Source organism: Dokdonia sp. LLG6352-1, assembly GCF_045055815.1.
GTDB classification, from domain to species: Bacteria; Bacteroidota; Bacteroidia; order Flavobacteriales; family Flavobacteriaceae; genus Dokdonia; species Dokdonia donghaensis.
This window is the reverse complement of the sequence record NZ_CP159329.1, coordinates 2597744-2655414: the sequence shown is the minus strand read 5'-3', so window position 1 is coordinate 2655414 and position 57671 is coordinate 2597744. Positions and strand designations below refer to the sequence as shown.

42 protein-coding genes (1 of these 42 cut by a window edge) are annotated in these 57671 nt (G+C 37.2%); 28 read left to right on the top strand and 14 right to left on the bottom strand.

Features of this window, described 5'->3' with window-relative positions; translation table 11 throughout:
* The 4 genes from ABVM49_RS11875 to ABVM49_RS11860 form a co-directional block, all read right to left on the bottom strand.
* Positions 1–2675: the 5' portion of a translocation/assembly module TamB domain-containing protein gene (locus tag ABVM49_RS11875; RefSeq protein WP_405202097.1), read on the bottom strand. Its footprint begins 2368 nt before the window's first position; the window shows 2675 of its 5043 coding nt (coding positions 1–2675); its start codon is at positions 2673–2675; its stop codon lies beyond the left edge, outside the window.
* A 154-nt stretch (positions 2676–2829) separates the two neighbouring features.
* Positions 2830–5157: a choice-of-anchor L domain-containing protein gene (locus tag ABVM49_RS11870; protein WP_405202096.1), complete on the bottom strand. Its 2328-nt coding sequence runs from the start codon at positions 5155–5157 to the stop codon at positions 2830–2832.
* A 143-nt stretch (positions 5158–5300) separates the two neighbouring features.
* Entirely contained in the window at positions 5301–6347 is a 1047-nt protein-coding gene (locus ABVM49_RS11865; RefSeq protein WP_405202095.1) for an NAD(P)-dependent alcohol dehydrogenase, read from the bottom strand.
* Between the two features lie 71 nt (positions 6348–6418).
* Positions 6419–7519 carry an alkene reductase gene (locus ABVM49_RS11860; protein WP_405202094.1) on the bottom strand — a complete coding sequence of 367 codons (1101 nt, stop codon included), beginning with the start codon at positions 7517–7519 and terminating at the stop codon, positions 6419–6421.
* Positions 7520–7726: 207 nt separating this feature from the next.
* Between ABVM49_RS11860 and ABVM49_RS11855 the strand changes: the two genes are divergently transcribed.
* The 4 genes from ABVM49_RS11855 (at position 7727) to rlmF (ending at position 10757) form a co-directional block, all read left to right on the top strand.
* Positions 7727–8002 carry an EF-hand domain-containing protein gene (locus ABVM49_RS11855; protein ID WP_375253128.1) on the top strand — a complete coding sequence of 92 codons (276 nt, stop codon included), beginning with the start codon at positions 7727–7729 and terminating at the stop codon, positions 8000–8002.
* A 97-nt stretch (positions 8003–8099) separates the two neighbouring features.
* The gene (locus tag ABVM49_RS11850) at positions 8100–9500 is read left to right on the top strand and encodes an exonuclease domain-containing protein (protein ID WP_405202093.1); all 1401 of its coding nucleotides are present in this window, start codon (positions 8100–8102) and stop codon (positions 9498–9500) included.
* A gap of 1 nt (position 9501) precedes the next feature.
* Entirely contained in the window at positions 9502–9786 is a 285-nt protein-coding gene (locus ABVM49_RS11845; RefSeq protein WP_021779083.1) for a hypothetical protein, read from the top strand.
* 122 nt (positions 9787–9908) lie between these two features.
* Positions 9909–10757 (top strand): 23S rRNA (adenine(1618)-N(6))-methyltransferase RlmF, encoded by an 849-nt coding sequence (gene rlmF, locus ABVM49_RS11840; protein ID WP_298350523.1) that lies wholly within the window; start codon positions 9909–9911, stop codon positions 10755–10757.
* Here rlmF and ABVM49_RS11835 read toward each other — a convergent pair whose 3' ends face one another.
* Positions 10758–11159, bottom strand: coding sequence for a lipocalin family protein (locus ABVM49_RS11835; RefSeq protein ID WP_405203678.1), 402 nt, complete (start codon positions 11157–11159; stop codon positions 10758–10760).
* A gap of 158 nt (positions 11160–11317) precedes the next feature.
* Between ABVM49_RS11835 and ABVM49_RS11830 the strand changes: the two genes are divergently transcribed.
* Positions 11318–11890 (top strand): pseudouridine synthase, encoded by a 573-nt coding sequence (locus tag ABVM49_RS11830; protein ID WP_405202092.1) that lies wholly within the window; start codon positions 11318–11320, stop codon positions 11888–11890.
* Here ABVM49_RS11830 and ABVM49_RS11825 read toward each other — a convergent pair.
* On the bottom strand, positions 11887–12333 hold the full coding sequence (locus ABVM49_RS11825; protein ID WP_035324788.1) for a cold-shock protein: 447 nt from the start codon (positions 12331–12333) through the stop codon (positions 11887–11889). The genes ABVM49_RS11830 and ABVM49_RS11825 overlap by 4 nt on opposite strands.
* Positions 12334–12719: 386 nt before the next feature.
* Here ABVM49_RS11825 and ABVM49_RS11820 point away from each other — a divergent pair, with 386 nt between their 5' ends.
* Positions 12720–13034: a hypothetical protein gene (locus ABVM49_RS11820; RefSeq protein WP_405202091.1), complete on the top strand. Its 315-nt coding sequence runs from the start codon at positions 12720–12722 to the stop codon at positions 13032–13034.
* Between the two features lie 83 nt (positions 13035–13117).
* Positions 13118–13468, top strand: coding sequence for a DoxX family protein (locus ABVM49_RS11815; protein ID WP_405202090.1), 351 nt, complete (start codon positions 13118–13120; stop codon positions 13466–13468).
* On the opposite strand, the gene ABVM49_RS11810 is transcribed toward ABVM49_RS11815, so the two are convergent.
* The gene (locus ABVM49_RS11810; protein WP_405202089.1) at positions 13461–13823 is read right to left on the bottom strand and encodes a DoxX family protein; all 363 of its coding nucleotides are present in this window, start codon (positions 13821–13823) and stop codon (positions 13461–13463) included. The two genes, ABVM49_RS11815 and ABVM49_RS11810, sit on opposite strands and share 8 nt — an antisense overlap.
* A 146-nt stretch (positions 13824–13969) precedes the next feature.
* On the opposite strand from ABVM49_RS11810, the gene ABVM49_RS11805 reads away from it, so the two are divergent.
* Positions 13970–14350, top strand: coding sequence for a DUF2237 family protein (locus ABVM49_RS11805; protein ID WP_021779075.1), 381 nt, complete (start codon positions 13970–13972; stop codon positions 14348–14350).
* Positions 14351–14358: 8 nt separating this feature from the next.
* On the opposite strand, the gene ABVM49_RS11800 is transcribed toward ABVM49_RS11805, so the two are convergent.
* Positions 14359–16110 (bottom strand): ABC transporter ATP-binding protein, encoded by a 1752-nt coding sequence (locus ABVM49_RS11800; protein WP_405202088.1) that lies wholly within the window; start codon positions 16108–16110, stop codon positions 14359–14361.
* Between the two features lie 93 nt (positions 16111–16203).
* Entirely contained in the window at positions 16204–16647 is a 444-nt protein-coding gene (locus tag ABVM49_RS11795; protein ID WP_405202087.1) for a Dabb family protein, read from the bottom strand.
* 204 nt (positions 16648–16851) lie between these two features.
* On the opposite strand from ABVM49_RS11795, the gene ABVM49_RS11790 reads away from it, so the two are divergent.
* The 4 genes from ABVM49_RS11790 (at position 16852) to ABVM49_RS11775 (ending at position 19612) form a co-directional block, all read left to right on the top strand.
* Positions 16852–17718, top strand: a complete 867-nt coding sequence (locus tag ABVM49_RS11790; RefSeq protein WP_013752207.1) for an RNA polymerase sigma factor RpoD/SigA — start codon at positions 16852–16854, stop codon at positions 17716–17718.
* Positions 17719–18056: 338 nt separating this feature from the next.
* Positions 18057–18590 carry an RNA polymerase sigma factor gene (locus ABVM49_RS11785; protein ID WP_375252379.1) on the top strand — a complete coding sequence of 178 codons (534 nt, stop codon included), beginning with the start codon at positions 18057–18059 and terminating at the stop codon, positions 18588–18590.
* 33 nt (positions 18591–18623) lie between these two features.
* Positions 18624–19151 (top strand): hypothetical protein, encoded by a 528-nt coding sequence (locus ABVM49_RS11780; RefSeq protein WP_405202086.1) that lies wholly within the window; start codon positions 18624–18626, stop codon positions 19149–19151.
* A gap of 2 nt (positions 19152–19153) precedes the next feature.
* A complete protein-coding gene (locus tag ABVM49_RS11775) occupies positions 19154–19612 on the top strand; it encodes a hypothetical protein (RefSeq protein ID WP_405202084.1) in 459 nt (152 codons plus the stop codon).
* Between the two features lie 2 nt (positions 19613–19614).
* Here the strand turns inward: ABVM49_RS11775 and ABVM49_RS11770 are convergent, their stop codons facing one another.
* Complete coding sequence (locus ABVM49_RS11770) at positions 19615–20739, bottom strand: WD40/YVTN/BNR-like repeat-containing protein (RefSeq protein WP_405202083.1); 1125 nt, start codon at positions 20737–20739, stop codon at positions 19615–19617.
* Positions 20740–20808: 69 nt separating this feature from the next.
* Between ABVM49_RS11770 and ABVM49_RS11765 the strand changes: the two genes are divergently transcribed.
* Positions 20809–22020, top strand: coding sequence for an RsmB/NOP family class I SAM-dependent RNA methyltransferase (locus tag ABVM49_RS11765; RefSeq protein WP_405202082.1), 1212 nt, complete (start codon positions 20809–20811; stop codon positions 22018–22020).
* A 9-nt stretch (positions 22021–22029) separates the two neighbouring features.
* Entirely contained in the window at positions 22030–23064 is a 1035-nt protein-coding gene (locus ABVM49_RS11760; protein ID WP_405202081.1) for an endonuclease, read from the top strand.
* 86 nt (positions 23065–23150) lie between these two features.
* On the opposite strand, the gene ABVM49_RS11755 is transcribed toward ABVM49_RS11760, so the two are convergent.
* Positions 23151–26447 carry a GEVED domain-containing protein gene (locus tag ABVM49_RS11755; protein WP_405202080.1) on the bottom strand — a complete coding sequence of 1099 codons (3297 nt, stop codon included), beginning with the start codon at positions 26445–26447 and terminating at the stop codon, positions 23151–23153.
* Between the two features lie 173 nt (positions 26448–26620).
* Here ABVM49_RS11755 and purL point away from each other — a divergent pair, with 173 nt between their 5' ends.
* The 10 genes from purL (at position 26621) to ABVM49_RS11705 (ending at position 46072) form a co-directional block, all read left to right on the top strand.
* Positions 26621–30280: a phosphoribosylformylglycinamidine synthase gene (purL, locus tag ABVM49_RS11750; RefSeq protein WP_405202079.1), complete on the top strand. Its 3660-nt coding sequence runs from the start codon at positions 26621–26623 to the stop codon at positions 30278–30280.
* A 192-nt stretch (positions 30281–30472) separates the two neighbouring features.
* The gene (locus ABVM49_RS11745; RefSeq protein WP_405202078.1) at positions 30473–30973 is read left to right on the top strand and encodes a Crp/Fnr family transcriptional regulator; all 501 of its coding nucleotides are present in this window, start codon (positions 30473–30475) and stop codon (positions 30971–30973) included.
* A 79-nt stretch (positions 30974–31052) separates the two neighbouring features.
* Positions 31053–31850 (top strand): type 1 glutamine amidotransferase domain-containing protein, encoded by a 798-nt coding sequence (locus ABVM49_RS11740; protein WP_405202077.1) that lies wholly within the window; start codon positions 31053–31055, stop codon positions 31848–31850.
* A 135-nt stretch (positions 31851–31985) separates the two neighbouring features.
* Positions 31986–34364: a M14 family zinc carboxypeptidase gene (locus ABVM49_RS11735; protein ID WP_405202076.1), complete on the top strand. Its 2379-nt coding sequence runs from the start codon at positions 31986–31988 to the stop codon at positions 34362–34364.
* A 129-nt stretch (positions 34365–34493) separates the two neighbouring features.
* The gene (locus ABVM49_RS11730) at positions 34494–36263 is read left to right on the top strand and encodes an AMP-dependent synthetase/ligase (RefSeq protein WP_405202074.1); all 1770 of its coding nucleotides are present in this window, start codon (positions 34494–34496) and stop codon (positions 36261–36263) included.
* A gap of 67 nt (positions 36264–36330) precedes the next feature.
* The gene (locus ABVM49_RS11725) at positions 36331–36765 is read left to right on the top strand and encodes a methyltransferase family protein (RefSeq protein WP_405202073.1); all 435 of its coding nucleotides are present in this window, start codon (positions 36331–36333) and stop codon (positions 36763–36765) included.
* 164 nt (positions 36766–36929) lie between these two features.
* On the top strand, positions 36930–39761 hold the full coding sequence (uvrA, locus tag ABVM49_RS11720; RefSeq protein ID WP_405202072.1) for an excinuclease ABC subunit UvrA: 2832 nt from the start codon (positions 36930–36932) through the stop codon (positions 39759–39761).
* A 52-nt stretch (positions 39762–39813) separates the two neighbouring features.
* On the top strand, positions 39814–40503 hold the full coding sequence (locus ABVM49_RS11715) for a TIGR00730 family Rossman fold protein (protein WP_021779057.1): 690 nt from the start codon (positions 39814–39816) through the stop codon (positions 40501–40503).
* 145 nt (positions 40504–40648) lie between these two features.
* The gene (locus ABVM49_RS11710) at positions 40649–43480 is read left to right on the top strand and encodes a metalloprotease (protein ID WP_405202071.1); all 2832 of its coding nucleotides are present in this window, start codon (positions 40649–40651) and stop codon (positions 43478–43480) included.
* A gap of 183 nt (positions 43481–43663) precedes the next feature.
* Positions 43664–46072 (top strand): thiamine pyrophosphate-dependent enzyme, encoded by a 2409-nt coding sequence (locus ABVM49_RS11705; RefSeq protein ID WP_405202070.1) that lies wholly within the window; start codon positions 43664–43666, stop codon positions 46070–46072.
* A 99-nt stretch (positions 46073–46171) separates the two neighbouring features.
* On the opposite strand, the gene ABVM49_RS11700 is transcribed toward ABVM49_RS11705, so the two are convergent.
* The gene (locus tag ABVM49_RS11700) at positions 46172–48220 is read right to left on the bottom strand and encodes an HD family phosphohydrolase (RefSeq protein ID WP_405202069.1); all 2049 of its coding nucleotides are present in this window, start codon (positions 48218–48220) and stop codon (positions 46172–46174) included.
* A 138-nt stretch (positions 48221–48358) separates the two neighbouring features.
* Here ABVM49_RS11700 and ABVM49_RS11695 point away from each other — a divergent pair, with 138 nt between their 5' ends.
* Both ABVM49_RS11695 and ABVM49_RS11690 read left to right on the top strand, forming a co-directional pair.
* Entirely contained in the window at positions 48359–49540 is a 1182-nt protein-coding gene (locus ABVM49_RS11695; RefSeq protein WP_405202068.1) for an acetyl-CoA C-acyltransferase, read from the top strand.
* Between the two features lie 18 nt (positions 49541–49558).
* Positions 49559–50308 (top strand): NlpC/P60 family protein, encoded by a 750-nt coding sequence (locus ABVM49_RS11690; RefSeq protein ID WP_375252943.1) that lies wholly within the window; start codon positions 49559–49561, stop codon positions 50306–50308.
* A gap of 104 nt (positions 50309–50412) precedes the next feature.
* On the opposite strand, the gene ABVM49_RS11685 is transcribed toward ABVM49_RS11690, so the two are convergent.
* Positions 50413–51660: a tetratricopeptide repeat protein gene (locus ABVM49_RS11685; RefSeq protein ID WP_405202067.1), complete on the bottom strand. Its 1248-nt coding sequence runs from the start codon at positions 51658–51660 to the stop codon at positions 50413–50415.
* Between the two features lie 62 nt (positions 51661–51722).
* On the bottom strand, positions 51723–54254 hold the full coding sequence (gyrA, locus tag ABVM49_RS11680) for a DNA gyrase subunit A (protein ID WP_405202066.1): 2532 nt from the start codon (positions 54252–54254) through the stop codon (positions 51723–51725).
* Positions 54255–54507: 253 nt separating this feature from the next.
* Here gyrA and ABVM49_RS11675 point away from each other — a divergent pair, with 253 nt between their 5' ends.
* Positions 54508–57060: an ATP-dependent Clp protease ATP-binding subunit gene (locus ABVM49_RS11675; protein ID WP_405202065.1), complete on the top strand. Its 2553-nt coding sequence runs from the start codon at positions 54508–54510 to the stop codon at positions 57058–57060.
* A gap of 149 nt (positions 57061–57209) precedes the next feature.
* Positions 57210–57593 (top strand): hypothetical protein, encoded by a 384-nt coding sequence (locus ABVM49_RS11670; RefSeq protein ID WP_405202064.1) that lies wholly within the window; start codon positions 57210–57212, stop codon positions 57591–57593.
* Positions 57594–57671: the final 78 nt, after the last annotated feature.

Below are 57671 nucleotides of genomic sequence, written 5' to 3'. Positions count from 1 at the left end.
AAGCCGTCAAAACCTAAATCAAAGGTAAATGCATCTCGGTCTGTGTTCATATTAAATGAGAGACTATCTAGCTCATTACCTGCATAATTAATATGTGGTGCTTTTATCGAGGCATCAAGTTTACGGGTAGCCTCACTAAAATCAAGGTCAACAGCAATCGTGTCTAGATCTTTCATATTTACTAGAAAAACCTCATTGAGTAAGGGTGATTGTCTCACCTTTCCTTTAAGCACAACATTTACTGGGTTTGTAATGGTATCTTTTATAATAGCATCTCTGTAAAAATAGCTGTTTACGTGATTTTGTAAGGCTGTTGCTATCCTCGCTGGGTCAGCATTAGACCTTAAATCAAGGTTCAATATCTTGTTGTCAAATTGTACAGAAGTACTATCTGGACGGACACGCGCAGACCCTTCTAGATTACCTATTAAATACGTACGGTCGTCATAAACGATCACTCCATCATCCATTACTGCTGTTACATCATAACTCGCTGTACTGCCTTTAAAGGTACTGGTGAGTTTAAAACCGGTGCGCACATCGCGCTGCATTAACCCGAGTGCTTGTAAATCTACTCCTATGACATCAAGGTTAATCGTTGCTGCTGGTGCAATTGTGTCTAGCACAACAAGGCCTGTAAGTTTTGTGTTAAGATTACTGTCTTTGTAGCTTGATGTGATAGCGCCCTCACCATCTTTTATCTTACTAGTAATCGTTAGGTCTTTTATAGCATAGTCATTGTATAAAAACGATGCTACAGTAGCTTCTACATTTGCATCAAGCGTGTTTAATGAAGTGCCCGAGCCCTGGCCCTTGAGTGTGAGATTGAGGTTCCCTAAGCTATTGTTTTGAAGAAGCTCACCTAGGTTGTACTCTTCTACTGCCAGTGTGGTGTTAAAAGCAATGGTGTTATTATTCTTAAAAGTACCATCTATGGTTGCGAGACCTTGTGTAGTCGTTAGCCTTGCAGTAGTCGTAATGTCTGTAAGGGTACCTTTTGCGGCAGCTACTATCTTTATGTCTTGCGGCAGATTAATACTCAAAGAATCTGTTGCTATAAATTTTGATATATCGTTCTTGCTAGTAGAAGCATTAATGTTAGGTAGATTAAAATATAGGTTATCTATATCATTTATATTCTTAAGGTTACCATTTGCCTTTAAATCAGTGTTAGACCAACTCAAAGCAAGATTAGGAATAGTCAAATCTGCTAGCGTGCCTGATGCCTTTATTGCCCCAGCAATGCGATTTTTACTTACTGTCTGTAAATTGGTATTAGTTCTTAGAGATGGCTGAAATAAAAATAAATCACCTAGCGCTACCTTTACGTCTGTAATGTTAAGGTCTAATCGCACATCTTCTGGTTGTGTCACTATCTTATCTAGAGAAGGGTAACTCATCACGATATCTCCTCTCAGTGAGTTTGAGTTGATAGCCGCATTCATATTTTCAAGCTGTAAATCTGTATCAGAAACAAGAAAATTTGTAGAAACTGATTTAACATTAATACCAGAGACTTCTCTTCCAGAAAGACTTTTTACGTTACCACCCGCCACAAAATCTTTTAGATAAGTATTTGTACTTTCTAGATTCACATTAGAAAGAAACACAGCTTCGGGATTAAAAACACCTTTTGTAGCGGCTGCTCCATTTACGGTATATCGTATATTTGTATTAATTACGCTAGCCTTATCTACTGTAATGTTATAGTCTGGAAATAGCGAATTGCTAGATTCAACAGGTACTTGTGATGCGATAGTACTTGACATATCAATACCTATCGCGCTATCATTTATTACAATGTCATTTATAGCAATGACAAAGCTGTTAAAATCTGCTTTTGGAATACTTGTTTCAAGCTCTTTAAAGTCAAAATCAAAAGACACGCCTGCCTCCTCACCTGTATAGTTTCCGCTTACGTCTTTTAGGGTAAGCTTGTTAAAAGCTAAGTATGGTAGTGGTATTTCTTCGGCATCTGGGTCTGAGGGTACTGGTACCTGATTAATCTTAATTTGAGCATTTTCTATATATCCCTCAGTGGCAGTAAATCTCATCTCATCCAGGTTTACTGTATCTGGTGATATGCGTAGCTCTTTAAAAGTGTACCTACTATCTATACCTGTTACGGCATCGTTATATACTACATCAAAATCTTTGAGATCTAGATCACCTATAATAAGATCCATTGGTGCCGTGCTAGTCGTATCTGTTTGTTGAGATGGTGGAGTTGCAAAAGCAGCTGCAATAAAGTCAAAGTTGAATCCGCTTAGGGTATCTTTTCTAATAATATTTGCTCGTACACCTTCCCATTGTGCATTCTCTATGCCTATTCCCGTACCATTTATGATGGGCCACAAAGGAATATCCGCTTCTAGAGACCTACTGTATACTAGCGTGTCGCCTTGCTTATCTTCGAGATATAGCCCTTGGATAGCAATATCTCCGTCAAAGGTTACAAAAGCCCTTTCAAGCTCAACCTTAGTTTGCGTTTTTTCAGAAAAATAACTTACAGCTTTAGAAACTACTATGTTTTGTCCCCACTCACTTCTTATAAATAAAAGAAGGAATATAATGAGTATAAGAAGCGCGAGTAATATACGTGCTATAATGCGTAGCCACCTAAATTTTCTTTTAGGTTTTTGTGTTAGTGGCTCTTTGTTTTCAGGGTTTGTCACCAGAGGGCATCAATTTTTTAACAAATTAACGCCGTTTGCTCATTTTAACATAATTTGCCGCTGTAAAGTATTGTTAAAACGAGGGCTAGCAATCTAAAAGGGTGTTAAATAAAAAGGTGATTTACGCTTTCGCGAAAGCGGAATACCATCTCAATTATCTCAATAATGAAAAGTGACCTCTAAAGATACGACCATCCTCAAGCTCGACTAAATACCAGTAATCATCTGGTGGAAGTTCAACTCCATTGTAAATTCCATTCCAGCCATTACCCATTGCACGTGATTGATACATAGACTTCCCATAGCGATTGAAAATAAAGAAACGAACTGTGGTACTGGTGTCTTGCCCAGCGCCCTGAAGTTTCCAAGTATCATTTATACCATCACCGTTAGGTGTAAAATAGGTAGGAAAACCTATAACAGAGATCTCTTTTGAAGTTATACCGCAACCGTTTACATCACGAACAAAGAGGTTGTAAAGACCTGCGGGCACGTTTTGAAAAGTAGGTGATTCTTGATATGGACCTAAAATACTTCCCAGGGAATACTCATAAACGCCACTACCTTCTGCAGTGATCGTTACGGTATTATTTTCTCCTCCGTCTACAACCGAAACATTAGTTATAGTTGCTGTACTTGATGGAGTTACATTAATACTTCTTGACGACTCACAGCCATTTGCTCCTACGGCGGTTACGAGATAGTTCCCGGGTTCATTAATCGCAATAGTTGATGTATTGTCTAAAAGTAGCGTGCCATTATGCTGCCAGGTATACTGTAAACCAGCAGTATTGCTTATTACTCCCGCACTAAGCGTTATAGTCTCAGGAAAGTTATTTATGCAATAAAAACGCAATTCATCATCTGCCATTACTGGCGGAGACAGAATAACTATATCTGCCGTTGTGATAGACAGGCACTGCCCATTATCATTAACACGGATATAAATGGTTTGATTAAAAGCCTCTGTGTTTATAAATGAAGTAGTTATTTCCCCTTGCTGATTAAATGCATCCTCTTCAGTTTCATAAAAGCTTACAGTGGCTCCAGTAGGTATTTGGTCTTGTACCTGCATTGTGAGTGAGGTGAGACTGATCTCTGTAAAGCCATCTATAATTCCATCTGTATCGCACACCTCTAAGGCATCTAGTACTAGTGTCTCGTTACCCGTAGTAAGCTGTACGCTAGCAATAGTGCTGCATCCTGCTTGTGATGCAACACGTGCGTATACAACCTGGTTTGCTTGTGTGTTTTGAAATGTGTTAGGATTTCCAATTACATTTACTTCACTTTCGGCATCTGAAAAGTTGTTATAAAATCCAGTTATGATAAGGCTGTTATCGTTTACAGTTACGTCATCTAATGCGTCAAATAAGTTATACTGCGATAAGCCGTCTCCATTTGCATCACATTGCTGTAACGTACTATTAGAAACGGTAGGATATTGAGCAAACTCTATTGTGACTTCACCAAAGGCTTCACAGCCATTATCTAGAACAACTTCTACAGTGTAAAATCCACCTTGACTCACCGTAAGTTCGTTAGAAGTTTCTGATAGTGGTATACCATCACGTTCCCACATAAATGCTGTTGCAAGAGGTTCGTTTACTACAAGTGTGGTTTCTCCTGCACCGCAAATGGGATTACCACCCGCTACAGTTCTATCTGGACCTAAATCTGTGCCTAACTGAAAACTTCCCGCCTCTAAAAAGACAGCAGAGTCAAATCTAAAGTTTTGCTCATCTGCTATTACTAGCTTAACTTGATAGTTTACATTAGGCTGTATAATTACTTTTGCTTCAATTACTTTGGTTTGCCCATTAAAGTTAATGGGTGCTGTGTTACCATTAAAGCTTTCAAAGTAAAACTCGTTTATGGCAGGACAGCCATTAGGTATTTCTGGATGTACGGTTGTAACTTTTACTGGGGTAGTTGTGTCTGGTACTAAGGCAATATTTTCATACCCTTGCTCGCCTTCTTCTCTTATAAGAAACCCAAATAAATCTGAAAAATTACAAGTGTTAGGATTACCCTCTTGATACTCTTCTGAGGCAAATAGATATCTAAAACGTACCTCTGAGGCAGTAGATTGAAAAGTAAACTCTAGTATAGTAGCATTAGTCGTATTTTGCTCATCAAGTACAAACTCAAGATCTGCATCTCCTAGCCAGTCTGGAGCATCATCATCACTGAGACTCGTGTTAGGTCCTTGCACATTCTGCAATCTTCCGGTACTTAAAACAATCCCTTCTTGAAGAGGGAAGTTACTACCGTTTGCATTAAAGTAGCCATAGCTCTGCTCCTGTCCTCCAAAATCTCCTCCTACAACGTTTGTGACCTGTATGTTTGAGATACAGTTACTATCTATGAGAATGTCCTCTATTAATTGCTGTGGAGTATATGTTTGACTATCTACCACCACGTTTTGTGCTATGAGACTTGTAGATATAATAAGAAAGCAAAAAACTATAAAGTGTCGCATTATTATTTTATGGATGGTGCAAATGTAAATACTACGACTATTATATCGCAATGAACATTATAATAACAAAGTGATGAATCTTAAACGTAGAGCAATAAAAAAAGCGAACTCAAAAGTTCGCTTTTTTTAATCGTAATATTATTTTAACTCAATGATTCCATATCGATTACAAATCGGTATTTCACATCGTTGTTTTGCACACGCTCATAAGCTTCGTTAATACTAGACATATCTATCATCTCAATATCACTTATAATATTGTGTTCACCACAAAAATCAAGCATTTCTTGAGTTTCTTTTATGCCTCCTATAAGAGATCCAGCTACACTTTTACGACCAGAGATAAGGTTACCACCGTGCACATCTGGTAGCGGCTCTATGGCTCCTACCATACACATTGTACCATCTATAGCTAGTAGCTCTAGGTATGGGTTAATGTCGTGGCTTACCGGTACTGTATTAAGAATAAAGTCAAAAGATCCTTTATGAGACTTCATAGCGTCTTTATCTTTTGAGATAAGTACATCATCTGCACCTAGCCTTTTTGCATCTTCTGCCTTTCCTTCAGAAGTTGTAATCATAACTGTCTCTGCTCCCATTGCGTGAGAAAATTTTAGTCCCATATGACCTAAACCTCCTAGACCTACAACGCCTACTTTCATTCCTTCCTTTACACCCCAGTGATGTAATGGAGAGAAAGTTGTAATACCAGCGCATAATAGTGGTGCTACTGCTTTTGTGTCAAGGTTTTTTGGGATGTTAAGTACAAAATTTTGATCAACCACTACCTCTTGAGAATACCCTCCAAAGGTGTGTCCGTCTGTATGCTTGTCTTTACTGTTATACGTCCACGTAGCGCCATTGAGACAAAATTGCTCTAGATCACTCTCACAAGATGAGCACTCCTGGCAAGAATCTACTAGACATCCTACACCTACAAGGTCTCCTTTTTTGAATTTTGAAACCTCGTCACCCACTTCTATTACCTCACCTACAATCTCGTGGCCAGGCACTACTGGGTACATAGAAGGTCCCCAGTCACTGCGCACAGTGTGTATGTCACTGTGACAAACGCCACAATAGGTTATTTTAATTTTTACATCTGTAGGCAAGGTGTCACGACGTTCTATTGTCATTTCCTTTAAATCTGCCTCTTTATCCTGAGCACCGTATGCTTTTACTTCTGTCATAATAATTTTTTTGAACTAATTGGTTAGTGTTTTTGCTTTCGCGAAAGCGTAATTATAACCACTCTTAGGGTTTACTTACTTTCTTCTAGCGTTGGGTAATCTGTGTATCCTTCTTTACCTGGAGTATAAAATGTATCTTGATCTGGCTCGTTAAGTGAAGTATCTTTTTCAAATCGTGTTACCAAATCTGGATTTGCAATAAATTTACGGCCAAAGGCAATAAGATCTCCTTTATTATCTTCTAAGTCTTTATTTGCCTCTTGAGCATCATAGCCTCCACTTAAAATAAGTAGGCCATTATAATTGTCACGTATATTGGTACGTATGTCATCTGGTAAAGCTGGTGCACCCATAGAGCCGTGATTTACGAGATGTATATATAGTACATCTAGTTTTTCTAACTCTTTTGATAGATAATCAAACGTCTCTTCTTGCCCCTCAAAAGGTCCTAAATCATTCATCGCCCCATTAGGAGATAAGCGTATACCTACTTTATCTTTTCCTATAGCCTCAATAACTTTTGCAGTGACTTCTAGTGTTAATCTGCTTCTATTTTCGGCAGAGCCTCCGTAGTTGTCTGTTCTTTTATTTGTACCTGCGTTTACAAATTGGTCCAGTAAATAGCCGTTTGCGCTGTGTACCTCTACTCCGTCAAAACCAGCTTCAATAGCATTTTTTGCCGCTTGTACATATTCCTCAATCACAGTATTAATATCGTCTTGAGTCATCGCGGTAGGCTCTGGGATTTCTAACTCACCCTTACCATCCACATACATCTTTGTATCTTCTGGTTGTATGGCAGATGGTGCAAGTATTTTTGCCCCTTCTGGCATATTATCTGGATGCGAGATTCTACCTGTATGCATAAGCTGCATAAAGATCTTTCCGTCTCTATTGTGAACGGCCTCTGTTGCAGGTTTCCAAGCTTCTACTTGATCACTATTATAGATACCTGGTATGCGTGCATAGCCCACACCGTTAGGCGAAGGAGCTGTACCTTCTGTGATTATTAATCCGGCCCCAGCGCGTTGCCCGTAATAGAGTGACATTATCGCTGTAGGTATATGTTCTTGGGTAGCTCTAGACCTTGTGAGAGGTGCCATTACTACTTTGTTTTTAAGAGATAAACGCTCAGTATTGAGCGGTGATAATAGTTGGCTGTTAGTATCCATAGTTTCTTTTTTTAACAAATTTAGAGCGTCTCAACGTGCTTCTCCGTTAATACGTTGTTAAATGAAAATAAAGGGTTTCACAAAGAATTTCACTTTCGTGAAAATGGAAACTCTCACTATTTAAGCCAAGCAATAGACAATAGATTATGTATTTTTAAAAGCGTGACAAGCATAGAAAACAGATATATAATTTAAAATAATACAGTTATGGCAACCAAAGATATGATCCTCAATAAACTGCAAATCCTCATAACTCAAGAATTTGATAGTCCAGAGCAGGCTTTTGCGTTTTTTGATAAAGATGGAAATGGAACACTCTCTAAAAGTGAAATTAAAGCCCTTCTAAAGAAAGCTGAAATAAGCGGATTTATAAGATCTATCGTGGCAAATGCCTTAATAGATGGGTATAGCAAAGATGGAAATGATAATGTGAGCTGGGAAGAATTTAAGGCAGCACTTGATGAAATTAAGGATAAAGACTAATGAGTTCACAATTTTTCCAATAGAGCGCATATTTTAATCCATTTTTTTGGAATAATTCCTAATAATCAAAAATAAAGTGTAGTTTTGTTACTCAATTATGACTGAGTTAGCACCTACATATCATTGTATTATAGACGTTGAGACCACGGGTAAAGGAATAAACGGTAATCGCATTACCGAGTTTTGCGCAGTACGTCTTAAGGATGGAGAAATAATAGACAAGTTTACATCGCTTGTAAATCCTGAGCAATACATTCCACCATTTATTACTAATCTTACTGGTATAGATGATGCAATGGTAGAAGATGCACCCCTCTTTGAAGAAATCGCTCAGCGCGTTTTGGAAATTACAGAGGGTGCCATTTTTGTAGCTCACAATGTCAACTTTGATTTTAATGTGATTAAAGGAGAGTTTAAAAGACTTGGAGTTTCATTTGTGCGTAAAAAATTATGCACGGTACGTCTTTCGCGCAAGCTTATTCCTAATTTGTTTAGTTACTCACTAGGTAATCTTTGTGCGTCAATAGGGATTCCTCTTAATAACAGACACCGAGCAGAAGGTGATACAGATGCTACTGTTATTCTTTTTAAAAGGTTGCTAGATCTAGATGAGGGCAAAAAGGTTATGAACGCATTTTTAAATGTACGGTCTAAAGAGGCTACATTACCTCCTCACCTACCTTCGCGAATTATTCAAGAGCTTCCAGAAACGGCAGGTATTTATTTATTTAAAGACCGTGCCGGTAAAATCATTTATGTAGGGAAAGCGATTAATATCAAGAAGCGCGTGTTATCACACTTTTATGATAAAAAGAATAAGAAATATCTCCTAGGTCAAGAAACATATCAAATAGATTATGAAGTAACAGGTAATGAACTTTGCGCACTACTACTTGAGTCTGAATATATAGAACAGTACTTTCCAAAATTTAATAGAGCGCAAAAGATGCCTGTGAGCACCTATGCTATTGTCTCTTATGAAAATAGAAAAGGAATACTACAGCTCGCTGTTGCAAAGTCTAAGTATCGTGCAAGTGCAACAGATAAAGTTTATACGAAAGCAAAAGCCACAGAGCGTTTAATGGAACTGTGTGATACATATCACCTATGCGCCCGTTATTGTGGGTTACAAGCCACTTTTGGTCAGTGTTCACATTACCGTCTTAAAGGCTGTAAAGGAGTGTGTAATGACGAAGAAGCCGTCGCAGATTATAATGATCGAGTACATCAAGCACTAGCGGCTTATTACTCAGAAAATGAAACATATCTTATTAAAGAACGTGGCCGTACTGAAGATGAAACGGCTTTTATCTACATAGATAAAGGAGTTTATAAAGGTTTTGGTTTTGTGCCAGAGACAGAGCAGCTTAGTCATTTTGATGAAGTGGCTTCATATCTTAATCTTAAGAAAAGTACCTACCACACAGATGTTATTTTGAGAAGTTACCTGCGTAGACATAAAAACCCAAGTATAATTCCCCTAGCTATTTCTGCCTGATATGAACACCACATTGGATTACAAAACCTACTACCTACAGCTACCTGATACACTAACACAAAAGTATCCAGAGCTCAATTTTGAGAACCACTGTTACTTGCGCATTGCACTAGACAATGTAGTAGGTACAAAATGGGATAAACGTATTGCCCGGCCAGCTTATAAGAACTTATCTACAGAGCAACGCGCTCTTGTCATATCTTATTTGTCTACCTATCTAGATGATAAAAGCACACTACTGTCTCATAATATGATATCTCTCGCATACAGAGGTAAACTTGCTTAACGAGTCATAAGACGTATTAACTAAGAATTGTAAGGGGTGATACCAGCATTAGTTGTAGTTTTGTGCTTCCTAAAAGCACAAGGAAATACTTAACTATTCTTATTGTGCTCAAATACAATTTTATGCATCCAGATAATAAGAATATAGGTCCTTACCTCTTTAAACAATTACGTAAAGCAAATAAGGAGCTTGCACCTCATATACTTGAAACTAACAGAGGTATTCAAACCATAGATTTTTCAAACCCCAAAGCTGTTTTAGAGCTTAATAGAGCCATCTTACTCAATGATTACTCTCTTAACTGGTATGATATTCCAGAGGGATATCTGGCGCCTGCAATACCTGGTCGTGCAGATTACATCTTATATCTCAAAGACTTTCTTAATACAGATAAGCAAGCTCAAGGCCTTGATGTAGGTACTGGTGCAAACTTCATCTACCCATTACTAGGAGGATCATTATTTAACTGGAAAATGAAAGGTGTCGATATAGACCCAAAGGCCGTACAAAACGCAAATTTATTACTAGAAAAAAACACCCACCTCAAAGGTTTTCTCTCTGCTGTATACCAGCAACAAAGAGCTCAAATTTTTGAAGGTGCTATTCTACCTGGTGAGCAGTATGACTTTACAATGTGTAATCCTCCTTTTTATAGCTCAGAAAAAGAGGCTTTTAAGGCAACCAAAGAAAAATCAAAAAACCTAAAGCTCAAAGAGGTAGAACGCAACTTTGCAGGGCAATCTAACGAGTTGTGGTGTAACGGTGGTGAGGCACTATTTATAAAACGTATGGTAAAAGAAAGTGTACACTTTAAAGATCAAGTAGGCTGGTTTACTACCCTAGTATCAAAAAGCGAGCACTTGCCTAAAATAAGAAAGCAACTAGAAAAACTTAAGGCAGAGCATAAAACTGTAGATATGTCTCAAGGTAATAAGAAATCAAGATTTCTAGCTTGGCGTTTTAAAGAATAATTAGTGATGAAACTTACGGTCAGGTATGCTTAGTTCTTCACTCACAAGATAATCTGAGATTCTTCGTTTTTTACCAAATTGTTTATGAGTATATGATAGGTGTAAAGAATCTTTACTAGCATAAAAGATTCTAAAATCCTTATAATCTTTGTCTATATGAAGGAGTTCTTTGAGTTTTACACTTGTTATTCTAATATGAGTATATCCTAGGCTATCTTTTATGATACTCCAAGTACCAGATAAAGATGGTCCACAAGATGGGTGTTGTGCGTTATTATCTGTTACAGTGCCATTGCTATAAAAGCTTTGCCTGTAGTGTAAAAAACAATCTCCCATATTCATACGGGTTTTACCATTATACCTTTTGACAAGTTTCCAAGTCTTTACACTATCACCCGCGATAAGATTTTTAATATCACTTGGAACCTGAAATGGAGTAGATTTTCATTTGTACAAGAAGTTATAAATAAGAAAATAACGAGGCTGACTAGTAATTTTTGCATTAATAAATATAAGAATTATAATGAATCCTATACTTTCGTTAGACTATCTCACAATCTATGCATAGACACTTTAAGTTGTTTAAACCGTATGGCTATTTAAGTCAGCTCATTTCTAATGATGCAAGACAAGTTCGTAAAAAGAAATTTTTAAAAGAGTTTTATGATTTTCCAGAAGGCACTATGGCTGTGGGGCGACTTGATGAGCACTCAGAAGGTTTACTATTTATGACTACAGACGGTAAGCTATCCCACACTATAAACACTTCTGGGGTAGAAAAAGAGTATTATGCTCAGGTAGATGGCGCTATTACAGATGAAGCTATTCTCGCATTAACTCAAGGAGTAGAAATAAGTGTAGAGGGTAAGAAATATATAACAAAACCTTGTAAAGCCAGACGCATAGATGGTGACCCTGGTTTTCCAGAACGTGCAAAAAAGATAAGAGACTTGCGACACGGCCCAGCGCCGTGGATCTCAATTACCATTACTGAGGGTAAATTTAGACAAGTACGTAAGATGACTAGCGCAGTAGGTTTTGCTACACTACGACTTGTAAGAATAAGAATAGGCTCACAAACCCTAAAAGGTCTGGAGCCTAGCCAAGTTATTGAGGTAAAAGAATTACTTTAAGTAATCTTATTAACGCGCACGGCGTTCATCCCTTTTTGTCCTCTTTCTATTTCGTAAGAAACTTTGTTTCCTTCCTTAAGTTCTCCTTCTATAACTTCAGATATGTGAACGAAGTACTTTTCTGGAGTATCTGCATCTTTAATAAATCCAAAACCTTTTGAAGAGTCAAAAAACTCAACAAATCCAGTTTTTATTGGATCTGGTTCATCACCTTCTTCTTTTTTAGGAATTCCTAAAACGATGTCTTCTACATCTACTTCTTCTTTAAGTGATGGATCTGGTGGCGTATCCACTAGTTGTCCTAGGTGGTTTACGTATACAAACTCATTTAATTTCTCTCCGCTCTCTTTACGGGCAAGTTTTTTCTTGCGTTTGTCTTCTGCTTTTTTAAGCCTCTTCTTTTCTCTTTCTTTTTTACCAAAGGTTTCTTGTGGTCTAGCCATTAACTCTTTTATCGTGTTTAATTATTACGTTGCGAGAATATCTCTTAACGTTCACATATTAGTCGCTATTTATTATAAGAACTTACATAAATAACTGTGACTCTGCTTCTAGTATGCTTTGCCATATATTGTGATTATTGTAAAGATAGGAATTAAAAGTGGTTTTTACGCTTTCGCGAAAGCGTAATTATTCTTACAACACACTACTACGTTGTATTAAGAGCTTACTTACATAAGATATAGAAGTCTTTTAGGGTGTAATGCCAAAAATTATAACCGCCCACTATTTTAACAAGTCTGTTATCTTTTTCTTAGTGGCGGGTTAAAATAGTCTTGAAAGGTGGTACATAGTCGTAACTTTAATAAAAAAGAACATTATGAAACCAATGAAAGATACAAACAATAAGCTCAAGGAAGAACAAAAGGATACTACTTATAACTCTGATGTAACATCTGAAGATTTAAAGGCCTTAGGTCAAGATTTTGAAAACAACATACGCCAAGATGGTGGTGATGACGTAGCTCTCACTAATAGAACAGAAAAAGTAGATTTTTCTGGAAAAGACCTAGATGTACCTGGACGCAAGCAGGCCAGTAAAAAAACTACCAACCATATTAAGGATGAAGAAAATATGTTGTACAGTCAGGGTGGTGAATCTAACGAAAACCTAGAAGAGCAAAGTAGCCAATACACACAATAAGACAATTGTACTCAATATAAAAAGCGACCTATGGGTCGCTTTTATTTTATGAGGGGTAGTACATTTGTAACACAACAGTTTATATGAAAACAGCACATACAATTCTTATAGGTTTGATAGGGTTTTCATTCTTATACTACGGCATAAGTTGTTTATCTTCAAACTTTATGACTGCCGAGTTTAAACGTTTTGGCCTCTCTGCGACACAACGTAAAATTACTGGTGTTGCACAAATACTAGGTGGTCTGGGTATTATTATAGGTTTCTTTTATAGACCATTACAAATAAGTGCCTTAATAGGTATTTCACTTCTTATGCTATTGGGATGGTTTGTAAGACTTCGCATAAAAGATAGCTTTATAGCCTCACTACCTGCGTTTACATTTTTTGTTCTCAATGCTTACTTAGCCTATTATCTTATCGCTATTAGATAAGAATTATTAAAACTGAAATTGCCAGAAATAAGAATGCTGGAAATGACTTTTTAAGAGGGTCTCCTACCTTAAGGTGCATAGCGATAGCTCCAGCCATCATTATAGCAATACCTAGTGCGCTGTAAAACTCTAGAACAGGAAAAAAGATTGAAACTAGTAAACCTACAGCAAGTAAACATTTTATAGTTCCTACAATCTTCATTGTACTTTCTGATAGTCCATAGTGTGCAAACTCTTCTTTGAGCGTGCTCGCATTACCGCCTCTCCATTGTGAAGATGTACCGGTGCGTAGTAACCATACATTTAATATGCTTAGTCCTACAATACACTTTAAGATAATTGATAAATAATCCATTATTGAATTTTCTTATGATTAGTTGTTTATAAATTTAGCGTTTTTATTAAACAAGGATTTACATATTGTGATAATTATAAGAATGTATAACCGTAACTTTATATCTTTATTAAGAACACGGTATAATCATTAACAAATTTTTAGAAATGAGTCACACGCCATCATCTACTATAGAATATAATGTTTATGGAGAAACACTTATAGGATGCTGTACAGACCCTATGACTGGTTATTTTAGAGATGGTTACTGCCGGACGGCAAGTATAGATAGAGGCACACACGTAGTTTGTGCAGTTATGACCGAGGCATTTTTAAACTACACAAAGACTAGAGGAAATGATCTTTCTACTCCTATACCTCAATATAATTTTCCCGGTCTTAAGCCTAATGATGGATGGTGCCTTTGTATAATGCGCTGGCTAGAAGCCGAAAAGGCTGGGGTTGCTCCCCTACTTAACCTTGCAGCCACACATCAAAAAGCACTAGAGTATACAACTATTGAGGTGCTTGAAGCCTACGCTTTATAAGCTTCACACTATATCTTTGCTTGATAGGTGTAAAGATCATAATACCTTCCCTCTTGCGCTATGAGAGTATCGTGAGTACCCCGCTCTGCAATACGACCATCTTCAATCACTAGAATCTGATCTGCTTTTTTAATCGTACTGAGTCTATGGGCAATTACAATTGTCGTTCTATCCTTTACGAGCTCAGAGAGCGATTTTTGAATAAGCGCTTCACTCTCTGTATCCAGATTTGAAGTGGCTTCATCTAGTATAATTATTTTTGGATCTGCGAGTATAGCCCTAGCTATGGCGATGCGTTGTCGCTGGCCTCCAGATAGCTTCACCCCACGCTCACCTATTAATGTGTCAAGACCGTCATCAAAACGGTCTGTAAACTCATTTACATAACCAGCTTTTACAGCTTTTAATAATCGTTCTTCACTAGCATTTGGTCTGGGAAAGAGTATATTCTCACGTATAGTTCCCTCAAAAAGGAATTCGTCTTGAAGAACGACCCCTAAATTTTGTCTGTAACTTGATAGCTGTACTCGAGACAAGTCATTACCATCTATAGATACCTCTCCAGATTGCGGATTTAAAAATGTAGCCGCCAGGCCTGCAATGGTAGACTTACCAGATCCGGAGCTTCCCACTAGTGCAACTGTTGTACCCGCTTTTGCTTCAAATGAGATATTATGTATCACTTGTTTGCCTTTCTCGTAAGAGAAAGAAACATTATCAAACTTGATATCACCGTGTAATTTATCAAGTGTTATATCACGATTACCTAGCTCATCTTCTGGTGTCATATTCATTAACTCCTCTGTACGATCTAGACCCGCAAGCGCCTCTGTGAGCTGGCTGCCTATATTACTCATCTGTACGATGGGAGCAATCATAAAACCTAGTAAGAGTGTAAAAAATAAAAACTCACCGGTGGTCATCTCCCCTTGTATCATAAAATAACCTCCTATACCCATTATACCTACAGAGGCAAGACCTAGTAAAAATGTAGAACTACTGGTCATTACTGCTGTTGCAGTAAGACTTTTCTTTACATTTTGAAATAGCTTGTCTACACCTTCTTCAAAAGTTTTATTTTCTTGTGCCTCTGCTCCAAAACCTTTTATAACACGCACTCCTGCAAGCGTTTCGGTAAGTCTCCCTTTTACTTGAGCATTTATTTTACCTCGGTTTCTAAAGATAGGACGTATGTACTTAAATGCTCTTAACGCGACATAACCAAAAATTGCTACTGGTAAAAAGACAAAAAGTGTCATCAAAGCGTTGATACGTATTAAAAGCACAAGTGATACAATTGCTGTAATAGTACCTCCCACGAGCTGTACAAGCCCTGTGCCTATTAAATTACGTACTCCTTCTACATCACTCATAATACGAGAAACTAGGGCTCCAGACTTAGAATTATCAAAAAAACTTATAGGTAGTGACAGTACCTTTTTTTGAACTTGAGCTCTTAATTCTGATATGAGGTATTGCGCTTGCACACTTAGTATGCGCGTGAGTAAAAATGAGGTTACTGCCTGTATGAGTAATGCAAAACCTACGAGCCAGAGTAGATCATAAAGAGCACTCATATCCTTATTAGGAATAATGTCATCCAGTAGAGCCTTAGATTTCCAAGGTAAAATAAGGCTGGCAAGTCTACCTATAACTATTAATATGAGGCCTATAAAAACTAACTTTCGGCGAGGCCAAATAATAGATGTAAAGGCAGATGCTATAGTGACTTTACTTTTTTTTTCTTTTTCCTTTGTCATAGGGTAAAGCTAGTTATAAATGCGCTTTCGCGAAAGCGTACTCATATCCATTAATCACCACAAGAAAGGCACAAGCTTGGTAAAGAGCTTACTTTAGATTTTTTGTGCGTCATAAACGATTACCTTTTCCCAAAGATGTTCACACTCTTTTATAAAGACCTTATGTGCAGCTTCATTTTGATAAGCCTTTTGTGCCTGTGCTGAGTCAAAACTAAGTACTAAATTGTATGTAAAACTATCATCTACCACGGCTCTGGTTGCTTGAGGTGCTGTGCCTATAAAGTTAGTCTTTGCATATTGAGAAGTATTTAAAAAGGTACGCAGAGATTTTTCAAACAGAAGGTGATCCTCCTTTGTTGTGCCTTCTTTAAACCAGAAGTAAACCACGTGTACATATGTAGGGTCAAAATTTGCCTCTTTATCATTAATAGTTGTACTATGTGTGTCCTTAATATTACTATTTTCTGTTTTTGTGTGGGTATCACAAGAAACATAACACATTAATAATAAGAGTATAACAACATTAATTCTTTTCATACCGAATATTTTTGTTTATAAATGTAACAAAATAGAAAATTCTACGTATAAGTTTATTAGAGGCCTTAGAGTAAGCATCTAGAAAGTACAAGTATTTATTATTTGTTTCCGCTTTTGGGCTATACATTAACAGGTTTAGTTAAATAGTTGTTTGTATTACTTATTTCGGCTATACTAGACCATATATAAATATAATTATACCATATGAGACAACTCAAAATCACCAAGCAGGTTACTAACAGAGAGACGAAATCCCTGAATAATTATCTTCAGGATGTGAGCAAGATAGATTTGATTACTGCCGAAGAGGAGGTTGAGTTAGCACAGCGTATTCAAAAAGGAGATGAGCGAGCACTAGATGCACTTACACGCGCAAACCTTCGTTTTGTTATATCTGTAGCAAAGCAATATCAAAACCAAGGTCTATCACTATCTGACCTTATTAATGAAGGAAACGTAGGTCTTGTAAAAGCGGCAAAACGTTTTGACGAGACAAGAGGTTTCAAATTTATATCATACGCAGTATGGTGGATTAGACAATCTATCTTACAAGCTATTGCAGAGCACGCACGTACAGTACGTTTACCTCTTAATAAAATTGGAGAAATAAGCAAGATTAACAAAGCAATGGTTTACTTACAGCAGGTACACGAGCGTAAGCCTACCTCTGGTGAGATTGCAAAGTATCTTGATATCTCTGAGGAGAAAGTAAAAATATCTCTTAAGAATGTGAGCCGCAGCCTTAGTATGGATGCGCCATTTGCCGAAGGAGAAAATGATAACAACCTTTATGACGTATTAAGTTCTAGCGAGTCACCTCGCCCAGATAGAGAGCTTATGCAAGAGTCACTAAGTATTGAGATCAATAGAGCGCTAGATACACTTACAGAAAAAGAAGCAGAGGTTGTACGTCTTAACTACGGTTTAGGTAATCAACCAGCGATGACACTTCAAGAAATAGGTGATATTTTTGACCTAAGTCGTGAGCGTGTACGCCAGATTAGAGAGAAAGCAATCAAAAGATTGCGTCACACTTCTAAGAGTAAAATCTTAATGAAATACTTAGGATAGTACGTAATTCTAATTCATAAAAAAAGCCCGTTAATACGGGCTTTTTTAGTTTAGTAGGTTAGATAAAAGTGCCCAATTTGGGGTAAGGCACTTATCAAATCATTAAATCAATATATGAATTGGGGTATTCGCAAATTAATCAACTTCTTTATGATGGTGTAAATATAAAAGATGTTTTTAAAGCTCACAAGCTTTTTGTGTATTTAATCGTTATAAAACGCACTTTATCGATAAAGTGGAATTTTAATGTTAAATAAAGACTACCATAAAGTTATTATTGATGATAATTAAACCTTTTACAACTTAAAGAGTCCAATAACTAAGTAAAGCTTACTAAAATAGAAGAACAACAGCTCATAGCATCCCTCCAGAAGGACGACACTAGGTCCTTCTCATTATTACTTGACACGTATCAAAAGCCACTTTACTGGCATATACGAGGTATTGTAAAAAATCACGAAGATGCAGATGATGTGCTTCAAAATGTTTTTATAAAAGTTTACAAGAGTATAAAAAACTTTAAAGGTGATAGTAAATTGTACACCTGGCTCTATAGAATTGCGACAAATGAATCGCTCACATTCTTGAAGAAAAGAGCAAAACAAGCTCAGATATCAAGTGAAGAGTTACAAGATAGAATAATAGAAAACTTAGAGAGTGATGTTTATTTTACTGGTAATGATATACAAATTGCACTAGAAAAAGCACTTACGCAACTACCAGAAAAGCAACGACTCGTGTTCCAGATGAAGTATTACCAAGATATGAAGTATGATGATATAAGCGAGATACTGGGTACTTCTGTGGGCGCTCTAAAAAGTTCTTATCACATTGCGACCAAGAAACTAACCAGTATTCTAACCAGTGATTAAACCTTTAGATATTTAAAATGTCTTATTAGTAACGTGAAAACAGAAAACAACATACCAAAACATCGAGGGTTCAATACTCCAGAAAACTATTTTCAAGAGAGTAAAGCGCATTTATTAAATCAGATAAGCTTAGATAATCAGTTATCAGATAGCAGCTCATCTAGATTTGATGTGCCAGACGACTATTTTGCAACTAGTAAGGAAGCTATTTTACATACGCTTTCGCGAAAGCGTACTGAAGATCTTTCTAATAGTAATGACACCGAAACTAAAGTCATTAGTTTAAAACAGTACCTCTACCCTATTGCTGGAATTGCTGCTGCATTACTCCTGCTAGTTAGTATAGTATGGACTCAGGTACAAAGCTCATCTGGTGATGATATCACTACAATAGCTGCATATTTTGATGATGAAGCCACCGACTTAGAAGGCATAGAATTTGCAGAGTGGCTCACAGAAGACGATATAAACGACCTTCAAAATGATCTTGCCCTAGATGAATCTGTTATTATAGATTATCTAGATGAACGCTTAGATGGTTTTGATTTATACATAGATTAATTATGAAAATATATATAACATTAGTACTCACATTTATCATAGCTACAACAACAATAGCACAAGAGGATAAAGAAAGTAAACGAGAGAAAATTAAAGCGCTTAAAGTTGCTTTTATAACTGAGCGATTAGAGCTTACACCAGATGAGGCTCAAACTTTTTGGCCTGTTTATAATATTTATGACGGCCGTGTAAATGATATTTATGACACCGAGCGTAAGGTTATGCGAGAGCTCAGAACAGATTTTGACTCAATGGATGAGGCCGCAGCCACAAAAACGTTACAAACTATACAATCACTAGAAAAGCAAAAGCTTGATGCACGTGCTGAGTTATTGACCGGTCTTAAAGATAAAATAACCTCAAAGAAGACCTTGGTCCTCTTTAAGGCAGAAAACGATTTTAGACGAGATCTTATACGTAAACTTCGCGGTGATAAAGGCCGTAATCGTGGCAATAGATAGTTTTAGTTAATTGTATTTCTTTTAAATGTAAGTTTTGCAAGGGCATTACGTCCTCCTGCATAAGCTATACTATCATTTGCAAACCTAAAGCTTAAAAAGGGAGCATCTGAGATTTGTGACCAACTTTCTCCGCCATCTTTTGAGTAAGAAATACCTGTAAATCCTGAGGCTATAATTTCTTGTCCATTAGAGTTAGGTACGTATTGCACACAGCTCTTATAACCATCATTTGCTCCAGAGGCAATAACGTTCCAATCTTTACCACCATTAGCAGTTATAGCAATATTATCATTGTTATCTTGAGCTTGCTCATAATCTCCTCCATAAATAATACCGCGATTTTCATCATAAAAATCCATTGTATAAGCACCTAGTGTGCTTTTACCCTGAGCAACAGGTGTATTATAAATATTCCAGCTTCTACCCTTATCTCCAGAATAATAAACACGTGAAGTGCCTCCACCAGTAATAATCCAGGTCTTATCTCCTATGGTTTTTATGTTTGTATTACTAGCAGCAAAAGCACCTTCAGAAGCTATTTGATTAGGTAAAGAGCTACAGGCTAGCTTGCCCCAACTCAGTCCTCCATCTCTCGTGATAATAATAGAGAGACAACCGTCTAGTGAATCACCTACGGCGATACCTTCATTATCATTCCAGAACGTCATAGCATCATAAAATACTTTTTCGTTTTGCTCTGTATAGACTAGGGTTACCGCGTTACTCTCTTTATCATATCTATATAATAATGCGGGGTTCCCTATAGACAAAATGTAGAATGCCTTACTGGTACTTGCTATACTTCTAAAAGATGGATTATTACCTAAAAAATCTATTCTTCCCTTATTTGCAACTTCATATTGTGATGCAATATCTGCATCTGTTGTCTTTGTATTAGTAAGATTGAGTTTATAAATTCCATAATGCCCATCACTACCAGCATACATTACAGCATCTTCTGTAACCTCAATTGCTCTTATACTCGTACTATCTTGATGTAAAAATTCTATTTCAACCTCAGAAAAAGGGATAATAGGCTCATTGTCTGATTTTTGTGCAGTTTTAGTTTCCTGTTTGCAAGAAAGCGTTACAAGTAATATAAGTGATAAAATAGATAGGAATCTCATTGTCAAAATTTTAGTAAAAATAGTACTATTCATTAAAGAACCAATACCTTTGCAGCTTCAAAATATAGTATGAAATTACACAGAAATCTAGTCTTTGCAGCAGTAGATGCATTGGGAATGATATTTAATGATGGAGAGCAAGCAGATAAAGTTCTGCGCAAGGTTCTCAAATTTGACAAACGATGGGGCTCGAGAGATCGTAGCTTTATAGCAGAGACGGTCTATGACATTGTAAGATGGAAACGTCTTTACTCTGAGATTGCGGAGGTAAAAGCACCATATAGTAGACCTAATTTATTTAGGTTATTTGCAGTGTGGGCTACACTACGTGGTATCGAGGTGCCAGATTGGAAACAAATGGAGCCTATCCCTACACGCCGTATTAAAGGACGTTTTGATGAATTATCAAAAATTAGAAAGTACAAGGAGTCTATTCCAGACTGGATGGACGAGATGGGAGAAAAAGCACTTGGAAAGAAATGGGGAGCAGAGCTAGCAGCACTTAACACGCAAGCTCAGGTTGTATTACGAGCAAATTCTCTCAAAGCTACTGTAAAAGAAGTACGTAATACTCTTGCAGACCAAGATATTGATACAAAAATTCTAGATACTCATCCAGATGCACTCGAACTAGTAGAGCGCAAAAATGTATTTACTTCTGAAGCGTTTAAAAATGGATTTTTTGAGGTACAAGATGCATCTTCTCAAAAAGTTGCTCGTATGCTAGAGGTAGAACCGGGTATGCGTGTGGTAGATGCTTGTGCAGGAGCTGGTGGTAAGACACTTCATCTAGCTGCTCTTATGGAAAACAAAGGGCAAATAATAGCAATGGATATTTATGCCGGAAAGCTTAGAGAGCTCAAAAGAAGATCTAAGCGTGCAGGAGCACATAATATCGAGACAAGAGAAATTACCTCTACTAAAGTATTTAAAAAACTATACAGCTCTGCAGATCGTGTTCTGATTGATGCTCCTTGTACAGGTCTAGGTACAATAAAACGTAACCCGGATTTAAAATGGAAATTACAACCAGAGTTTGTAGATAAGGTGGTACAGCGTCAAGCAGACATACTTCAAAACTACAGCAAGATTGTAAAAGATGGTGGTAAGATGGTGTATGCTACCTGTTCTATTTTACCCAGAGAAAATCAAGAACAAGTACAAGCATTTTTGGCTACAGAACAGGGCCAGAAATTTCAATTAGAAAAAGAAGAAACAGTAAGCCCAGCAAAATCTGGATATGATGGATTTTATATGGCTTTGCTTTCGCGAAAGCAATAAAAGAAGACTATGAAAAGATATTTCTCACTTTTATTTTTACTCCTCCCCTTTATAAGTATTGCTCAACAATCGTATTATGATGATACGGCTGTATATCTTACGGGTACAGAATTGTTGCAAGAGCTGCGCTTAAAACTTTCTGTTTATAATGAAAATTACACTTACGGAGATTTTAGAGATACTACTAAAATTACAGATGTCAACCCTGAGGATGACTCTGAGGTTTTACTTATTTATGGTTTCAATGATAACGATGGTAACTGTACCACAGATATTACAAGATCAAATAATGAATTTGGTGGAGATAACTGTGAGTATAATAGAGAGCATACCTTCCCACGTAGCTTAGCAAACCCTCCTATGGGTTCGGCTAGTAATAGTAGTAATGGTATCGTAGCAGATCCCCATAACTTACGACCTAGTGATGTACAACGCAATGGTAACAGAGGCTCAAAAAAGTTTAACGATGGCACAGGAAACTCTGGTGATGTAGGTTCTGGAGACTGGTACCCAGGTGATGAATGGAAAGGGGATGTTGCACGAGCGATGATGTATATGTATGTGCGCTACGGTGAGCAATGCCTGCCTTCACTTGTAGGACAAGGCCCATTACAGGGTGATACACAAATGTTACAGCTATTTTTAGAATGGAATGTAGAAGATCCAGTATCTGAAGTAGAGATGCAACGTAACGACCCTCTAGAGGCGGAATATGGTAATAGAAACCCTTTTATAGACAACCCTATACTGGCTACAAATATTTGGGGAGGCGAACCTGCTGAGGATTTTTGGGGAGAGCTCTCTGCTCCATCTTCTGAGTTTATAGAGACTAGCGTTTTTCCTAACCCAGCAAATACGGTGGTTCAAGTTGAAAGCAATCAAGATATTACTTCTTTAAAAATATATAACTTATTAGGACAAGTTTTATATAATGAGACTACCTCTAACCATAAAAGATATAAAACACTAGACGTTTCAAATCTTTCATCTGGTATGTATATATTACAAATTAATGATGCTTCAAAGAGACTAGTCATAAAGTAGCTTACATAACTAGATGTAGTTATTTAAAAAACAAAAAGGGATAGACCACGAGGTCTATCCCTTTTTGTTTAAGCTGAAAATTGATTTTACTCAACTAGAATTTTAGCTGTTTTTACAAAGTTACCTCTTAAGTCATTTACCTTAATAACATAAATCCCTGAAGAAAGACTTGATAAGTCAAGGTTGACACGATATCCGTTTGCATCCTTTGCAATAGGTTTATACTTTAATTGTTGCCCTAAAATATTTGACAGTCCGACGTAAACTCGACCATCAAAATTTGTAGTAAGCATCACATCAAAATTATTATTTTCAAGTTTAGTTACCGTGAGATCAGAAAAGTCTACACTTAGATCGTCTACAGTAAGTGTAGATTCCACAGTAGTTGTAGCCGCATTATTAGTACTATTAGAGTCAGATGCAAGTAATGTTCTTGCTTCGATGTCATAGGTTGTGATTTCGCTTAAATCTGCTTGCTGAGAAAATGTATAAGAAATAGATGACCCAGGACCTATTGCAGTATCAATAGTTTCTACAACTGGAGTACCTCCATTAATAGTATACTGTACATCAAAATCAATTTGCTCTAAAGAACCAAAATTTGACATCTCGATGGTAACATCTTGATTACCTAGCTCAACACCAGACTCTGGTGCTGTGATAGCAACTACACCGATATCTGCTGTTTGAAGTTGATCTGTGATTACCACCGTATAATCTTGTACTTCTCCAAATGAAAAATCACTACAAGGATTATTTATATCACCATTTGCAGATGTATCAATTGCTTTTGCACGAAGTCTGTGAGAACCTAGAGCCGCTCCTTCAGGAATAGTAAGCGTAAAGTCCTCTAGTACATTTGATGATTGAAAAAATTCACCAGCTATAAGCTGTTCTTCTGGTTCAAAACCTCCATTGTCATTAAAATCAATCCATACAGAAAGTGCTTCAACACCGGCTCCGCCTCCCCAGTTTTGTCTTGCTCTTAATGTATATACATTTGACCCTGCAAGATTACTTAATTCTGTACTAAGGTCTGTTCTATCTGCATATCCAGCTGGGCTGCCGTCTGGCTCAGTATTACAACCATCAGCCCCATCATCTGCACTTATAGTATTAAGAATAAACTGTTTAATACCGTCAACATTACAACCACTTAATGCAGTAGGTAGGCAAACTTGATTCTCAATAGTCGTAGAAAAGGCATCATTTGCTTCTACTTGATCACCTGTTAAAGCAGTTTCAATCACAAAATCATAAGAACCTATGCTAGAAAGATCTGCAGTGGTAGCAAACGAGAATGAGGCTGTGCTAGCTGCAGCTAGAGTCTCAGTATAAGTCTCTACAATAGGAGTGCTTCCATTTATTGAGTATTGTACGGGGAATCCTGTTTGATCTTGAGAACCAAAGTTTGTAATATCTACAGTTATAGTTTCAACATCTGTTAATCCCGATGCATCTACTGGGGCTACTAGAGCTGTGACCCCTACATCTGCCATAAAGAGGTGCATTACTTCTTTAATCGCAGAGTCGTTAACAGCAGCCTGATCTCCAGATAAGCCCGTTGTAGCTTCAAGCATATAAGTCTGTCCTTCTGTAGACATATCTGCTGTAGCAGTAAATGTGTAATTTATAACAGTACCCGGTTCAATAGGCCCAGCGATAACTTCATTTGCAATCTCTACACCGTCTAAGGTTAAGGTGACAGGAATATCACTCTGAGCTACCGTTCCAAAGTTACGTACGGTAACTTCTACAGTTTCTGCATTGGTAAGGGCTCCATCTTCAGGAGTTACTATAGAAAGAACACCTAGATCTGTTTCAAAACCAGCAGAAAGATTAAAAGACGCGATGCGTGTATTCCAAAAATTGTCAGCAGAGAAATATTCTGATGTATGCCAAAATGTAAAATTATCTGGATCCATAGTAAGTTGAGAATAATCTCCAAAGCGATTTGTATTAGACTGTACTCCTCCACCTTCTACTATGATTTGCTCAGCTGCCGTCATTTCTCCAGGTGCATCACCGTCAAAACGTCCAGTATAACTAATACCTACTTCTAGATCTGGACCACCTACATTAAAAGCAAGACCTATGTTACCTTGTGCATCCATTGCACCACTTCCCATAAATCTACTATTACCATCATCTGGTGCATAAGTTCCTTCTTGGAATATTGACCAAGGCTCTGTGTCGCTATTACGCAATTCTATCCAGCGTATTCCAGAAGTCGTATTATCACTATTTACATCAACATTAAAAGTGATGAGCCAAGAGTTGTGATCTTCAAAAGTTCTATAATTTGCTGCATATGAAATAATACCACTTAGCATATCAATTTTATTCGTAGTTCCTGGTTGATTAAGTTCTCCCGCTCCAAAAGGTGCAATAAAAGAATCAAAAGGTGCTGTTGGTATTTCTAATGGTGCAGATACCGTTGAGTTTGCTGAGTTATCGAAGTCTATATCTAGTTCCCATACTTTAAGGTGGTCAAAAGCAGCACCCCAACCATCATCTTGTAAATAAACAATGTAACCTGGGACATCACCCTGAGGAAATGAAAATCCTGTTAAGTTCGCTGGTTCTGGGCTAAATACTGTATTAGGATTTGCAATAACACCAGGTAAATTGAAACCTTGTATTGCTGGGTTTGCTTCACCAGCAAGTAATGCATCACGATCTAATGCATATGTGGTTGCACCACTCTTATTTGATGTAAGGTAATATGCATCTGGCCAGATTGCATAGTGTGGATAATCTGGAAATGAATCTAGTGGATATTCATATAAAAAATAAGCGCCAGTTGGATCTGGAGTTTCAGATATACCTATAATTAATGCATTATTTGAAGTTTGAAATTGACTCACAAACCATCTATCTGCAAGGTGATCATACATTATAATAGGATCTCCATTATTATCACCGTTTCCTAAAAACTCTCCTAATGATGTGGGCCCCGCGAGTAGGTTACCTGTTTTATCATATATTTTGATGACAAGGTTAACACCTTGTACATAGTGATTAGGTCCTACAGCGCCAGATGGATCTGGTGGTGTAGCTTGACCTTCAGATGCATTTGCTCCATCAAAGTTCACTATGGGCGCATAGCTCATATTTTCTCCCATCGTACGCTGCCCTACTGGATCTCCATTAAGTGGTAACGCATTTTCTGATGCGCCGGGTGACACACCAAAATTATTTTCTACAATATTGAGTTCAGAAAATCCATAACTTGGACTTGAAGAAAGAGTGGGGAAATCTCGTAGGGGTTCAGTTTTACCTAAATAAGTTCCAGTGCCTACAGTAGAAACAGGTTGTGCTTCTTGTGCAAATACCGACATACTCATTACTAGTAAAGAAATTGCAAGTAATTTTCTTATCATTTTTGTGTTGTTTATAGTTGTATATCAGAAAGATACAACATAATAATAATTTATTCACAGTTGTGGTTAACAACTCACTTAATAAACATTTCAATCTCCTTAATTCCTACCTTTAACATAAATAAATATTGAGTAATTTTACTTTTTCAAAAACACACAACAAAACCACTCGGATGATCCACTTTTTTGGTAACCCTCAGAGCACTGTGTATGCGGTGCAAACTACACAAGACTTTACACAAGAAGATATTGCTAAGCTTGTATGGCTTTTTGGCAACTCCCCACAAATTGAAGCGTCTACTATTGACGCTTTTTTTATTGGCCCTCGTGCAGCTATGATTACTCCGTGGAGTACAAATGCGGTTGAGATTACTCAAAATATGGGTATTACGGGTATTGTGAGAATAGAAGAGTTCGCTTTCGCGAAAGCGGAAACAACTTTTGACCCAATGATATCTCAACAGTTTGAATCATTAGACCAAACTATTTTTGATATTGATGTTACACCAGAAGAAATTCTTCCTATAATAGACATTGCAGCATATAATGAAAAAGAAGGGTTATCGCTTAGTGATGAGGAAGTGACATATCTAGAAGGCGTAGCAGCCAAAATAGGAAGACCGCTCACAGACTCTGAAGTTTTTGGTTTTAGCCAAGTAAATTCTGAGCACTGTCGTCACAAAATTTTTAATGGAACGTTTGTGATAGACGGAGAAGAAATGCCATCTTCACTATTTAAGCTTATTAAAAAGACCTCTGCCGAAAATCCGAATACGATTGTCTCTGCTTATAAAGATAATGTTGCCTTTATAGAAGGACCTAAGGCTACTCAGTTTGCCCCAAATACGGCAGACAAACCAGATTACTATACAGAAAAAGAGTTTGAATCTGTGATTTCTATTAAAGCTGAGACTCACAACTTCCCAACTACAGTTGAGCCGTTTAATGGTGCAGCTACAGGTTCTGGTGGTGAGATAAGAGATAGACTAGCAGGTGGTAAAGGATCTTTACCGCTAGCAGGTACTGCTGTGTATATGACGCCGTACTCAAGGCTAGAGCAAGACCGCTTGTGGGAACAGGGTATGCAAGAAAGAAAGTGGCTTTATCAAAACCCAATAGACCTTCTTATAAAAGCATCAAATGGAGCTTCAGATTTTGGAAATAAATTTGGACAACCACTTATAGCCGGTTCAGTGCTCACTTTTGAGCATCAAGAAGATGGGCAACGTCTAGGTTATGACAAAGTAATTATGCAAGCCGGAGGTATAGGCTACGGAAAGAAAGAACAAGCACTAAAAGATACACCTCAAGATGGTGACAAAATTGTAATACTAGGTGGTGAGAATTATAGAATAGGTATGGGTGGTGCTGCAGTATCAAGTGCAGATACAGGAGCTCTAGACTCTGGTATTGAACTTAATGCCGTACAACGTTCTAATCCTGAAATGCAAAAGCGTGCTGCAAATGCTGTACGTGGTATGGTGGAGAGTGATGTAAATCCTATTGTATCTATTCACGATCACGGTGCTGGAGGACACTTAAACTGCCTGTCAGAACTTGTAGAAGATACTGGTGGACTTATAGATTTAGACAAACTTCCTGTAGGTGACCCTACCCTATCTGAAAAAGAGATTATAGGTAACGAGTCTCAAGAGCGTATGGGACTAGTTATAGGAAAGGAAGACATTGATACACTACAACGCATAGCAGATCGTGAGAGATCGCCTATGTATGAAGTAGGAGATGTCACGACAGATCATAGATTTACGTTTAAGAGTGCTACCACAGGAAAAAGTCCTATGGATTTGCACCTAGATGATATGTTTGGTAGTTCGCCTAAAACAGTAATGACAGATTTTACGGTAGCACGTAATTATAAAGAGCCTACTTATGAGTTAGGTAAGATACACGACTATTTAGAGCAGGTCTTGCAGCTAGAAGCAGTAGCTTGTAAAGACTGGCTTACTAACAAAGTAGATCGCTGTGTAGGTGGTAGAGTTGCAAAGCAACAATGTGTAGGACCATTACAACTTCCTTTAAATAATGTAGGTGTAATGGCTATGGATTTTAAGAGTACAGAAGGTATTGCAACCTCTATAGGTCATTCACCTGTTTCTGGACTTATAAACCCAGTAGCTGGTAGTAAAAACAGTATCGCAGAGTCACTTACTAATATTGTTTGGGCACCACTTACAGATGGATTAAAGTCTGTGAGTCTATCTGCAAACTGGATGTGGCCTTGTAAAAATGAAGGTGAAGATGCTAGACTTTACAAAGCTGTAGAAGCTATATCTGAGATGGCTATTAACCTAGGTATAAACGTACCTACAGGTAAAGACAGTCTCTCTATGAAGCAAAAATATCCAGATGGAGATGTGATTGCTCCAGGTACCGTTGTGATAAGTGCAGCAGGTAGCTGTAATAATATAAATCAAGTAGTAGAGCCAGTGCTTCAAAAGGATGGTGGGGCCATTTATTACATTAATATGTCTGGTGATAGTCATAAACTAGGTGGTTCTAGTTTTGCACAAGTATGCCATAGCATAGGTAATGAAGCTCCTACTGTTGTAAGTGATGATAACTTCAAAACAGCTTTTAACACATTACAGGAGTTAATAAAAGAAAATAAAATACAAGCAGGGCACGATGTAGCTAGTGGTGGTCTTATAACTACACTACTTGAACTTTGCTTTGCAGATACAAATCTTGGTGCAAGTCTTGATCTCACAGAAATAGGGGAACAAGATCTCATAAAATTACTCTTCTCAGAAAATGCTGGTGTTGTCTTTCAGGCAGATGCTGGTGTAGAAGATATTCTTACAGCAAATAATGTAGCCTTCTTTAAAATAGGAAATGTAACGGATACCGCAGAGCTTGTAATTAAAAGCAATGGTGTCGAGATGGGTCTTAACGTGAGTTCACTACGTGATACTTGGTTTAAAACTTCATTCTTACTAGATAATAAGCAAACCGCAAATGGACTTGCTCAAGATCGTTTTGACAACTATAAAAATCAAGCGCTAGATTATACATTTCCTGCACACTTTACAGGTAAAAAACCAGTACTTGACACCAGTAAACCTAGACCTAAAGCCGCTATACTAAGAGAGAAAGGAAGTAACTCTGAGCGTGAGATGGCAAATGCAATGTACCTAGCTGGTTTTGATGTTAAGGATGTGCATATGACAGACTTAATAGAAGGACGTGAGACGCTAGAAGACATCCAGTTTTTAGGAGCTGTAGGTGGTTTTTCAAATAGTGATGTGCTTGGATCTGCAAAGGGTTGGGCAGGTGCTATAAAATATAATGAGAAGGCAAATAAGGCCATAAAGAACTTCTTTGCTCGTGAGGATACGCTCTCTGTAGGTATTTGTAATGGTTGCCAGTTGTTTTTAGAACTTGACCTTATCAATCCTGATCACAAAGAACTTGCAAAGATGTCTCATAATGATAGTCACAAACACGAGAGCAATTTTACCTCTGTAAAAATTGAAAAAAACAATAGTGTAATGTTATCTTCACTAGAAGGTAGTACGCTAGGTGTATGGATATCACACGGAGAAGGTAAATTTAATTTACCTATGGGCAAAGATGCTTATGATATTGTAGCAACCTACGGTTATGAAGGGTACCCTGCAAATCCTAATGGATCTGACTTTAATACAGCAATGATTTGTGACACCACAGGGCGTCACCTTGCAACTATGCCGCATATAGAACGTTCTACCTTCCCTTGGAACTGGGCACACTACCCTGCTCAACATACAGACGAGGTAAGCCCTTGGCTAGAGGCTTTTGTAAATGCAAGACTTTGGGTAGAGAAGAATAAATAAGAAAGCAACATCGCATATGTATACACTCCCACGGTCTTTTAAAGATAGTGGGAGTTTTTATTTTGCTTTCGCGAAAGCGTATATTTACTCAAACCGCCACACTCTATAATCCTGGAAAATCAAAATATCATAGCGCAAATTTTTAAGAACGTAGATCTTGATAGTATAGCCCTAAACCTTATAAATCAAGGAATGGAGCGCATTGAAGTAAAAAAAGGAGAAATTCTTATAGATGTAAACCAGGTTGTAATAGATCAATACTATGTGCATAGTGGCTGTCTACGCTCCTATTTTACAGATACTGTGGGTAAGGAACATACACTTATGTTTGCCATAAATGACTGGTGGATAAGTGACTATACAGCATACTTTACAAAGGCACCGGCCATTGTCACTATAGAGTGTCTTCAAGATGCGGTTATTTATAAATTACCTAAGGAAAAATTAGATAATCTCTACAAGAACATCCCATCGCTAGAATCCTTTTTTAGAAAGAAAATGGAAGGAGCTTTTGCTAGTTTTCAGAAGCGTATTCTGGGTAATATCTCCTTATCTGCCAGGGAACGTTACCACAGTTTTATTACCACCTACCCTACTATAGAAAAAACAGTAAAGAACTACCATATAGCATCTTACTTAGGCATAACTACCGAAAGCTTAAGCCGCATACGCAAGGAAATTGCCAAAGGATAGTTAAAAACCCCTTTTATTATCATAAATCAATTTTTTGAAGAATTGAGCCCTGTATTTTTGTATTAAGAAATTGATACAAATGAAAAAAACGCTCACAGCGATTGTATTACTTGCGGTTGCATTGTCTTGTAAACAAGCAAATGAAACCGAAGTAACTACTTTAACTAATGTAGAATCAAAAAAAGAAAATACTATGAAAAAGGTACTATTTGTTTTAACAAGTCACGAAGACTTAGGAGACACAGGAGAAAAAACAGGATTTTGGGTAGAGGAGTTTGCCGCTCCATATTACTTACTTAAAGATAAGGGTGTAGACATCACACTTGCTTCGCCTAAAGGTGGACAACCACCTATAGACCCAAAAAGTAATACAGAAGACGCACAAACACCTGCAACCAAAAGATACTTTGCAGATCAAGAAACGCAAGATAAACTTGCCGCTACTATTAAGCTAGAGACGGTTAGTCAAGAAGATTATGACGCGGTATTTTACCCAGGGGGTCACGGGCCATTATGGGACCTTGCAGAAGATAAAAATTCAATTGCTCTTATAGAGAGTTTCTATGCTCATAATAAGCCAGTAGCTGCTGTATGTCACGCACCAGCTATCTTCAAGAACACAAAAAATGAAGATGGTACACCACTAGTAAGCGGTAAACGTGTTACAGGTTTTACAAATTCTGAAGAAGATGCTGTACAGCTTACAGATGTAGTACCATTCTTAGTAGAAGATATGCTTAAGGCAAATGGTGCAAACTATGAGAAGGTTGCAGACTGGGGTGAGTTTGCTGTAGAAGATGGACTTCTTATCACAGGTCAAAACCCAGCATCATCTGAGTTAGTGGCAGAAAAATTATTACATAAATTATCCCTATAATTCCCTCTAAAATAGCGGATAACCTTAAGCCCAAGCTTTTTAAGCTTGGGCTTTTATAATATACCCTCTCAAGTAGGAAATTCAAGTCTTTAAGTGTTATATCTTTATAAGCGCTACCGCTTTAAATAAACCTTGATGAAAAAATTACTCAGCATACTTTGTATATTATGTATTTACGCTTTCGCGAAAGCGCAACAAAACCCAATAATATATCACAAGGCTAAGATTTCATTTTCTGGAAATCAAACTCTCACTCAACTTAAAAGCCTTGATATTGCTTCAGATCACGGTATACATAAGGAGGGTACATATATAATCTCAGACTTCTCTACCGATGAAATTTCCATTGCAAGACAAAATGGATATTATGTAGAAATCATTATGAATGATGTAGCCGCCCATTATAGGTCTCAAAATGAGCATATGAGATCACAATCACAGAACACAAACTGTACGACAAGTAATAACAACTACCCTACTCCAGAAAATTTTAATCAAGGTTCTATGGGAGGATATCTTACTTATCAAGAATTTTTAGACGAGGTAGACGCTATGGCAGCTCTTTATCCTAATCTTATAACTACTAAGGCACAAATAAGTGATTTTCTTACTGAAGGTCAGCCGGATACATCTGTAACACCATCTATAGGCTCTAACCCTATTTACTGGCTTAAAATAAGTGATAATCCTAGTGTAGATGAGACTGAGCCAGAGGTTTTATATACAGCTATACATCACGCTAGAGAGCCCATGTCACTTATGCAGCTTGTTTATTATATGTGGTATTTACTAGAAAATTATGAAAGTGATCTTGAGGTACAATCTATAGTTAATAATACAGAACTATATTTTATACCCGTTATTAATCCAGACGGTTACCTATATAACCAAGTTACAGACCCAAACGGCGGCGGACTATGGCGTAAAAATAGAAAGAATGGTAACGGTGTAGATAACAATAGAAATTATGACTACCACATTAATGGCGATCCTAATAATGGCTCGTGGGGAGGCGCTGGCTCCTCTAGTAACCCTAACTCTAACACTTATCACGGTACAGGTCCATTTTCTGAGATAGAAAACAAAGCTATAAAATGGTTTGTAGAGCAACACAACTTTGTGCTGGCACTTAATAATCATACCTTTGGTGAGTTGTTGTATTATCCATTTGGCTATGCAGATGTAGCAACTGCAGATGATGGATTGTATCAAGGTATCGGTGCAGAATTAACTTCTCTAAACGGTTATACTCCTATACGAGATAACCCCTTTGCAGGTGAGAGTGATGATTTTATGTACGGTACTGTGGGTACACACGATAAGATTTTTGCCTTTACACCAGAGATAGGGACTTCTTTCTGGCCACCAGCAAGTGATATTATAACTACCTCTCAGGCTATGATGTTTATGAACCTTACGGCTGCACAGATGGCTACAAATTATGGTGCTCTCGTAGAAACTACAAATACACTCGTAGGAGAGAGTACAAACCTCTCAACTTCATTTAATTTAAAGCGTCTAGGAGTTGATAGTACAGGTGATTTTACTATTAGTTTCAATCCAGTTTCAAGTAGTATCATAAGTAATGGTGATGCCGAAAATTTTACAAATGTTGCGCCTCTAGAAACAGTTTCAGGAACCATAAACTATACGTTAACCGAAGATGTAGTTGCTGGTGACCAAATTGAGTTTGATTTAGTTATTAATAATGGATTTTATGACAATGCTATACGTATTACTAAAATATATGGAGCAATAAATGATGTGTTTATAGATGAAGCTAACGATTTAAGTAATTATGAAAATACAGCTTGGGGAGTTACAAATACTACGTTCGTCTCTCCTTCATCTTCTATTACAGACTCACCTTCTGGTAATTATTCAAATAATCAAAATAGTGTAATATCGTTGTCTAACCCTATAGACCTATCTTCAGGTACAGCTGCAATGGTATCATTTTATGCCAGATGGGATATAGAAAGCACCTGGGACTATGTGCAGTTTGAAATATCTACAGATAATGGTAGCACTTGGGAGCCTCAATGTGGTAATTACACGAGTGCTGGCACAAATGCACAACCTATAGGAGAACCTCTTTATGATGGCGTACAAGATGAGTGGGTTTATGAAGAGATAGACCTGAGTGAATATATTGGAGAGGTTATAATGGCTCGCTTTACACTGGTTTCTGATGGTGGTGTTACAAGAGATGGTTTTTATTTTGATGATCTTACATTTTCACTAGTAACAGATGAGTCGCTTCAGGTAGATGAGATTGATTTAAAAGCCGCATTTAAGTTATTCCCTAACCCTGTTAAAGACATACTAACGGTACGTACTACGCTACCATCTTATAGTTCTATTGTATACAATGTATTAGGACAGGAAGTGTTAAAACCAACAAAACAACAAGGAAATGCTTTTATAGATTACAGTAGCCTTACCCCTGGAATTTACTTTTTAGAGTTTAAAACTCTTGAAAATAGTGCAATTTTTAAAATAGTCAAGAATTAAGTCTAAAACGCATCTTAAAGAAAATCAATACAATATCTCCAAATTGTAAAAATTACTGCCTTATTTTAAGAATATCTCAATAGAAACCGTGCATTTTTTCATATTTTGTCACCGAATTAAATGACACTTATGGAAATTACTAGATTATTTGACTTTCCTTATCATCAACTGGAAACAAACAACCTGCCAGATGCCCTTTGTACGAAAGTAAATGGAGAATGGATTAAGACATCTACGCAAGAATATATTGATAAAGCAAATGCTTTTAGTAGAGGTCTATTACGATTAGGAGTAAAACCTAATGATAAAATTGCGGTTATCTCGATGACTAACCGTACAGAATGGCATATTTGTGATGTAGGTATCTTACAAATAGGCGCGCAAAACGTGCCTATGTACCCTACTATCTCTGCAGAAGATTATGCATATGTATTAAACCACTCTGAGAGTAAATATGTATTTGTTTCTTGTACAGAAACACTAGCAAAAGTTAGAGAAGCTCAGGATAAAGTACCATCATTACAAGGAGTATACTCTTTTGATGATATAGACGGTTGTGATAACTGGCAACAAGTGTTAGATCAAGGAGCAGATGATAGTAATCAACCAGAAGTACAAGCGCTTATGGATTCTGTAAAGACAGATGACCTTGCTACGCTTATTTATACCTCTGGAACTACTGGTAGGCCTAAAGGTGTAATGCTATCGCATAGAAATATTGTAAGTAATGCTATATCAAGTACAGAACGTGTACCTACTGCGGGGGAAGGTGTCAAGGCATTGAGCTTTTTACCTATTTGCCACATATATGAGCGTATGATTACGTATCTATATCAGTACAATAGTGTAGCAATCTACTTTGCAGAGTCGCTAGAGACTATCTCAGACAACCTTAAGGAGGTAAAACCTGAGATTATGACAGCTGTACCTAGACTACTAGAGAAGGTATACGACAAGATTATTGCAAAAGGAGCAGATCTTACAGGTATAAAGAAAAAATTATTTTTCTGGGCTGTAGATGTAGGTTTAGAATATGAACCATATGGTAAAAATGGCTGGTTATATGAGCGTAAGCTCGCTATAGCTCGTAAACTTATCTTCTCAAAATGGCAAGAAGCTCTAGGAGGTAATCTTAAAGTAATCGCTTCTGGTAGTGCTGCACTACAACCACGTCTAGCTAGAATATACAACGCTGCACAAATGGGTGTTATGGAAGGTTACGGTCTTACCGAAACATCACCAGTATGTTCTGTAAATGATATGCGAGGTGGTAATTTTAGAATAGGTACTGTTGGTAAGCTTATTAAAGGTGTAGAAGTTAAGATTGCAGAAGACGGAGAAATCCTTGTAAAAGGACCTAATGTAATGTTAGGTTATTATAAGGATGCAGAAAAGACAAACGAAGTCCTTAAAAATGGCTACTTCCATACGGGTGATATAGGGCATATAGATGAAGATGGCTTCTTAAAAATTACGGACCGTAAGAAAGAGATGTTTAAAACATCTGGAGGTAAGTATGTAGCGCCACAACTATTAGAAAACAGATTTAAGCAATCACGTTTTATAGAGCAAATAATGGTTATAGGTGAAGGGCAAAAAATGCCAGCTGCCTTAATACAACCTAATTTTGAGTTCCTAGAAGACTGGGCAAAGATGAAAAATGTGTCTTACACATCACAAAAAGATCTTATTGCAAATCCAGAGGTTCAAGCTCGCTACCAGAAAGAGGTAGATGAAGCAAACGAGAGTTTTGCAAAGTGGGAAAAGGTAAAAGCCTTTAGACTTACTCCAGACGCCTGGACGGTAGAGAGTGGTCACCTCACTCCTACTATGAAGCTTAAACGTAAAATCATTAAAGAGAACTATGTTCATCTTTATAATGACATCTACGGATTATAAAATTATCAAAAGGGTTACGTTATCGTAACCCTTTTTTAATACACAAAACCCTAGTAAATTTCTTATCGTGTCACGATCTTCACTACTACTCGTTATTGCTCAAGGTTTACTCATAGGCGCCTTACTCTACAATTCAGATAGTTTTAGTGTGGAGTATATACCGCTGTTGTTTGAGGTATGTGGGCTTGCGATAGCTTTGTGGGGTGTGCTTGCAATGCGTATTGGTAATTTTAATGTGCAACCCGAGGTTAAATCTAAAGTTTTAGTAACCCGTGGTCCTTATCAAATCTTGCGCAACCCTATGTATACGGGTATACTCTTGTTTTTTATTCCGGCTGCTTTTATTCCTTTAAGTATTATAAATTCAATACTATACATAGCACTTTTTGTAGTTCTAGTTTTAAAGATTTACAGAGAAGAGCAACTGCTGTCAAGTCATTTTGGACCAACCTATGCGGCATACAAGAGGACAACCTATCGTCTTATTCCGTTGTTATTTTGAGAAAATATCTTGTGATTTGATAGCGTTTTATGGGGGTAGAATCACGCTTTCGCGAAAGCGTAAAAAAACCACGCTGCAGGCTTTAATATTAACAATCTCTTATAGTAGTACTCACTTTCTAATTAAGCCTTAAAGCGGTAAATTTGTTACTTGCCTAAAAGTCTATGATAGAACAAGAAGAACGTATTGAAGTATATGGTGCTCGCGCTCATAACCTAAAGAATATTGATGTAATGATACCTAGAGAAAAACTGGTTGTTATTACCGGTCTTTCGGGTAGTGGTAAGAGCTCACTCGCTTTTGATACGATTTATGCAGAGGGACAACGTCGTTACATCGAAACTTTTTCGGCCTATGCTAGACAATTTCTGGGTGGATTAGAGCGTCCAGATGTAGATCAAATTTTAGGTTTATCTCCAGTAATTGCCATAGAGCAAAAAACCACGAGTAAAAGCCCGCGTTCTACCGTTGGGACTATTACAGAGATTTACGACTTCTTACGCCTACTCTATGCCCGTGCAGCAGATGCTTACTCGTACAATACGGGAGAGAAAATGGTGAGCTACAGTGATGAGCAAATACAGGAGCTCATTACAGAGAGTTATGAGGGTAAACGTATAAATATACTCGCTCCTACCATACGCTCTCGTAAAGGGCATTACAGGGAGCTTTTTGAACAAATTGCAAAGCAGGGATTTGTAAAAGTGCGCGTAGATGGTGAAGTGCGTGATATTACAAAAGGAATGAAGGTAGACCGCTACAAGGTGCACGACATTGAGATTGTGATAGACCGTATGCAGGTTAAAAAAAGTGATGAGGATAGTAAACGCTTGCGCGAAAGTATAAATACTGCGATGTATCACGGTGATGATGTACTTATGGTACTAGATCACGATACACAAGAGGTACGCTATTTTAGCCGTAACCTGATGTGTCCTACTTCTGGCATCTCATACCCTAATCCTGAGCCTAATAATTTTTCTTTTAATTCGCCTAAGGGTGCTTGTCCTAATTGTAATGGTATAGGTGAGCTTTATAAGGTAAACCCAAAAAAGATTGTCCCAGATCCTAAAAAGTCTATAAATGCTGGAGGGCTTGACCCACACGGTCCAAAAAAGAATAACTGGATTTTTAAACAGTTACAGCTCATCGCAGAGCGTTTTGACTTTAAACTTACAGACCCCATAGAAAGCATACCGCAAGAAGCGATGGACTTTATCTTTTACGGAGGTAATGAGAAGTTTTCTGTTTCTTCAAAACAACTAGGAGTTACAAGAGATTATAAAATAGATTTTGAAGGTGTCGCAAATTTTATAGAAAGCACCTATAAAGATAGTGAGTCAACCTCTCTCGTGAGATGGGCAAAAAGCTATATGAATAAAGTAGCTTGTCCAGTTTGTGAGGGATCACGATTACGTAAAGAATCTCTTTATTTTAAAGTAGATAACCAGAGTATTGCAGACCTCGCGTCTATGGATATTCTTGAGCTCAAAGACTGGTTTGAAACGGTAGATTCAAGACTTTCAGAAAAGCAACTCAAGATAGGCTCTGAAATTATAAAAGAAATAAAATCAAGAATACAATTCCTTGTAGATGTAGGTCTTACCTATTTAAACCTAAACAGAAGCTCTAAGTCACTTTCTGGAGGAGAAGCACAACGTATACGCCTGGCTACTCAAATAGGTTCACAACTAGTAGGCGTGCTTTACATTCTAGATGAGCCTAGTATAGGGCTTCACCAGCGAGATAATGAGAAGCTTATAAACTCTCTTGTGTCACTCAGAGATATAGGGAACTCTGTGATCGTTGTAGAGCACGATAAGGATATGATAGAGCGTGCAGATCACGTAATAGACATAGGTCCAAAAGCTGGTAATTTTGGGGGTGAGATTATAAGTGAAGGAACACCACAAGAACTGTTAAATCACAGCACCCTTACTGCACAATATCTCAATGGAGAAAAGGAAATTACCATCCCTAAAAAACGTAGAAAAGGAAGCGGGAAATTTATAGAGCTTAAGGGAGCTACAGGTAATAATCTCAAAAATGTATCTATAAAAATACCGCTAGGTAAAATGATAGCGGTCACTGGTGTTTCTGGTAGTGGTAAGTCTACACTTATTAATGAGACCCTCTACCCTATTATGAATGCACATTACTTTAATGGCGTAAAGAAACCTATGCCGTATAAAAGTATAAAGGGTCTAGATGAATGTGATAAGGTTATAGACATAAATCAATCTCCTATAGGTAGAACGCCTAGATCAAACCCTGCTACCTACACAAAGGCCTTTGATGAGATACGTAGTCTATTTGCGAAAACTCCAGAAGCACTTATAAGAGGCTATAAACCTGGACGTTTTAGCTTTAATGTCGCTGGAGGAAGATGTGAAACCTGCAAAGGTGGAGGTCTTAGGGTTATAGAGATGAATTTCCTGCCAGATGTGTACGTAGAGTGTGAGACCTGTCAAGGTAAACGTTTTAATAGAGAGACACTTGAGATACGTTATAAAGGTAAATCTATCGCAGATGTGCTAGAAATGACGATGAATGAGGCGACAGACTTCTTTGAAAACATACCTAAAATACACCGAAAATTAAAAACTATTAAAGATGTAGGTTTAGGTTATATAACTCTGGGTCAACAGAGTACAACACTATCTGGTGGAGAGGCACAACGTATCAAGCTAGCTTCAGAGCTTAGTAAGCGTGATACTGGTAATACTTTTTATATATTAGATGAGCCTACGACGGGGCTCCATTTTGAAGATATACGAGTATTAATGGAGGTGCTTAATAAGCTTGTAGATAAAGGAAACACCATTCTCATCATCGAGCACAATCTGGATGTAGTAAAAATGGCAGACTATATAATCGATATAGGTTATGAAGGTGGTAAAGGCGGTGGCGAGGTAGTGGCCGTAGGTACGCCAGAACAAATAATTAAAAAGAATAAAGGCTATACAGCTGAGTTCTTAAAAAAAGAAATGAACTAGACGCAACGCTCTTAAAGCAAAAACGTCTTACTAACAATATAAAAATACTAGAATGCGCAACGAAAGCAGACCAAAAGGCTGGAACGAAAAGAAAACAAACGACTCTTGGGCCATATTTAAAATTATGGGAGAGTTTGTAAATGGTTTTGAAAAAATGAGCCGTATAGGCCCTTGTGTATCCATTTTTGGAAGTGCACGCACAAAACCAGACCACAAATATTACAAACTAGCCGTAGAGGTTGCCGAAAAGATTGCAGATAACGGTTACGGAGTCATCACAGGTGGAGGACCAGGTATTATGGAAGCTGGTAACCGCGGTGCACACCTTGCCGGAGGAACCTCTGTAGGGCTTAATATAGAACTGCCATTTGAGCAACACGACAACCCATATATAGACAGCGATAAAAGCTTAGACTTTGATTACTTCTTTGTAAGAAAAGTAATGTTTGTTAAGTATTCTCAGGGTTTTGTAGTAATGCCAGGAGGCTTTGGTACGCTAGATGAACTCTTTGAAGCAATCACACTTATACAAACGCATAAAATTCAGAAGTTTCCTATTATCCTTGTGGGTACTGAGTTTTGGGGAGGTTTAATGGACTGGGTAAAAGAAACTCTACTTGACTCTTTTAACAATATAAGTGCTGGAGATATGGATCTTATTCATCTTGTAGACACGTCTGACGAGGTGATTGAGGTGCTCAATAACTTCTATGACGAGTATCAGTTAAGTCCTAATTTCTAGTAGTATTACGCTTTCGCGAAAGCGTAACCCACACAGTAAAAGACTCTTATAATTACAATAGGAGATTTAATCAATATTCTAGTTCTGAATGTATCATAAATCTCCTTTGTATTCGTTTTTATATTAAACCCCATTTACATCTATATTGAAACATTTTTACTCACTTCTATTTTTGATTGTATCTAGCTATGTAGCGATAGGTCAGAATGCGATGACCATAAATGCTCAATTACAGCCAGATGAGAGATCTATAACAATACAACAGCAAATCGCTGTACAAAACACGTCTACAGATGATTGGGAGGAAGTTTATCTCACAGACTGGGCGCATAGCTTCTCTAGCAAGACCACTCCCCTAGCAAAAAGATTTGCCGAATCTTTTGAGAAAAAATTCCATCTCGCTCCAGATAATGAGCGTGGGTTTACAGCCGTAAAGGCCATCTCTGGGCAGGGGTCTATCCTGCAGTATACAAGACCACAAGGCTTTCCAGACATTATAAAAGTGATTTTAAAAACACCTGTATCTGCTGGCGAAACGGTTATTTTAAATTTACAGTATACCGTTACCCTACCAGATGCAAAATTTACCGATTATGGCATAACTCGCGGCGGTGATTATAACTTGAGGTACTGGTTTATGACACCGGCAGTTTATGATAATGGGTGGCAATATTACAGTAACAAAAATCTTAATGATAGATATTTTCCGCAATCTGATATTACGGTTAGTTTTTCTATTCCGGTTGGTTTTACGCTTGTTACAGATTTAGAAAAGTCTTCACAAGGTTCTTCATACGCTCAAGGCGAAAAGTTGACACGCCTTACGGGTAAACAGCGTACAGATGCCAAAATATTTCTTCTCAAAAACTCTACTTATGAAGAGGTAAAAACAGATTATGTAACTATAGTTTCAAACTTACAAAATGGCACATTACCACCTCAAATAAGGGCCCTTATTACAGACCGCATAGCAGGCTTTCTAGATAAAAATCTAGGAGCATATCCTTTTAATAAAATACTGGTTACAGATCTTGATTACAAAGAGCAGCCAGTTTATGGACTTAATGAGTTACCTAGCTTTATTAGTCCTTTTCCAGATGGCTTTAAGTATGAAATCAAACTGCTCAAGACTACTATTAATAATTATATTAATAATACACTACTTGTAAACCCACGTGAAGATAGGTGGCTCATAGATGGACTCAAAGTCTATATGCTTCAAAAATATATTGATACGTTTTACCCTGATCTTAAAGTTGTAGGCGGTCTTGATAAATACTGGCTCGTACGCCAGTTTTATGCATCTAAACTAGAGTTTAATGATCAATTCCCTATTCTATATACTCATATCTCTAGACTTAATCTTGATCAAGGATTAGATACTCCTTATGATAAGCTTATTAAGTACAATAAAAACATAGGGTATTCTTATAAAAGCGGTGTCGGTCTTAATTATCTTAATGAGTATCTAGGCGACGAGGTACTAAATGAAGTTATTAAGATTTTTTACGAGGAGAATGCATCAAAACCTACAAGATCAAATAATTTTAAAACACTAGTAACATCTAAGAGCAACAAGGATGTGAGTTGGTTTTTTGACGAGTATATCACATCAAATGAGCGCATAGATTATGCCCTAAAAAACTCTAAAGTAAAAGGAGATTCTATATATGTTACTGTAAAGAATAAAAAAAGACGTAAAACTCCTATACCTGTTTATAGTTTTAAAGATGACAGCCTTACAAGCACACGCTGGGTGTCTGGAAAGGAGAAGGCTACTACGCTTTCCTACTCCAGTGACAACGCAGACCGTTTTGTCCTTAATTATGAGAATATAGTCCCAGAAAATAACTTGCGTAATAATTATGAGAAGCCTGGAGCATTTTTAAGCATAGATAAGCCATTACAATTTAAATTCTTTCAGGATTTTGAAAACCCTTCAAAAAATCAGTTATTCTTTATGCCTGTGGCAGAGTTTAACCTTTATGATGGTTTTTCTCCAGGAATTAAATTGTACAATAAAACATTACTTACAAAAGCACTTAACTATAAGATCGAGCCTCAGATAGGGCTTAAATCAAAAAAACTTATAGGGAGTGCCTCAATATCTTACAGACACGATTTCCAAAATCAAGGACTTTATGGATTGCGATATGGTATTTCTGGCAATAGATTTTCTTATGCTCCAGATTTACTTTTTACAAGAGTGACTCCATTTGTAAATTTGAGATTTAGAACCTCAAATTTACGAGCAGATAAGCGTCAATTTGTTTCTGCTAGATATGTGAGTGTCCAGCGACAAGAAGATCCATTAGTACCCTTGCCTACGCCTAATTATGATGTTCTCAATCTTAGGTATAGCCGTTTTAACCCAGGTATTGTTCATACACTTAATGTGACTGGAGATGTACAATTTGCTCGAAATTTTGGAAAGCTTTCTGGTAACATCTTTTACAGACGTTTATTCTTAAACAATAGACAACTCAATGTGCGCTTGTTTGGCGGGATATTTACGTATAATAAAACACAGTCTGATGGTGACTTTTTCAGTTTTGCATTAGATAGACCTACAGATTATTTATTTGATTATAATTATTATGGCCGTTCAGAAAATAGCGGGGTGTTCTCTCAACAAATAATCATAGCAGAAGGTGGTTTTAAATCACAACTAGATGATGTGGCACCCGTTTTTGCAAATGAGTGGATGTTTACAGCAAATGCAAGTACAACTTTGTGGAAATACTTCTATGCTTATGGAGACGTTGGTGTTGTAAAAAACAAAAGAGCAAATGGCAAACTGGTCTATGATTCTGGTATACAAGTAAGTTTACTAGATGACTACTTTGAGTTATATTTTCCTATATATTCAAATCTCGGATGGGAAATTGGTCAATCCAATTATGATCAAAAAATAAGATTTCAACTTCAACTAAGTGTAGATACGGTCATTGGACTATTTTCACGTAAGTGGTATTAGATAGTTTTTTATTGGTTTTAAAATTGATAAATCCTCAACAGAAAAGGTAATTATTGCATATTTTTAAATATACATCTATATAAATTACTTTTTGGTATGAATTTTACAACTTTTTAACGCCTAGGGGTATTGCATCACGACAAAGTTTTGGCTATTTTTACGTCTTAAATCCAATATGTACATATGGCAAGTAACCCAGATACAAAAGCAGCTTTATCTTATGAAGATTTTAAACAATCTGTTCTTAATGATTATCGCATAGCGGTAACAAGTAGAGAGTGTAGCCTTTTAGGCCGAAGAGAAGTACTTACAGGTAAGGCGAAGTTTGGTATTTTTGGAGATGGCAAAGAATTACCACAGCTTGCTTGGGCACGTGCTTTTAAAAATGGTGACTTTAGATCAGGGTACTACCGTGATCAAACATTTATGATGGCCATAGATCATCTCTCTATAGAAGAGTTTTTTGCAGGTCTTTATGCTCATACAGATATCGCTTTTGACCCTATGAGTGCCGGGAAGCAAATGGGTGGACATTTTGCCACGCATAGTCTTGACCCAGATGGAAATTGGAAAAACCTACTACAACAAAAGAACTCAAGTTCTGATATCTCACCTACCGCTGGGCAAATGCCTAGATTATTAGGTCTTGCACAAGCATCAAAGATTTACAGAAATGTAAAAGAAGCTCAAGGCGAAAACTTCTCAAACAACGGTGATGAAGTAGCCTGGGGAACTATAGGTAATGCTAGTACGAGTGAAGGTTTATTTTTTGAAACCATAAACGCTGCTGGTGTACTACAGGTACCTATGGTAATAAGTGTATGGGATGATGAGTATGGTATCTCAGTACACGCTAAACACCAAACTACAAAAGAAAGCATATCAAAAATTCTTGCAGGATTCCAGCGTGATGAAGAAGATAATGGTTATGAGATTATAAAAGTAAAAGGATGGGACTACCCTGCCCTAGTAGATGCTTATGAACGTGCTGGTGCTATTGCTCGTAAAGAGCACGTACCTGTTTTGGTACACGTGGTAGAACTTACACAACCACAAGGACACTCTACATCTGGATCACACGAGCGTTATAAAGATCAAGATAGATTACAATGGGAGCGTGAGTCTGACTGTAATGTACAGTTTAGAACTTGGATTATAGATCAAGGGCTCGCTACAGATGAAGAGCTTAAGGTAATAGATAAAGACCTTAAGAAAAAAGTAAGAGATGGTAAAAAAGCTGCCTGGGAAGCATTTTTACATCCTATCAAAAATGAAAAGCAAAAAATTGTTGCCCTACTAGAAACACTTATAAGTAATTCTAGTAACGGTAGTTTTATAAAGCCACTACTCACACCACTAGTAGAAAATAAAGAAGCTCTTAAGTCTGACTTGCTAGGCACAGCTAGAAAGGCGCTTAGGTTTACAATAGGAGAAGATAGTCCAGCTAGAACTCAACTCATAGAGTGGATAGAAAACTACACAGCAAAAATACAGCCTCAATACAGTGCTCATTTATATAATGAAAATGGTAATGGTGCAACGTCTGTACCTGCTATAGCTCCTACTTACGGAGAAGAAAACCTAGTAGATGGTCGTGTAGTACTACGAGATAACTTTGATGCAATTTTTGCAAAGTATCCTAACACATTAGTTTTTGGAGAAGATGCAGGAGCTATAGGTGATGTAAACCAAGGTCTTGAGGGAATGCAAGAAAAGTATGGTGAACTGCGCGTAGCAGATGTAGGTATACGAGAGGCAACAATTATAGGTCAAGGTATTGGTATGGCTATGAGAGGTCTCCGCCCTATTGCAGAGATTCAATATTTAGATTACATACTGTATGCAATCCAAATAATGAGTGATGACCTTGCAACATTAAGATATAGAACTCACGGTAAGCAAAAAGCGCCACTTATAGTGCGTACTCGTGGTCACAGACTAGAAGGTATTTGGCATAGTGGGTCTCAAATGGGAGCGATTATACACTTGTTAAGAGGTATGTACGTGCTTACCCCACGTAATATGGTAAAAGCAGCAGGTTTTTACAACACACTTTTAGAAAGTGATGAACCTGCACTAGTTGTAGAGTGTCTTAATGGCTATAGACTTAAAGAAAACTTACCTACTAATATAGGAGAATTTAAAACGCCTATAGGAGTTGTAGAGACTGTAAAAGAAGGTACAGATATTACAATTTTATCATACGGTAGTACGTTGCGTATTATTATGGAGGTAGCAAAAGATCTTCTATCTGTAGGTATTAATGCAGAAGTTATAGATGCACAATCACTACTACCTTTTGATCTTAATCACGATGTGGTTGAGAGTATAAAGAAAACAAATCGCTTTATTGTAATAGATGAGGATATGCCTGGAGGGGCAAGTGCTTATCTTCTTGATGAAGTACTTAACAAACAAGATGCGTATAAATATCTTGACAGTAAGCCAGAAACACTCGCTGCACAACAGCATAGACCAGCATATGGTACCGATGGTGATTACTTCTCAAAACCATCTGCAGATGATATTTTTGAAAAGATATATGGAATGATGCACGAAGCAAATCCATCAAGCTTTCCAAAACTACGATAGATTCAAAAAGAAATAGACAGTTACAAAAAAACGAGATACATTATGTGTCCCGTTTTTTGGTTTTATGCTTTCGCGAAAGCGGAATTATAAACGCTTTTACTACTCTGGATACTCGATTCTAAGGTGATAGATGTTATTGAGCTTCTTTTTAAGAACCTTCTTAATTTGCTGGATTTCCTTAAATGTAATATCAGCATTGAGATACTGATCTTCGTCCATTTGCTTTTTGATAATCTTTTCTACAAATGCATCTATGAGTGTTGATGTAGGATTCTTAAGGCTTTTACTTGCCGCCTCAACACTATCTGCCATCATTAATATTGCGGTTTCCTTACTAAATGGTAGAGGTCCTGGGTATTGAAAATCTTCTATGGCAGCATCTTCATTTTTTTCCTTTTCCTTAAAGTAGAAATATTGCACAGTACTGGTGCCGTGATGTGTTCTTATAAAGTCTATGACACGATCTGGTAGATTATACTTTCGCGCAAGCTCAATACCATTAAGAACGTGATCTATAATAATACGTGCACTTTCCTTTGGTGATAAATCATCGTGACTATTTATACCCGTTGCTTGATTTTCTGTAAAATCTGTAGGGTTTATTATTTTACCTATGTCGTGATAGAGAGCTCCTACTCGTACAAGCATCGCATTTGCTCCTATTTCATTTGCTGCTGCTTCTGAGAGATTTGCAACGTTAAGACTATGGTGAAAGGTTCCCGGAGCCTCATCTGCAAGTCTTTTTAAAAGCTTACTATTTGTATCTGAAAGTTCAAGAAGTGAGACGTCGCTCACGAGCCCAAACATTTTTTCATAGATATAAATAAGCGGTTGTACAAAGAGTGTTGCAAGCCCTGCAAGCATGAACATACCAAAATCTGGCCAGGCAAGTCCCTCTACTCCTCCTTCACTTATAATATGAAATGCAAAATATGCAAGTATGTAAATTAATGTTATTTGACCAACAGAAATAAACAAGTTTGCTCTCTTATAAAGTTCTGGTACAGTAAGAATAGTTACTATACCTGCAATAACTTGTAAGAAGAAATATTCAAAACTGTCTGGAACTATAAAACCTAAAAGAAGTATTGCAATGACGTGTGTAAAAAGCCCTAGGCGTGCATCAAAAAATGCTTTTATAATAAGTGGTAGAATACACATAGGCACAGCATACACATACTGCGGACTCCATTTAATAACAATAGTTGTGAGGAGTACCATTAATAATACATTAAAGAATACAAAGGTCACTTTTGTATTATTTAGAAAAACGGCTGGTCTATAAGTTCTTATAAAAAGGAGTAGCATCACTAAGGCTAGCAATACAAGCAACACATAACCAAAAAGCACCCAGTTATATCTAGACTCACTTATATTCTGAGATTCATATTTCTGCTTAAGAGAAAGTAATTTTTGTAAATTTTCACCTTCTACTAGCTCTCCTCTATTTATGATAATACTGCCCTTAGGTACAATGTTGTGAGTTTTTGATATACTTGATAGCTCGAGATCTAGAGTTTCTTGTGTGAGTTCTTCATCTAGTGTTATGTTTGCTTCAAGACCATCAAAATAGACTTGTAAGTACCTATTAGAATACTCACTATAAAGACTAGATTGTATAGCGTCGCTCAACGCATCTGGCATATCGCTCAATACAGTAATATTATCGAAGTTCATTTCTGAAACTTCATTACCTCGCTTTAAATAAATAAGTCGGCCAGTATTATAAACAGGTTTATCTTTAACTACACCATTTTTATAAAACGTTGATAATAGATTTTTACCGTAGTTTTTAAGTTCTAGTTTTGAACTACTATATGATAAAGTATCTGGAAATACTTTATTAAAATTTGAATCGTAAAGTGCTAAAACTTTATTTAAAACAGTTTGATCATATTCATAATAAATTGCAGATTGAGATTTAATTTGCTCCTTCTCTTGGGCTAACTCGTCTGCACTTTTTAGTATTGCAAAATTTTCGTCTGCATATAGGTTTTCATACTGCCACGGGAAACCCTTTTGTATTTCGTATTTAAACTTCCCGCTCTTTGGGAAGAAATAAACGATAAAACCAGCACATATAATGATAAGCAAGAATTTATAGAGAAGATCTTGATGTTTATAAAACTGCTGTGCCGTTGTACTCATAAGGTATAATACTAAGTAGCTAAAGTACTAAAATAATATCGCTTCAATTACCCTTAGGTGCTGCCTTGAAGCCTCAAAAATCTTATATTTTTTCTTACATTCGCAAGACTAAAATTAAGCACTTCAAACACAAAAAATATGAGTAAAAACGTTGTTATAGTTGCTGCGGCACGTACACCTATAGGTAGTTTTATGGGAGCACTTTCCTCTGTAACTGCAAGTAAGCTAGGAGCAATTGCTATAAAAGGAGCTCTAGATAAAATTAACCTTGACCCTACTTCTGTAAACGAAGTATTTATGGGTAATGTTGTACAAGCGGGTGTAGGTCAAGCTCCAGCTAGACAAGCTGCTCTTGGTGCAGGTATCCCAGATACAGTACCTTGTACAACTGTAAACAAAGTATGTGCATCTGGAATGAAAGCTGTAATGATGGCAGCTCAGGCTGTAGCACTAGGAGATGCAGATGTTGTAGTAGCTGGGGGTATGGAAAATATGAGTAGAATACCTCATTATGTACACCTACGCAATGGTCATAAATTTGGACCACAATCTATGGTAGATGGTATGCAAAAAGACGGTCTTGTAGATGCCTATGATGGCAATGCAATGGGTGTTTGTGCAGATGCTTGTGCTACAGAGTACGAATTCTCTCGTGAAGATCAAGATAATTATGCCATCCAAAGTTATAAACGCAGCGCTGCAGCCTGGGATGCAGGAAAATTTGATAACGAAGTTGTACCTGTACCTGTGCCACAAAGACGTGGTGACGATGTCATTGTAGATCGTGATGAGGAGTACACTAATGTAAAAATGGAAAAAATACCTGCTTTACGTCCTGCTTTTACAAAAGAAGGAACCGTTACAGCAGCAAACGCTTCTACCATAAATGATGGTGCTGGCGCAGTAATCGTAATGAGTGAAGAAAAGGCAAAAGAGCTTAACCTTACACCGCTATGTACAATAAAAGGATATGCAGATGCTGCTCACGAGCCAGAATGGTTTACAACAGCACCTTCTAAAGCATTACCAAAAGCACTAGCTAAGGCAGGAGTGACTCAAGATGAGATAGACTTCTTTGAGTTTAATGAAGCATTTTCTGTAGTAGGTCTTGCAAATATGAAAATATTAGGACTTACAGATGAAAATACAAACGTAAACGGTGGCGCAGTATCATTAGGACATCCATTAGGTTGTAGTGGTGTGCGTATTCTTATTACATTAATTAATGTATTGAAGCAAAATAATGCTTCACTAGGAGCAGCAGCCATTTGTAATGGTGGCGGTGGAGCTTCTGCAATGGTTATAGAAAATCACAACTAAGAGAACTTTATAAGAACTATGCGTTACGGTATCTGCCAGCTTAGTATTGTCCCAATGCGTGCCGAACCTTCGGACCCTAGTGAACTTGTAAATCAAGTTCTCTATGGTGAACATTTTAAGGTAGTCGAGCAACGTAAAAAATGGAGCCGAATCAAACTATCTCACGATAAGTATGAGGGCTGGATAGATAACAAGCAGTATATAGAAATTAGTGAGGAAGAGTACGCTTTCGCGAAAGCGCAACCTGCAACCCTCACTACAGATCCTGTACAATTTATCACCACAGAGCATAACCAGCTACTTACCGTGGTGCTAGGTGCCGCAATAGAAAATATAAGCCTACTTAAAGACACCTTTGATGGTCATAGTATAACTGGTAAGTCTAATAAAAGCCAGCTTATAGAAACAGCGCTACTTTATTTAAAATCTCCCTATTTATGGGGCGGTAGAACTCCCTTTGGGATAGATTGTAGTGGCTTTACTCAAATGGTTTATAGACTAAACGGTTATAGCCTTAAAAGGGATGCTTCACAACAAGCGACACAAGGTGAAGCTTTAAGTTTTATAGAAGAAAGTGAACCAGGAGACCTTGCCTTTTTTGATAACGCCGAAGGTGTGATAACCCACGTAGGTATTATTATGGAAGATAATTATATCATACACGCTCACGGTGAGGTGCGCGTAGATAGACTAGATCATTCTGGTATATATAATGTTCATAAACGTACACATACGCATAAATTGAGAGTAATTAAAAAGGTAATCTAGCTATACCGTAAGAGTATAGTGACTTCAAGTCTCTTTAATCTTAAGATTAAATAAATAAAAAACCCGCCTTATTGGCGGGTTTTTTTATGCTTATATAACAATGATTAATTCATTGCATCTATTTTAGCCTTCATAGCATCTGCCTTATTCGTATCCTCAAGTACTTGATACAGGTTAAGTAGGTTGTTTGCTATCTCCATATTATCTGGTTTAAGCTCTAATACTTTCTCCATATATACTACTGCCTTTCTGATGTTTGCCTTACGCTCTACTTTAAGCGCTTCATACTTATCAAAATCTGCATTTGAAGTACCTAAGCTGTTCATTTGATCCACAAATGTTGCATCTTTTCTTAATACTAATGCTCCTAAGTTGTTATATGCATTTGCATAAGAAGGATCAAGCTCTATTGCCTTATTGTAGTATTTTACAGCTGTTGCATCATCACCTTGCTGGTCTGCAGTTACTCCTAGGTTATAGTGAAGTTCTGCATTATTAGGATCAATCTGTAATACTTTTTCAATGATAGCTCTGTACTCATCTTTCTTATCCATCTTTAAATAGATGTTAGATTTTGAAGTAAGTAGTTTTACATCATTAGGCTTTTTCTCTAGCGCAGTATCTAACATTGCAAGTGCTTTGTCATTCTGATCTTGAAAAGAGTAGATACTAATTAAGTACTCAGTAATAAGGCCTTCTCTTGACTCACTTAGCTTTTCGCTAGGCTTTACGTACTCTTTTGCAAGAACAACGATATCTCTTTCTTGTTTGTTTTCAAATTTCTTTTCTTCACCAGAAGCAGCATTTACAGCATAATATTCAGTAACCTGACCAGTATAACCAGCAGCCATTAGATCTTCAAAGATAGCTGCAGCTTTATCATACTCCTTAGAGTTAAGATAATTTGATGCGGCAAAATATTGATAATCTCTGTTGTCATCACTAAAAGCATAAGCCTTTTCTAGCTTTGCTCCCGCATCACTAAATTGATCTGTATTCTGATCTTGTACTGCGCTATTTACTAGTGCTGCAACAACATTAGAAAGTCCAGTTTTTGCTTCGCTCTCCATTTTAGTTCCCATAAGAGCTTTAAATGCTTCACCAGCCTTTGTTAAGTCTGCTACATTTTTATTATCAACTCCTAAAAAAGCTTGTGCTTTTAAAAGCATAAACTTGCTTTTAGTCTTGTCGTCCATATGGCTTAAAAGAGCATCTGCTGCTCCTACTAAAGACTTAGCCTCTCCATAGCTACCAGATTTGATAGCTTTTTCGATTGCTTTTACTTCCTTCTTTTGTGCAAAAGCCATAGAGGTTACGGCAAATGCTATTGCAAATAAAATTTTAGTTTTCATTATAAGTGTTTAATTAATATAAGGGTTTCAAAATTACTCTTTTTTTCTCAACCCTTATGCATCTATTCTTCTTCTTCAGAAGAGTTTTCGTTTTGGGTTGTTTGTGAAGCAGTTGGGGTTCCGTCTACTGTGTCATCTTCATCGTCTATATTTTCCTCATCACTTTTTACTTTCGCGACAGCGGCAATAGAATCGTTTCCTTTAAGGTTAATAAGTCGTACTCCTTGTGTTGCACGTCCCATAACTCTTAGTGAAGCTACTTCCATTCTTATAGCGATACCTGATTTATTGATAATCATAAGATCATCTGCATCAGTAACATTTTTAATAGATACTAGTTCTCCAGTCTTTTCGGTAACAGAGATTGTTTTTACTCCTTTACCTCCACGGTTTGTAATTCTGTAATCTTCAAGACTACTACGCTTACCATACCCTTTTTCTGAAACAACTAGGATGTTACTTTCTGTATCGTTTACAGACACCATTCCTACTACTTCATCTTCATCATTAGCAAGAGTTATGCCACGAACACCAGAGGCGTTTCTTCCCATAGGTCTCGTCTTACTCTCCTCAAAGCGTATTGCCTTACCAGATTTAAGCGCAAGCATTACTTGACTCTCTCCCGTTGTAAGCTTTGCAGATAGTAGCTCATCATTGTCCTTAATAGTAATCGCGTTGATACCGTTAGTACGAGGACGTGAGTATTGCTCTAGCGCTGTTTTCTTCACTTGTCCTTTTTTGGTCGCCATAATGATGTAGTGATTATTTATATAATCTTCATCTTTAAGGTCTCCTGTACATACAAATGCTTTTACCTCGTCATCTTGCTCTATATTAATAAGGTTCTGGATAGCTCTACCTTTTGAAGTCTTACTTCCTTCTGGTATTTCAAATACACGCATCCAGAAACATTTACCCTTTTGTGTAAAGAATAACATATACTGGTGGTTAGTCCCTACAAATAGATGTTCTAAGAAATCTTCATTACGAGTAGTAGATGCTTTTGTACCTACTCCTCCTCTATTTTGAGTTTTGTATTCTGTAAGTGATGTACGTTTTATATATCCAGCATTTGAGATAGTAATCACTACCTTTTTATCTGGAATAAGGTCTGTGATGCTTACATCACCTCCAGCATACTCTATAATAGAACGACGCTCATCTCCATACTTATCTTTTATTTCTTGAAGCTCCTCTCTAATGATAGACATACGACGCTCCTTCTTTGCAAGGATATCTTTTAAGTCTTCTATAGTCTTCATTATCTCTTCGTACTCACTGCGTAGTTTGTCTTGCTCCAGACCTGTAAGCTGGCGTAAACGCATCTCTACGATAGCCTTTGCTTGAATCTCTGAGAGTTTAAAACGCTCTATTAAGTTTTGTCTTGCCTCATCACCGTTTGCACTTGCACGTATGATTGCTATTACTTCATCTATATTATCTGAAGCAATGATAAGACCTTCTAGTATGTGAGCACGAGCTTCTGCTTTTTTAAGCTCAAACTCTGTTCTTCTCACTACTACCTCGTGGCGGTGCTCAACAAAGTGGTGTATCATATCCTTGAGATTTAACATCTCAGGACGCCCGTTTACAAGAGCAATGTTATTTACACTAAAAGATGATTGTAGTGCCGTGTATTTAAATAACTTATTAAGTACGATATTTGGGACAGCATCACGTTTTATAACATAAACAATACGCATACCGTTACGGTCTGACTCGTCACGTATGGCAGATATACCCTCGATCTTCTTATCGTTGATCATATCGGCCGTTTTCTTAATCATATCAGCCTTATTGACTTGATATGGTATTTCGGTCACGATGATACACTCTCTACCTTTTACTTCTTCAAACTCTGCCTTTGCACGCATCACAACACGTCCACGCCCTGTTTTAAAAGCCTCACGTACTCCGTCATAACCATAAATAGTTCCTCCGGTAGGAAAATCTGGAGCCTTTACGTGCTCCATAAGTTCATCTATAGTAACGTCATTATTATCTATGTAAGCGTGTATACCATCTACAACTTCAGAAAGGTTGTGTGGTGGCATATTAGTCGCCATACCTACAGCAATACCAGATGCACCATTTATAAGTAACCCTGGTACACGTGTAGGTAATACGGTAGGTTCTTTAAGTGTATCATCAAAGTTAAGTTGGTGATCTACTGTGTCTTTTTCAATATCTGCAAGCATATCTTCAGATATCTTGCGCATTCTAGCCTCGGTATAACGCATTGCTGCTGGGCTATCACCATCTATAGACCCAAAGTTACCTTGACCATCTACAAGCATATAACGTAAACTCCACTCTTGAGCCATACGTACCATTGCATCATATACAGAGGTGTCACCGTGTGGGTGATACTTACCTAGTACCTCTCCTACTATTCTTGCAGATTTTTTGTGAGCACTACTTGCTCGTATTCCTAACTCGTGCATTCCGTAAAGAACACGACGGTGTACTGGTTTTAGACCATCACGCACGTCAGGTAGTGCACGTGATACGATAACTGACATCGAGTAATCGATGTAAGCAGATTTCATTTCATCTTCAATATTAATCGAGATCAGCTTTTCTCCTTCAGCCATATATAAATTGATTAGATTTTAAGTCAAATTTTTTACAATTAGCAATGTAATCATTTTGATGATTTTTTACGGGGTTACGCTTTCGCGAAAGCGCACTATTTATCAACAAATTTTAACACGTTCTTTTAATAACTACACAACCCATTATAGGGCAAACTGTCAGGTATTTTTGGTAATTTGGACTAAGCACTTTAAGCGGAATGATTTTTGAATCAGTTTGCTTAAATTTACATAAGAACGAACGAGGATAGATATGGATGATAATTTTTCGCCAAGAGTAAAAGATGTTATTGCTTATAGTAAGGAGGAGGCGTTACGCCTAGGCCACGATTTTATAGGTACAGAACACTTGCTGCTTGGTTTACTAAGAGATGGTAGCGGTAAAGCAATAGATATACTGGGAGCTTTAGAAATTGATCTTGAGCACTTGAGACGTAAGGTAGAAATCTTAAGTCCGGCAAACCCAAATGTAAGCTTACAGAATAATGATAAGAAGAACTTACATCTTACCAGACAAGCAGAGCGTGCTCTAAAAACGACATTTTTGGAAGCAAAACTTTTTCAAAGCTCTGCTATAAATACGGCTCACCTCCTACTGTGCGTACTGCGCAATGAGAATGACCCTACAACAAAGTTGTTAAACCGCCTCAAGGTAGATTATGACAACGTAAAAGACCAATTTAAACTAATGATGGCAAACGAGAGCGACGAATATATAGAGCCTATTAAGTCTGAATCATTTAGCGATGATGCAGATAATGGTGATGAGCAGTCTAAAGAGAATCCTTTTAACAGCCCAACAACCCCTAAGGGCACTAAAAAAAGTAAGACTCCGGTTCTTGATAACTTTGGACGTGATCTTACTGCAATGGCAGACGAAGGTAAACTAGATCCTGTAGTGGGCCGTAGTAAGGAGATTGAGCGTGTATCACAGATACTGAGTAGACGTAAGAAAAACAACCCTCTCCTTATAGGTGAGCCTGGAGTAGGTAAATCTGCCATAGCAGAAGGACTTGCGCTACGTATTGTACAGCGTAAGGTATCGCGTATTCTTTTTGACAAACGTGTTGTTACTCTTGATCTTGCTAGCCTTGTAGCTGGAACAAAATATAGAGGCCAGTTTGAAGAACGAATGAAAGCCGTGATGAACGAGCTTGAAAAGAATGATGATATTATCTTATTTATAGATGAGATACATACTATTGTAGGAGCTGGAGGCGCAACAGGATCTCTTGATGCTTCAAATATGTTTAAACCTGCTCTCGCTCGAGGCGAAATACAATGTGTAGGTGCAACAACACTAGATGAGTTTAGACAACACATAGAAAAAGATGGAGCCTTAGAGCGCCGTTTTCAAAAAGTGATAGTAGAACCTACCTCTGTAGAAGAAACAATTGAGATACTTCAAAACATTAAAGGTAAGTATGAAGAGCATCATAATGTCTCATATACAGATGAGGCTCTAGAGGCTTGTGTAAAGCTTACTAATAGGTATATGACCGATAGATTTCTTCCGGATAAGGCTATAGATGCTTTAGACGAAGCAGGATCTCGAGTTCATATTACTAATATTGATGTTCCTAAAAAGATTTTAGAATTAGAAAATAAGCTAGAAGACGTAAGAGAACTCAAAACCTCTGTGGTAAAGAAGCAGAAATATGAAGAGGCTGCAAAGCTGCGTGATGATGAGAAAAATTTAGAAAAAGAACTTGCAATCGCACAAGAGCGATGGGAAGAAGATTCTAAACTTCATAAAGAAGTTGTCTCTGAAGATAATGTGGCAGACGTAGTGAGTATGATGACTGGTATACCTGTTAACCGTATTGCACAAACAGAAAGTAACAAACTTGCAGAATTACCTGCAACGATAAAAGAAAACGTAATAGGTCAAGATGAAGCAGTTGCCAAAGTTGCAAAAGCAATACAACGTAACCGAGCTGGATTAAAAGACCCTAACAAACCTATAGGTTCGTTTATATTCTTGGGACAGACAGGTGTAGGTAAAACACAACTTGCAAAAGTGCTTGCAAAAGAGCTTTTTGATAATCAAGACGCACTCATCCGTATAGATATGAGTGAGTATATGGAGAAGTTTTCTATATCAAGACTTGTAGGAGCGCCTCCTGGATACGTAGGTTATGAAGAAGGTGGGCAACTTACAGAAAAGGTAAGACGTAAACCATATGCTGTAGTTTTACTAGATGAGATAGAAAAAGCACATCCAGATGTATTTAATATGTTATTACAAGTGCTAGATGATGGTTTCTTAACAGATTCTCTAGGTCGTAAGATAGATTTTAGAAATACTATTATAATAATGACCTCAAATATAGGGGCTAGAAAACTCAAAGACTTTGGTCAAGGAGTTGGCTTTGGAACAGCATCGCGAAAAACTCAAGTAGATGAAAATGCGCGTAGTATCATTCAGAATGCATTAAAGAAAGCATTTGCACCAGAGTTCTTAAACCGTATTGATGATGTAGTTGTATTTAATGCGCTTGAGCGTGAGGACATACATAAGATTATTGATATTGAGTTAGAAAAGCTTTTCAAGAGAATAAAGGGTCTGGGTTACAATTTAACTTTAAGCGATAAAGCAAAGGATTACATTAGTGACAAAGGTTTTGATAAAGATTATGGAGCGAGACCTCTTAAAAGAGCTATTCAAAAGTATATAGAAGATGCACTAGCTGAAGAGATTATAAACTCTAAGCTAGAAGAAGGAGATAGTATTTTTATGGACTTTGATACAGATAAGGATGAACTTCTTATAGATATCAAGAAAGGAGAAACTACAGAGTCGTAATACTGTTGCATCATTTTATTATCCCTTAATGACGAAAAATCGTTATTAAGGGATTTTTTTATTTATTATGCACACATAGTTAAAGTATTGACAATTAATTGTTTAATGCAATATATTTGCTATCTTATAATTATAAGACTCCCCAACATATGAAAAATTTACAACTCGGTATTCAACTAGAATTCTCGTTCGGAAAAGTAACAGTCCACGATGACTATATATATGTCATAATGGATGAAGGTGTTACTGTGCAACCCAGCTTTAATGATGTTTTAATCGCTATAGCCGAATCTTACTTTCCTGAAAAGGACTTTATCTATATAACGCATAGAATATATTCTTATGCTATAGACCCCACAATATATCTAAAAACTTCACAGATAAAAAATTTAAAAGGCTTTATAGTAGTAAGCCCCAATAAAGATTTTAAAGAGGCTCATAACATTGAAAAACTATTCTTTTGCAAGCCCTTTAAAGTATACCATACAATGGAAGAAGCTCTAATTCAAAAGGATACAATGCTTTATAAATAGAGCTTTTTTTTATAAGAAAATTCTTCATAGATAAGGTAGTATTCCTCTATTTTTGCGTAAAAATTAAATCCCCTAGAT

Excerpts from the sequence above, each read along its gene's own strand:
- ABVM49_RS11870 (WP_405202096.1), bottom strand. The coding sequence starts at position 5,157 with ATGCGACACTTTATAGTTTTTTGCTTTCTTATTATATCTACAAGTCTC.
- ABVM49_RS11865 (WP_405202095.1), bottom strand. The coding sequence starts at position 6,347 with ATGACAGAAGTAAAAGCATACGGTGCTCAGGATAAAGAGGCAGATTTA.
- ABVM49_RS11860 (WP_405202094.1), bottom strand. The coding sequence starts at position 7,519 with ATGGATACTAACAGCCAACTATTATCACCGCTCAATACTGAGCGTTTA.
- ABVM49_RS11855 (WP_375253128.1), top strand. The coding sequence starts at position 7,727 with ATGGCAACCAAAGATATGATCCTCAATAAACTGCAAATCCTCATAACT.
- ABVM49_RS11850 (WP_405202093.1), top strand. The coding sequence starts at position 8,100 with ATGACTGAGTTAGCACCTACATATCATTGTATTATAGACGTTGAGACC.
- ABVM49_RS11845 (WP_021779083.1), top strand. The coding sequence starts at position 9,502 with ATGAACACCACATTGGATTACAAAACCTACTACCTACAGCTACCTGAT.
- rlmF (WP_298350523.1), top strand. The coding sequence starts at position 9,909 with ATGCATCCAGATAATAAGAATATAGGTCCTTACCTCTTTAAACAATTA.
- ABVM49_RS11830 (WP_405202092.1), top strand. The coding sequence starts at position 11,318 with ATGCATAGACACTTTAAGTTGTTTAAACCGTATGGCTATTTAAGTCAG.
- ABVM49_RS11825 (WP_035324788.1), bottom strand. The coding sequence starts at position 12,333 with ATGGCTAGACCACAAGAAACCTTTGGTAAAAAAGAAAGAGAAAAGAAG.
- ABVM49_RS11820 (WP_405202091.1), top strand. The coding sequence starts at position 12,720 with ATGAAAGATACAAACAATAAGCTCAAGGAAGAACAAAAGGATACTACT.
- ABVM49_RS11815 (WP_405202090.1), top strand. The coding sequence starts at position 13,118 with ATGAAAACAGCACATACAATTCTTATAGGTTTGATAGGGTTTTCATTC.
- ABVM49_RS11810 (WP_405202089.1), bottom strand. The coding sequence starts at position 13,823 with ATGGATTATTTATCAATTATCTTAAAGTGTATTGTAGGACTAAGCATA.
- ABVM49_RS11805 (WP_021779075.1), top strand. The coding sequence starts at position 13,970 with ATGAGTCACACGCCATCATCTACTATAGAATATAATGTTTATGGAGAA.
- ABVM49_RS11800 (WP_405202088.1), bottom strand. The coding sequence starts at position 16,110 with ATGACAAAGGAAAAAGAAAAAAAAAGTAAAGTCACTATAGCATCTGCC.
- ABVM49_RS11795 (WP_405202087.1), bottom strand. The coding sequence starts at position 16,647 with ATGAAAAGAATTAATGTTGTTATACTCTTATTATTAATGTGTTATGTT.
- ABVM49_RS11790 (WP_013752207.1), top strand. The coding sequence starts at position 16,852 with ATGAGACAACTCAAAATCACCAAGCAGGTTACTAACAGAGAGACGAAA.
- ABVM49_RS11775 (WP_405202084.1), top strand. The coding sequence starts at position 19,154 with ATGAAAATATATATAACATTAGTACTCACATTTATCATAGCTACAACA.
- ABVM49_RS11770 (WP_405202083.1), bottom strand. The coding sequence starts at position 20,739 with ATGAGATTCCTATCTATTTTATCACTTATATTACTTGTAACGCTTTCT.
- ABVM49_RS11765 (WP_405202082.1), top strand. The coding sequence starts at position 20,809 with ATGAAATTACACAGAAATCTAGTCTTTGCAGCAGTAGATGCATTGGGA.
- ABVM49_RS11760 (WP_405202081.1), top strand. The coding sequence starts at position 22,030 with ATGAAAAGATATTTCTCACTTTTATTTTTACTCCTCCCCTTTATAAGT.
- ABVM49_RS11755 (WP_405202080.1), bottom strand. The coding sequence starts at position 26,447 with ATGATAAGAAAATTACTTGCAATTTCTTTACTAGTAATGAGTATGTCG.
- purL (WP_405202079.1), top strand. The coding sequence starts at position 26,621 with ATGATCCACTTTTTTGGTAACCCTCAGAGCACTGTGTATGCGGTGCAA.
- ABVM49_RS11745 (WP_405202078.1), top strand. The coding sequence starts at position 30,473 with ATGGAGCGCATTGAAGTAAAAAAAGGAGAAATTCTTATAGATGTAAAC.
- ABVM49_RS11740 (WP_405202077.1), top strand. The coding sequence starts at position 31,053 with ATGAAAAAAACGCTCACAGCGATTGTATTACTTGCGGTTGCATTGTCT.
- ABVM49_RS11735 (WP_405202076.1), top strand. The coding sequence starts at position 31,986 with ATGAAAAAATTACTCAGCATACTTTGTATATTATGTATTTACGCTTTC.
- ABVM49_RS11730 (WP_405202074.1), top strand. The coding sequence starts at position 34,494 with ATGGAAATTACTAGATTATTTGACTTTCCTTATCATCAACTGGAAACA.
- uvrA (WP_405202072.1), top strand. The coding sequence starts at position 36,930 with ATGATAGAACAAGAAGAACGTATTGAAGTATATGGTGCTCGCGCTCAT.
- ABVM49_RS11715 (WP_021779057.1), top strand. The coding sequence starts at position 39,814 with ATGCGCAACGAAAGCAGACCAAAAGGCTGGAACGAAAAGAAAACAAAC.
- ABVM49_RS11705 (WP_405202070.1), top strand. The coding sequence starts at position 43,664 with ATGGCAAGTAACCCAGATACAAAAGCAGCTTTATCTTATGAAGATTTT.
- ABVM49_RS11700 (WP_405202069.1), bottom strand. The coding sequence starts at position 48,220 with ATGAGTACAACGGCACAGCAGTTTTATAAACATCAAGATCTTCTCTAT.
- ABVM49_RS11695 (WP_405202068.1), top strand. The coding sequence starts at position 48,359 with ATGAGTAAAAACGTTGTTATAGTTGCTGCGGCACGTACACCTATAGGT.
- ABVM49_RS11690 (WP_375252943.1), top strand. The coding sequence starts at position 49,559 with ATGCGTTACGGTATCTGCCAGCTTAGTATTGTCCCAATGCGTGCCGAA.
- ABVM49_RS11685 (WP_405202067.1), bottom strand. The coding sequence starts at position 51,660 with ATGAAAACTAAAATTTTATTTGCAATAGCATTTGCCGTAACCTCTATG.
- gyrA (WP_405202066.1), bottom strand. The coding sequence starts at position 54,254 with ATGGCTGAAGGAGAAAAGCTGATCTCGATTAATATTGAAGATGAAATG.
- ABVM49_RS11675 (WP_405202065.1), top strand. The coding sequence starts at position 54,508 with ATGGATGATAATTTTTCGCCAAGAGTAAAAGATGTTATTGCTTATAGT.
- ABVM49_RS11670 (WP_405202064.1), top strand. The coding sequence starts at position 57,210 with ATGAAAAATTTACAACTCGGTATTCAACTAGAATTCTCGTTCGGAAAA.